General features: G+C 72.4%; 50 protein-coding genes (2 of these 50 only partly in view). 34 read left to right on the top strand and 16 right to left on the bottom strand.

The features are described from left to right. Together ACFZAT_RS17735 and hemW are read left to right on the top strand one after the other, a co-directional pair. Positions 1-1,018: the 3' portion of a SpoIIE family protein phosphatase gene (locus tag ACFZAT_RS17735; RefSeq protein WP_391265302.1), read on the top strand. Its footprint begins 875 nt before the window's first position; the window shows 1,018 of its 1,893 coding nt (coding positions 876-1,893); the start codon falls outside the window, past its left edge; the stop codon is at positions 1,016-1,018. 45 nt (positions 1,019-1,063) lie between these two features. Next, positions 1,064-2,305: a radical SAM family heme chaperone HemW gene (gene hemW / locus ACFZAT_RS17730; RefSeq protein WP_391265157.1), complete on the top strand. Its 1,242-nt coding sequence runs from the start codon at positions 1,064-1,066 to the stop codon at positions 2,303-2,305. A gap of 95 nt (positions 2,306-2,400) precedes the next feature. Here hemW and ACFZAT_RS17725 read toward each other — a convergent pair whose 3' ends face one another. The 3 genes from ACFZAT_RS17725 to ACFZAT_RS17715 form a co-directional block, all read right to left on the bottom strand. Beyond that, on the bottom strand, positions 2,401-5,268 hold the full coding sequence (locus tag ACFZAT_RS17725; RefSeq protein WP_391265156.1) for an ABC transporter substrate-binding protein: 2,868 nt from the start codon (positions 5,266-5,268) through the stop codon (positions 2,401-2,403). A gap of 116 nt (positions 5,269-5,384) precedes the next feature. After that, positions 5,385-6,203, bottom strand: coding sequence for a DUF3097 family protein (locus ACFZAT_RS17720; protein ID WP_391265155.1), 819 nt, complete (start codon positions 6,201-6,203; stop codon positions 5,385-5,387). 142 nt (positions 6,204-6,345) lie between these two features. Then, a complete protein-coding gene (locus ACFZAT_RS17715) occupies positions 6,346-7,077 on the bottom strand; it encodes an MBL fold metallo-hydrolase (protein ID WP_391265154.1) in 732 nt (243 codons plus the stop codon). A gap of 185 nt (positions 7,078-7,262) precedes the next feature. Here ACFZAT_RS17715 and hrcA point away from each other — a divergent pair, with 185 nt between their 5' ends. The 9 genes from hrcA to ACFZAT_RS17670 all read left to right on the top strand — a co-directional run bounded on the left by hrcA (position 7,263) and on the right by ACFZAT_RS17670 (position 17,828). Then, positions 7,263-8,279: a heat-inducible transcriptional repressor HrcA gene (hrcA, locus tag ACFZAT_RS17710; protein WP_018103247.1), complete on the top strand. Its 1,017-nt coding sequence runs from the start codon at positions 7,263-7,265 to the stop codon at positions 8,277-8,279. After that, positions 8,280-9,416: a molecular chaperone DnaJ gene (gene dnaJ / locus ACFZAT_RS17705; protein ID WP_391265153.1), complete on the top strand. Its 1,137-nt coding sequence runs from the start codon at positions 8,280-8,282 to the stop codon at positions 9,414-9,416. Between the two features lie 118 nt (positions 9,417-9,534). After that, positions 9,535-10,608, top strand: coding sequence for a nitronate monooxygenase (locus tag ACFZAT_RS17700; protein ID WP_391265152.1), 1,074 nt, complete (start codon positions 9,535-9,537; stop codon positions 10,606-10,608). Further along, positions 10,605-11,351, top strand: coding sequence for a 16S rRNA (uracil(1498)-N(3))-methyltransferase (locus ACFZAT_RS17695; protein ID WP_391265151.1), 747 nt, complete (start codon positions 10,605-10,607; stop codon positions 11,349-11,351). The genes ACFZAT_RS17700 and ACFZAT_RS17695 overlap by 4 nt, the downstream gene beginning before the upstream one ends. 192 nt (positions 11,352-11,543) lie before the next feature. Beyond that, positions 11,544-11,954 carry a hypothetical protein gene (locus ACFZAT_RS17690; RefSeq protein ID WP_391265301.1) on the top strand — a complete coding sequence of 137 codons (411 nt, stop codon included), beginning with the start codon at positions 11,544-11,546 and terminating at the stop codon, positions 11,952-11,954. A 166-nt stretch (positions 11,955-12,120) separates the two neighbouring features. Next, a complete protein-coding gene (locus ACFZAT_RS17685) occupies positions 12,121-15,294 on the top strand; it encodes a S41 family peptidase (protein WP_391265150.1) in 3,174 nt (1,057 codons plus the stop codon). 245 nt (positions 15,295-15,539) lie between these two features. Beyond that, positions 15,540-15,899, top strand: a complete 360-nt coding sequence (locus ACFZAT_RS17680; RefSeq protein WP_073965257.1) for a histidine triad nucleotide-binding protein — start codon at positions 15,540-15,542, stop codon at positions 15,897-15,899. Next, on the top strand, positions 15,899-16,807 hold the full coding sequence (locus ACFZAT_RS17675; RefSeq protein WP_391265300.1) for a ribonuclease Z: 909 nt from the start codon (positions 15,899-15,901) through the stop codon (positions 16,805-16,807). The genes ACFZAT_RS17680 and ACFZAT_RS17675 overlap by 1 nt, the downstream gene beginning before the upstream one ends. 28 nt (positions 16,808-16,835) lie before the next feature. Next, entirely contained in the window at positions 16,836-17,828 is a 993-nt protein-coding gene (locus ACFZAT_RS17670) for an adenosine deaminase (RefSeq protein ID WP_391265149.1), read from the top strand. Here the strand turns inward: ACFZAT_RS17670 and ACFZAT_RS17665 are convergent. Then, positions 17,792-19,153 (bottom strand): MFS transporter, encoded by a 1,362-nt coding sequence (locus tag ACFZAT_RS17665; protein WP_391265148.1) that lies wholly within the window; start codon positions 19,151-19,153, stop codon positions 17,792-17,794. The two genes, ACFZAT_RS17670 and ACFZAT_RS17665, sit on opposite strands and share 37 nt — an antisense overlap. Before the next feature lie 300 nt (positions 19,154-19,453). Here ACFZAT_RS17665 and ACFZAT_RS17660 point away from each other — a divergent pair, with 300 nt between their 5' ends. From ACFZAT_RS17660 to era, 7 genes are all read left to right on the top strand, one after another. Next, positions 19,454-20,560 carry a PfkB family carbohydrate kinase gene (locus tag ACFZAT_RS17660; protein ID WP_391265147.1) on the top strand — a complete coding sequence of 369 codons (1,107 nt, stop codon included), beginning with the start codon at positions 19,454-19,456 and terminating at the stop codon, positions 20,558-20,560. Between the two features lie 132 nt (positions 20,561-20,692). Then, positions 20,693-21,745 (top strand): PhoH family protein, encoded by a 1,053-nt coding sequence (locus tag ACFZAT_RS17655; RefSeq protein WP_391265146.1) that lies wholly within the window; start codon positions 20,693-20,695, stop codon positions 21,743-21,745. 9 nt (positions 21,746-21,754) lie between these two features. After that, positions 21,755-22,252 (top strand): rRNA maturation RNase YbeY, encoded by a 498-nt coding sequence (gene ybeY, locus ACFZAT_RS17650; protein ID WP_391265145.1) that lies wholly within the window; start codon positions 21,755-21,757, stop codon positions 22,250-22,252. After that, on the top strand, positions 22,249-23,544 hold the full coding sequence (locus ACFZAT_RS17645; RefSeq protein WP_391265144.1) for a CNNM domain-containing protein: 1,296 nt from the start codon (positions 22,249-22,251) through the stop codon (positions 23,542-23,544). The genes ybeY and ACFZAT_RS17645 overlap by 4 nt, the downstream gene beginning before the upstream one ends. Beyond that, a complete protein-coding gene (locus ACFZAT_RS17640) occupies positions 23,541-23,894 on the top strand; it encodes an MmcQ/YjbR family DNA-binding protein (protein WP_391265143.1) in 354 nt (117 codons plus the stop codon). The genes ACFZAT_RS17645 and ACFZAT_RS17640 overlap by 4 nt, the downstream gene beginning before the upstream one ends. Before the next feature lie 61 nt (positions 23,895-23,955). Beyond that, entirely contained in the window at positions 23,956-24,318 is a 363-nt protein-coding gene (locus tag ACFZAT_RS17635; protein ID WP_391265142.1) for a cytidine deaminase, read from the top strand. Between the two features lie 93 nt (positions 24,319-24,411). After that, the gene (era, locus tag ACFZAT_RS17630; RefSeq protein ID WP_383303849.1) at positions 24,412-25,386 is read left to right on the top strand and encodes a GTPase Era; all 975 of its coding nucleotides are present in this window, start codon (positions 24,412-24,414) and stop codon (positions 25,384-25,386) included. Between the two features lie 29 nt (positions 25,387-25,415). On the opposite strand, the gene ACFZAT_RS17625 is transcribed toward era, so the two are convergent. Both ACFZAT_RS17625 and ACFZAT_RS17620 read right to left on the bottom strand, forming a co-directional pair. Next, positions 25,416-25,682, bottom strand: coding sequence for a protealysin inhibitor emfourin (locus ACFZAT_RS17625; protein ID WP_391265141.1), 267 nt, complete (start codon positions 25,680-25,682; stop codon positions 25,416-25,418). A 14-nt stretch (positions 25,683-25,696) separates the two neighbouring features. Then, the gene (locus tag ACFZAT_RS17620) at positions 25,697-26,773 is read right to left on the bottom strand and encodes a M4 family metallopeptidase (RefSeq protein WP_391265140.1); all 1,077 of its coding nucleotides are present in this window, start codon (positions 26,771-26,773) and stop codon (positions 25,697-25,699) included. Between the two features lie 315 nt (positions 26,774-27,088). On the opposite strand from ACFZAT_RS17620, the gene leuA reads away from it, so the two are divergent. From leuA to ACFZAT_RS17580, 8 genes are all read left to right on the top strand, one after another. Further along, the gene (gene leuA, locus ACFZAT_RS17615) at positions 27,089-28,876 is read left to right on the top strand and encodes a 2-isopropylmalate synthase (RefSeq protein ID WP_391265139.1); all 1,788 of its coding nucleotides are present in this window, start codon (positions 27,089-27,091) and stop codon (positions 28,874-28,876) included. A gap of 209 nt (positions 28,877-29,085) precedes the next feature. Next, positions 29,086-29,763 carry a TerB family tellurite resistance protein gene (locus tag ACFZAT_RS17610; RefSeq protein ID WP_391265138.1) on the top strand — a complete coding sequence of 226 codons (678 nt, stop codon included), beginning with the start codon at positions 29,086-29,088 and terminating at the stop codon, positions 29,761-29,763. Positions 29,764-29,911: 148 nt separating this feature from the next. After that, positions 29,912-32,011, top strand: coding sequence for an MMPL family transporter (locus ACFZAT_RS17605; protein WP_391265137.1), 2,100 nt, complete (start codon positions 29,912-29,914; stop codon positions 32,009-32,011). A 51-nt stretch (positions 32,012-32,062) separates the two neighbouring features. Further along, entirely contained in the window at positions 32,063-33,370 is a 1,308-nt protein-coding gene (locus tag ACFZAT_RS17600) for a histidine kinase (RefSeq protein ID WP_391265136.1), read from the top strand. After that, the gene (locus ACFZAT_RS17595) at positions 33,367-34,038 is read left to right on the top strand and encodes a response regulator (RefSeq protein ID WP_391265135.1); all 672 of its coding nucleotides are present in this window, start codon (positions 33,367-33,369) and stop codon (positions 34,036-34,038) included. Before ACFZAT_RS17600 ends, ACFZAT_RS17595 begins: the two co-directional genes overlap by 4 nt. 60 nt (positions 34,039-34,098) lie before the next feature. Next, positions 34,099-34,845 carry a DNA repair protein RecO gene (recO, locus tag ACFZAT_RS17590; protein ID WP_073965270.1) on the top strand — a complete coding sequence of 249 codons (747 nt, stop codon included), beginning with the start codon at positions 34,099-34,101 and terminating at the stop codon, positions 34,843-34,845. Between the two features lie 21 nt (positions 34,846-34,866). Beyond that, entirely contained in the window at positions 34,867-35,679 is an 813-nt protein-coding gene (locus tag ACFZAT_RS17585; protein ID WP_391265134.1) for an isoprenyl transferase, read from the top strand. A gap of 63 nt (positions 35,680-35,742) precedes the next feature. Next, positions 35,743-36,273, top strand: coding sequence for a hypothetical protein (locus ACFZAT_RS17580; protein WP_391265133.1), 531 nt, complete (start codon positions 35,743-35,745; stop codon positions 36,271-36,273). 168 nt (positions 36,274-36,441) lie between these two features. Here the strand turns inward: ACFZAT_RS17580 and ACFZAT_RS17575 are convergent, their stop codons facing one another. From ACFZAT_RS17575 to ACFZAT_RS17560, 4 genes are all read right to left on the bottom strand, one after another. After that, a complete protein-coding gene (locus ACFZAT_RS17575) occupies positions 36,442-36,876 on the bottom strand; it encodes a Fur family transcriptional regulator (RefSeq protein WP_018103273.1) in 435 nt (144 codons plus the stop codon). Positions 36,877-36,941: 65 nt separating this feature from the next. After that, on the bottom strand, positions 36,942-37,835 hold the full coding sequence (locus tag ACFZAT_RS17570; protein WP_391265132.1) for an iron chelate uptake ABC transporter family permease subunit: 894 nt from the start codon (positions 37,833-37,835) through the stop codon (positions 36,942-36,944). 2 nt (positions 37,836-37,837) lie between these two features. Continuing rightward, a complete protein-coding gene (locus ACFZAT_RS17565; protein WP_391265131.1) occupies positions 37,838-38,620 on the bottom strand; it encodes an ATP-binding cassette domain-containing protein in 783 nt (260 codons plus the stop codon). A gap of 53 nt (positions 38,621-38,673) precedes the next feature. Then, complete coding sequence (locus ACFZAT_RS17560; protein ID WP_391265130.1) at positions 38,674-39,627, bottom strand: metal ABC transporter solute-binding protein, Zn/Mn family; 954 nt, start codon at positions 39,625-39,627, stop codon at positions 38,674-38,676. A 143-nt stretch (positions 39,628-39,770) separates the two neighbouring features. On the opposite strand from ACFZAT_RS17560, the gene ACFZAT_RS17555 reads away from it, so the two are divergent. Together ACFZAT_RS17555 and ACFZAT_RS17550 are read left to right on the top strand one after the other, a co-directional pair. Then, positions 39,771-41,153, top strand: a complete 1,383-nt coding sequence (locus ACFZAT_RS17555; protein WP_161212400.1) for a glycine--tRNA ligase — start codon at positions 39,771-39,773, stop codon at positions 41,151-41,153. A 237-nt stretch (positions 41,154-41,390) separates the two neighbouring features. Continuing rightward, the gene (locus ACFZAT_RS17550; protein WP_391265129.1) at positions 41,391-41,624 is read left to right on the top strand and encodes a DUF6243 family protein; all 234 of its coding nucleotides are present in this window, start codon (positions 41,391-41,393) and stop codon (positions 41,622-41,624) included. Between the two features lie 106 nt (positions 41,625-41,730). On the opposite strand, the gene ACFZAT_RS17545 is transcribed toward ACFZAT_RS17550, so the two are convergent. After that, positions 41,731-43,152, bottom strand: a complete 1,422-nt coding sequence (locus ACFZAT_RS17545) for an MFS transporter (protein WP_391265299.1) — start codon at positions 43,150-43,152, stop codon at positions 41,731-41,733. Between the two features lie 163 nt (positions 43,153-43,315). Here ACFZAT_RS17545 and ACFZAT_RS17540 point away from each other — a divergent pair, with 163 nt between their 5' ends. Continuing rightward, positions 43,316-44,206, top strand: a complete 891-nt coding sequence (locus tag ACFZAT_RS17540; protein ID WP_391265128.1) for a helix-turn-helix domain-containing protein — start codon at positions 43,316-43,318, stop codon at positions 44,204-44,206. On the opposite strand, the gene ACFZAT_RS17535 is transcribed toward ACFZAT_RS17540, so the two are convergent. Continuing rightward, positions 44,176-45,657, bottom strand: coding sequence for a DHA2 family efflux MFS transporter permease subunit (locus ACFZAT_RS17535; RefSeq protein WP_391265127.1), 1,482 nt, complete (start codon positions 45,655-45,657; stop codon positions 44,176-44,178). The two genes, ACFZAT_RS17540 and ACFZAT_RS17535, sit on opposite strands and share 31 nt — an antisense overlap. A gap of 15 nt (positions 45,658-45,672) precedes the next feature. After that, entirely contained in the window at positions 45,673-46,593 is a 921-nt protein-coding gene (gene bla, locus ACFZAT_RS17530; RefSeq protein ID WP_391265126.1) for a class A beta-lactamase, read from the bottom strand. Positions 46,594-46,734: 141 nt separating this feature from the next. On the opposite strand from bla, the gene dusB reads away from it, so the two are divergent. The 4 genes from dusB to ACFZAT_RS17510 all read left to right on the top strand — a co-directional run bounded on the left by dusB (position 46,735) and on the right by ACFZAT_RS17510 (position 53,028). Then, complete coding sequence (gene dusB / locus ACFZAT_RS17525) at positions 46,735-47,883, top strand: tRNA dihydrouridine synthase DusB (RefSeq protein WP_391265125.1); 1,149 nt, start codon at positions 46,735-46,737, stop codon at positions 47,881-47,883. A gap of 419 nt (positions 47,884-48,302) precedes the next feature. Further along, positions 48,303-51,014 (top strand): pyruvate, phosphate dikinase, encoded by a 2,712-nt coding sequence (ppdK, locus tag ACFZAT_RS17520; protein ID WP_391265124.1) that lies wholly within the window; start codon positions 48,303-48,305, stop codon positions 51,012-51,014. A gap of 516 nt (positions 51,015-51,530) precedes the next feature. Then, positions 51,531-52,517: a helix-turn-helix domain-containing protein gene (locus ACFZAT_RS17515; protein ID WP_391265123.1), complete on the top strand. Its 987-nt coding sequence runs from the start codon at positions 51,531-51,533 to the stop codon at positions 52,515-52,517. 106 nt (positions 52,518-52,623) lie between these two features. Then, on the top strand, positions 52,624-53,028 hold the full coding sequence (locus ACFZAT_RS17510) for a VOC family protein (protein WP_391265122.1): 405 nt from the start codon (positions 52,624-52,626) through the stop codon (positions 53,026-53,028). Between the two features lie 14 nt (positions 53,029-53,042). Here the strand turns inward: ACFZAT_RS17510 and ACFZAT_RS17505 are convergent, their stop codons facing one another. The 3 genes from ACFZAT_RS17505 to nirB all read right to left on the bottom strand — a co-directional run bounded on the left by ACFZAT_RS17505 (position 53,043) and on the right by nirB (position 56,999). Continuing rightward, positions 53,043-53,960 (bottom strand): oxidoreductase, encoded by a 918-nt coding sequence (locus ACFZAT_RS17505; protein ID WP_391265121.1) that lies wholly within the window; start codon positions 53,958-53,960, stop codon positions 53,043-53,045. Positions 53,961-54,045: 85 nt separating this feature from the next. Beyond that, entirely contained in the window at positions 54,046-54,405 is a 360-nt protein-coding gene (gene nirD / locus ACFZAT_RS17500; protein WP_391265120.1) for a nitrite reductase small subunit NirD, read from the bottom strand. Beyond that, entirely contained in the window at positions 54,405-56,999 is a 2,595-nt protein-coding gene (nirB, locus tag ACFZAT_RS17495; RefSeq protein WP_391265298.1) for a nitrite reductase large subunit NirB, read from the bottom strand. Before nirB ends, nirD begins: the two co-directional genes overlap by 1 nt. Positions 57,000-57,281: 282 nt before the next feature. Between nirB and ACFZAT_RS17490 the strand changes: the two genes are divergently transcribed. Next, positions 57,282-57,671 carry the start of a TSUP family transporter gene (locus ACFZAT_RS17490; protein WP_391265119.1) on the top strand. 399 nt of this gene lie beyond the right edge of the window, so only the first 390 of its 789 coding nucleotides appear in the window; its start codon is at positions 57,282-57,284; its stop codon lies off the right edge, out of view.

Raw genomic sequence — 57,671 nt, 5'->3', positions numbered from 1 at the left:
CGTCTCCATGCCGTGGCCCGGCAGCGGGGAGGACGGCGAGCCGCCGGACGGGGAGGAGGGCGTCGCCTTCGCCTACCGGATCACCTCGGGGGGCCGCACCCTCGGGGCCGTGCTCCTGGGCCGCGAGTCCACCGACCGCCTGCCCGACGAGCTGACGGCCCTCATCGAGGACTTCGTGCGCCGGGTCGGCCTCGCCGTGGGAGCCGCCCGCGCCTACACCCGGCAGGCCACCATCAGCCGCATCCTCCAGCGCGGGCTACTGCCCAGCAAGGTCGCCCAAATACCGGGAGTGGCCAGCTCCCTCGTCTACGAGCCGAGCGACGACGGCGTTGTCGGCGGTGACTTCTACGACATCTTCCCCTGCCCCGGCGACCGCTGGTGCTTCGTCCTCGGCGACGTCCAGGGCAGCGGCCCCGAGGCCGCCGTCGTGACCGGCCTGGCCCGCCCCTGGCTGCGGCTGCTGGCCCGCGAGGGCTTCCAGGCCGACGAGGTCCTGGTCCGGCTCAACCGGCTGCTCCTGGACGACGCCATGGAGGCCGCTGAGGCTGCCGCGCTCATGGTCGCCGCCGCCGGGGGCCAGCACTCCGCGGACAACGGCGGGCAGTCCCGCTTCCTGTCCCTGCTGTACGGGGAGCTGGTGCCGCTGCCCGGCGGCGGCGCCCGCTGCACCCTGGCCAGCGCCGGGCACCCGCTGCCGCTGCTGCTGCGCCCGGACGGCACCGTGCGGCCCGCCGCCGAGCCGCAGCTGCTGCTCGGGCTGATGGACGACGCCGTTTACGAGACCCAGAGCTTCGACCTGGCGCCCGGGGACAGCCTGCTCTGCGTCACCGACGGAGTCACGGAGCGCCGCTCGGGCGGGCTGATGTTCGACGACGGGGACGGGCTCGCGCGGGCGCTCTCCGGCTGCGCGGGGCTGAGCGCGGAGGAGATCGCCGAGCGCATCAAGCACGCCGTGCACGACTTCGCCGAGCGGCCGCCGGACGACGACCTGGCGCTGCTGGTCCTCCAGGCCGAGTAGCGCCGGTCCGGGGCATGGCGTCCGTTTGCCGGGCGGCGCGCGACAATGGGCGGTATGCCTTCCGTACTGCCCGATGGTGAACCCGTGCCCGACGACGGGGCGCTGCCCCGCCATGCCCTGGAAGGCGCAGCCGGCCGCCCGCTCGGCTTCTACCTGCACGTGCCGTACTGCGCGACCCGCTGCGGCTACTGCGACTTCAACACCTACACGGCGACCGAGCTGCGCGGCTCCGGCGGCGCGCTGGCCTCCCGCGACAACTACGCCTCCCACCTGACCGGCGAGATCCGCCAGGCGCGCAAGGTCCTCGGCGACGACCCGCGCCCGGTCCGCACGGTCTTCGTCGGCGGCGGCACGCCGACCCTGCTCGCGGCGGCCGACCTGGTCCGGATGCTGGCCGCCGTCCGCGAGGAGTTCGGGCTCGCCGACGACGCCGAGATCACCACCGAGGCCAACCCGGAGTCCGTGGGCCCGGCCTACCTGGCCGAACTGCGCGAGGGCGGCTTCAACCGGATCTCCTTCGGCATGCAGAGCGCCCGGCAGCACGTCCTGAAGATCCTCGACCGCACCCACACCCCGGGCCGGCCCGAGGCGTGTGTGGCCGAGGCGCGCGCGGCCGGCTTCGAGCACATCAACCTGGACCTGATCTACGGCACCCCGGGCGAGTCCGACGACGACTGGCGCGCGTCCCTGGACGCGGCGATCGGCGCCGGGCCCGACCACGTCTCCGCGTACGCGCTGATCGTGGAGGAGGGCACCGGTCTCGCCCGCCGCATCAAGCGCGGCGAGATCCCGATGACCGACGACGACGCGCACGCCGATCGCTACCTCATCGCGGACGAGGCGATGGCCGCCGCCGGCTACTCCTGGTACGAGGTGTCGAACTGGGCCCGCACGCCCGAGGGCCGCTGCCTGCACAACGAGCTGTACTGGCGCGGAGCCGACTGGTGGGGCGCCGGGCCGGGGGCGCACAGCCACGTGGGCGGCGTGCGCTGGTGGAACGTGAAGCACCCGGGGGCGTACGCGCAGGCGCTCGCCGAGGGGCGCTCGCCGGGGGCCGGGCGCGAGATCCTGTCCGCCGAGGACCGCCGCGTCGAGCGCATCCTGCTGGAACTGCGGCTCGTGGACGGCTGCCCGCTCTCCCTGCTGGCCCCCGCCGGCCTCGCGGCGGCCCGCCGGGCGGTCGCCGACGGCCTCCTGGAACCGGCGCCGTTCGAGGACGGCCGGGCCGTGCTGACCCTGCGCGGGCGGCTGCTGGCCGACGCGGTGGTACGCGACCTGGTCGACTGAGCCCGGCGCACGCTCAGGGGCGTACGCACCGGCAAGGCGTACGCCCCCGAGCCCGCCCCGTGCGGGGACTCAGGCATCCGCTCCGAGCCCCCCGCTCACTTCAGCGGGCACTTCGGCGGGTCCAGTTCCACCTTTCCCGCCGCCCGGCCGCAGATGATCCGGGCGTGGCTCCGGCCGTCCGGGTACGTGATCTGCACGACGTCCAGACCGTGCCCCGCCTGCGCCTCGTACGGGATGAAACCGCGGAAGGTGATCGTCCCCGTGGGCATGGACCGCAGGTTCACCGCGTACAGGTTCGCCCAGGTCTCCGCCGCGCTGTTCACGGCGTCGCCGTGGCTCGCCGCGTCGTACAGCGCGGCCGTGGCGCTGTACGACATCACCGACTGGCCGCTCGCGAAGAGCGGGTCCTCGTACGGCTTCGACTCCGGCAGGCGGGGGAGCGTCACGCCCTCGGGCAGCAGCTTCCCCAGGGCCCGGTGCGACTCCTCGTAGAAGCCGCCGGCGCGGCCGCGGCCCATCGGCGCGAGGGCCGTGTGGTACAGCGTGACGTTCTTCGTGGTGTCCGTGCTCGCGTCGAGCCGGGCCTTGGTCAGGTCGTCGCCCGTGAAGACGGTGATGGGGCGGCGGGAACAGCTGTGGGCGAGCCGGCTCATCAGGTTGGCGACATCCTCGACCCGGCCCGCGAAGTACAGCGCGTCCGGTGCCGGGTCCGCCGCGCAGATCTGCTGCACCGGCCGGTCCAGGTCGGCGCTGCTGCGGCGGCCGAGGCCGTATTCGACCGGCTCCGAGAGCGCGAAGCCCGCGTCCTTCAGCATCGCGCCGCCCACCTTGCGCTGCTCCACCGTGTAGCGGTCCTTGTCGTTGTTGCCGAGCTTGCGCGACAGGACCAGGGCCCGGGGCTTGTGCGTGCCGGGCGCCTTTGCCGCCACCTGCTCCGCTATGAGGCCGAGGGTGTCCGCCTGCTCCTGGTCCGTGGCCGCCAGGCCGAAGTAGTTGGAGTAGTCCGTCGCCAGATAGCCGCCGGAGTTGGTGGTGTCCACCACGGGCAGGCCCGCCCGCTGGAGGAGCGCGGTGGCCTCCGGGCTGTCGGTGGTGTCCCGGCCCAGCCCGACCACGCCGACGACCGAGGGATCCCTTTCGGCCACTTCGATGATCTTCTTCACCGCCGGTATCTGCTGGAGCATGTCCTGCCCGCCGTTGGCGGTCAGCACCCGCAGCTTCACGGAGAAGTCCAGCGTGTTGGTGTGGTGCTGGTACAGATAGACGCCGGTCAGCTCCTCCAGGGCCTTGCGGGTGCCCTCTGCGGACGGGGCGGTGAACGGACCCGCGTAGATCAGCGTGACGTACTTGTCGCCCGGCTCGATCGCGGCGTTCTCCTCGGCCACCGCCCGCTCGATCCGGTCGAAGGTGATCCCTGCCCCGGCCCCGTCCAGCTCCAGGTCGTTGCCCTCGGCGAAGCGCACCCGGGTGGACGTCGCGACGCCGATGCACTCCTTGTCCCCGCCGTCCGGACCGAGCCGCACCGAGTCCGTGTCGACGTCCGTGAGCGGCCCGTGGCAGTAACGGTTCGCCAGGTGGTTGCTCAGCAGCATCGTGCCCAGCAGCGCACCGGCCACCAGACAGGCGACCGTCGTCCGCGACATCACCCACCACACCCACGTCCTGCGCACCCGCTGCGTGGACAGCTGGGCGTGCGCGTGCTCATGGGTCAGCTGGGCCGTCGACAGCGGCAGCCGCAGCACCCAGGCGGGCGTGGCCGTGCCCGAGGGCGACTGGCCCACGCTGAGGTGGCCGACCCAGTCGTCGTACCGGGCCCGCGCCGCACCCGTGTGCGCGGGCGGCGGGTCGGGCGGCAGCGGCGGGGTGTGCCGCAGGATCTCGGCCGCCGGGAGCGAGGCCAGCAGGAGCAGCGGATCGACCTCGCTGCGCCGGGAGCGCACGTTGTTGACGGCGTTGATCAGCTGCACGCCGCCGTTGCCCTGGACGGCCCTCGGCAGGAAGACCACCGGCGGCACGGTCCGCTTGCCGCGCCGCCAGTCCGGGGCGTGCGGCCGGTAGTTGTTGCGCAGGTCCTCCAGCAGCGCCTGGACCCTCAGCTCCAGGTGGAACTGGCGGGACCGTTCGTCGCCCGCCGCCGCGTCGGCCACCCGCCCCGCGACCACCGCCGCCCGCGCCCGGATCACCCGCCACGAACCGCTGGGCGAGAGCCGGGACCAGCCGTCCGACGGATAGCCGGTACTGGCGGCGGCCAGCGACGAGGTGGTGGCGAACCACTTGCTGGCCCGGCGCAGCCACAGCAGCGGCGGCGCCGACGTCGTCAGCAGCCGGACCACCGCGAGCCCGAGGACCGCCCCCACGGCCACCAGCACGGTCGGCAGCCAGCCGATCTCGCCGAGCAGCACACCCAGGACCGCGATGACCACGGCCCCCACGAAGGTCTCCGGCCGCACCGACTCCCGGAGCGCCGTCCACCAGGTGCCCCGGCGCCGCCCGGTCCGCCAGCGCAGCGCGCTCAGCTCCGCCAGGATCCGTTCGTCGCGCTGGTCCCGGGAGCAGCCCGGATCCGGGTCCCGCAGCACCGCCTCGGTGGCCTGCTCGATGGCGCCGAGCAGCCGGGAACGGGGGAAGGTGAACGGCTTGTACTGCGATCCGCCCCGGGTCTCCCACGGCTTCTCGGTCAGCGTGCGGACCATGTCGAGCGCCGCTTCGTACGGGGAGTCGCCGCGCCCGCCGAGCAGGCGCAGGGGGACGCGGCGCGGCTGGTTGGCCCGGTGGACCTGGCGCACGATCTGCTCGACCCGGGCGTCCACGTCGGCCGGCACGTCGGCGTCGGCGGCCTGGAGGACCACCAGGGGCATCACGGGCCGGTTGTCGCGGTAGCCGTCGATGAGCTGCTGCACGAAGTGGAAGACGGCGGAGGCCGCCTCGTTCTCCGCAGTGTCCCGCCAAACCTCGCGTGCCATCGCCCCCGTGCCTTCCCTCGCGAAAAGAGCCTGGCCCCCTCAATAACCGATGATGTGTGCGAGGCGCAGGTATTTATCCGGATCGGTGCCGGATCGAGGGGAAGTCGGGCCGGACATCAGTCCGGAAGAGTGACGAAATCGATCAATTCCTCTACCCGGCCCAGGAGTTCGGGCTGAAGGTCCCGGTAGGAGCGGACCGAGGACAGAATGCGCTGCCAGGCCGCTCCGGTGTTCTCCGGCCAGCCCAGCGCCCGGCACACACCCGTCTTCCAGTCCTGCCCGCGCGGCACCGCCGGCCATCCGGCGATCCCCACCGACGCCGGCTTCACGGCTTCCCACACGTCGATGTACGGGTGCCCCACCACCAGCACGTTGCCGTCCGACACCTGGGCCGCGATCCGGGACTCCTTGGAACCGGGCACCAGATGGTCGACCAGCACCCCGAGGCGGGCGTCCGGCGCGGGGGAGAACTCCCGCACGATCGCCGGGAGGTCGTCGATGCCCTCCAGGTACTCCACGACCACGCCCTCGATGCGCAGGTCGTCGCCCCAGACCCGCTCGACCAGCTCCGCGTCGTGCCGCCCCTCCACATAGATCCGCCCGGCCCGCGCCACCCGCGCCCGCGCCCCGGGCACCGCCACCGAACCGGAGGCCGTACGCGTGGGCCGCACCGGGCCCCCGGCCGACGGGCGCACCAGCGTGACGACCCGGCCTTCCAGCAGGAAGCCGCGCGGTGCCATCGGGAAGACCCGGTGCTTGCCGAACCGGTCCTCCAGGGTCACCGTCGGCCCCTCGGCGGTCTTCTCGCACCGGATCACCGCGCCGCAGAAACCGGTGACGGCCTCCTCCACGACCAGATCGGTCTCGGCGGGCACCTCCGGGGCGGGGGCGGACTTCTTCCACGGCGGGGTCAGATCGGGCTGGTAGCTGCGCATCGCACGACGATAAGCGGGGAAGGGCCGCGACACGCCGAGCCGGGAGACCGCCCGCCGGTCCGCCTTCCCTGCCAGGGCGCGGCCGAACCCCCGCGGCCTTCCCCGCCGAGCCGGGGCCGAACCCTGCGGCCTACCCCGCCCCCTACGACACGCCGAACCGCCCCGCCAGCGCCTCCCGCTGGGCCCGGACGAAGGCCGCGTCCACCACCGCCCCGTGCCCCGGCACGTACAGCGCGTCATCGCCGCCCAGCTCCAGCAGCCGGTCCAGCGCGGCGGGCCAGCGCGCCGGGCACGCGTCCGGACCGGCCTGGGGCTCCCCGGACTCCTCGACCAGATCGCCGCAGAACACCAGCGCAGGGGAGCCGGAGGAGCCCGGGACCAGCACCGCGAGGTCGTGGCCGCTGTGCGCGGCGCCCACGTCCACCAGGACCACTTCCCGGCCGCCGCCCAGATCCACCGTCAGCTCCCCGCGCACCTCGTGGCGCGGGGCCACCAGCACATCGGCGGATTCGGCCGCGTCCGCCGCGGGCAGCCCCTGGGCCACCGCGTCCGCGTACAGCTCGCCGGCCCCGCGCCGCAGCAGCTGTGCCGTGCCCTCGGAGCCGTACACCCGTGCCCCGGCGAACGCGGCCGTGCCCAGCACATGATCGAAGTGGGGATGACTGAGTGCGATGTGCGTCACCCTCCGGCCGAGCAGCGCCTCGGCCTGGGTGCGCAGTTCCGCGCCCTCGCGCAGGGACGAGCCGGTGTCGCAGAGCAGCACCCCGTCCGGGCCTGCCACCAGCAGGGCCGTCGCGTCCCAGACCGGAAGGCGCCGGCGGCCCGTTCCGTGACCCAGCCGCTCCCATCCGAACTCTTCCCAGGAGACATCCATGCGGCGACGCTATCGGCAGCGACCTGCGCGGCAGCGAGGTAGCGTGGCCGGTCGCCCTTGCTAGGGCACCACCCCGTCGCCGTACACTGGCCGGGGATCGCTGGCACTCGTACGCACCGAGTGCCAGGAGGAATCCCGGGAACGGCCCGGGAACGCCGACGTGGACAGCTGGAGGTGTGCGCGCGATGCTCAGCGAACGCAGACTCGAAGTGCTGCGCGCGATCGTCCAGGACTACGTCGGGACCGAGGAGCCCGTCGGCTCCAAGGCGCTCACGGAGCGGCACAAGCTGGGGGTCTCCCCGGCGACCGTCCGCAACGACATGGCGGTGCTGGAGGAGGAGGGCTTCATCGCCCAGCCCCACACCAGTGCCGGGCGCATCCCGACGGACAAGGGCTACCGGCTCTTCGTGGACAAGCTGGCGGGCGTCAAGCCCCTCTCCTCGCCCGAGCGCCGCGCCATCCAGAACTTCCTCGACGGCGCGGTCGACCTGGACGACGTCGTGGGCCGTACCGTACGGCTGCTCGCGCAGCTGACCCGGCAGGTCGCCGTCGTGCAGTACCCCTCGCTGACCCGTTCGACGGTGCGGCATGTGGAGCTGCTGTCCCTGGCCCCGGCGCGGCTGATGCTCGTGCTCATCACGGACACCGGCCGGGTCGAACAGCGGCTGGTGGACTGCCCGGCGCCGTTCGGTGAGACCTCGCTCGCCGATCTGCGGGCCCGGCTCAACAGCCGGGTGGTGGGGCGCCGGTTCGCGGACGTCCCGCAGCTGGTGCAGGACCTCCCGGAATCCTTCGAGAGCGAGGACCGGGGAACCGTGTCCACCGTCCTCTCGATCCTGCTCGAAACGCTCGTCGAGGAGACGGAGGAGCGGCTGATGATCGGCGGCACCTCCAACCTCACCCGCTTCGGGCACGACTTCCCCGTGATGATCCGGCCGGTGCTCGAAGCACTGGAGGAACAGGTCGTGCTGCTGAAGCTGCTCGGCGAGGCCAAGGACTCGGGCATGACCGTACGCATCGGGCACGAGAACGCCCACGAGGGCCTCAACTCCACGTCCGTCGTCGCGGTCGGCTACGGTTCGGGCGACGAGGCAGTCGCCAAACTCGGCGTGGTCGGACCGACCCGCATGGACTACCCCGGAACGATGGGAGCGGTACGCGCAGTGGCACGTTACGTCGGACAGATCCTGGCGGAGTCGTAAGTGGCCACGGACTACTACGCCGTACTCGGCGTGCGCCGCGACGCTTCCCAGGACGAGATCAAGAAGGCATTCCGGAGGCTCGCCCGCGAGCTGCACCCGGACGTCAACCCCGATCCGAAGACCCAGGAGCGGTTCAAGGAGATCAACGCCGCTTACGAGGTCCTCTCGGACGCGCAGAAGAAGCAGGTCTACGACCTCGGCGGCGACCCGCTCTCGCAGTCCGGCGGCGCCGGCGCGGGCGGCTTCGGCCAGGGCGGCTTCGGCAACTTCTCGGACATCATGGACGCGTTCTTCGGTACGTCGTCGCAGCGCGGGCCCCGCTCGCGCACCCGGCGCGGCCAGGACGCCATGATCCGGCTGGAGATCGACCTCGCCGAGGCGGCCTTCGGCACCACCAAGGACATCCAGGTCGACACCGCCGTCGTCTGCACCACGTGCAGCGGCGAGGGCGCGGCCCCCGGCACCTCGGCGCAGACCTGCGACATGTGCCGCGGCCGCGGTGAGGTCTCCCAGGTCACCCGGTCCTTCCTGGGCCAGGTCATGACCTCCCGTCCCTGCCCGCAGTGCCAGGGCTTCGGTACGGTCGTGCCCACCCCGTGCCCGGAGTGCGCCGGCGACGGCCGCATCCGCTCGCGGCGCACGCTGACCGTGAAGATCCCCGCCGGTGTCGACAACGGCACCCGCATCCAGCTCGCGGGCGAGGGCGAGGTCGGCCCCGGCGGCGGCCCCGCCGGCGACCTCTACGTCGAGATCCACGAGCTGCCGCACGCGGTGTTCCAGCGCCGCGGCGACGACCTGCACTGCACGGTCACCATCCCCATGACGGCGGCGGCCCTCGGCACCAAGGTGCCGCTGGAGACGCTGGACGGCCTGGAGGAGGTCGACATCCGGCCGGGCACCCAGTCCGGCCAGTCCGTGCCGCTGCACGGGCGCGGAATCACCCATCTGCGGGGCGGCGGACGCGGCGACCTCATCGTGCACGTCGAGGTGACCACCCCGGTCAAGCTCGACCCCGAGCAGGAACGCCTCCTGCGCGAACTGGCCAAGCTGCGCGGCGAGGAGCGGCCCACCGGCCAGTTCCAGCCGGGCCAGCAGGGCCTGTTCTCCCGCCTGAAGGACGCCTTCAACGGCCGCTGACGGCTTCCCCCGTCCGGTACGGGCCCGGCCTCCGGGCCCGTACCACCGCGCCGCGACCGGCCGGAACGCCCCGTGGGGCGGGCATCACGGGACAGGAGGGACATGACACGATGCGGTCATGCCCTCCGCGCTGACCGCTCTCTGCCGGTATCCCCTCGTGCAGGCCCCCATGGCCGGCGGTCCGTCCTGCCCGCAGCTCGCCGCCGCCGTCTCCGAGGCCGGTGCGCTGGGCTTCCTGGCCGGCGGATACAAGACGGCGGACGCCCTGCGCGACGAGGTCCGGCAGGTGCGCGCCCTGACCGGGCAGCCCTTCGGCGTCAACCTCTTCATGCCGCAGTGCGAACCGGCGGACCCCGCCGCGCTGGCGGACTACCGCCGCCGGCTCGCGGGTGAGGCCACCGGTTACGAGACGGAGCTCGGCGACCCGGACGTCCCCGGCGACGACGGCTACGAGGACAAGATCGCCGTCCTGCTCGACGCACCGGTCCCGGTCGTCTCCTTCACCTTCGGCTGCCCCTCGCGCGACACGCTCGACGCGTTCGCGGCCGCCGGTACGTACACCGTCGTCACGGTCACCTCGCCGGAGGAGGCCCAGGCCGCCGAGTGGGCCGGGGCCGACGCCGTCTGCGCCCAGGGCACCGAGGCGGGCGGCCACCGCTCCACGTTCCACGACGACCCGGCGACCGAGGACGGCGGAACCGGGCTGCTGAGCCTGGTCGCCCAGGTCCGCGAGACCGTGCAGATACCGGTCGTCGCCGCCGGCGGCCTGATGCGCGGCGCCCAGATCGCCGCCGTCCTCGCGGCGGGCGCCGACGCCGCCCAGCTCGGCACCGCCTTCCTGCCCTGCCCGGAGTCCGGCGCCCACGTCCTGCACAAACAGGCCCTGACCAACCCGCTCTTCGTCCGGACCACCCTGACCAGGGCGTTCTCCGGACGCCCGGCCCGCGGCCTGGTCAACCGCTTCGTGCGCGAGCACGGCCCCTACGCCCCCGCCGCCTACCCCCAGGTCCACCACATGACCTCCGTGCTGCGCAAGGCCGCCGCCCGCGTCGGGGACGCCCAGGGCATGGCGCTGTGGGCCGGGCAGGGCCACCGCATGGCCCGCGAGCTGCCCGCCGGCCGGCTGGTCCGGCTGCTCGCCGAAGAGCTGGACGCCGCACGGACGGCAGTGAGCACAAGGAGCGCACAGTGACGGCCCCCGTCTTCGTCGTCGGACACCTGCCGGACGCCCCCGAGTTCGTCCTCGACGGGCCCGAGGGACGCCACGCCGTCTCCGTGAAGCGCCTGCGCACCGGCGAGGAGGTCGTCCTCACGGACGGCCGCGGCCGGTGGGCCCAGGGCCTCGTGCGCGCCGCCGAGGGCAAGGACCGGCTGGTCGTCGGCGACCTCGCCCCGGTCCACGAGGAGCCGCGTCCCGCGCTGCGGATCACCGTCGTCCAGGCGCTGCCCAAGGGGGACCGGGGCGAGGTCGCCGTGGAGACGATGACCGAGACCGGCGTCGACGCGGTCGTGCCCTGGCAGGCGGCGCGCTGCATCACCCAGTGGAAGGGCGACCGCGGCCTCAAGTCCCTGGCCAAATGGCGCGCCACGGCCCGGGAGGCCGGAAAGCAGTCGCGCCGGGTGCTCTTCCCGGACGTGGCGGACCCGGCCACCACCAAGCAGGTCGCCGGCCTTCTCGCCGCGGCGGACTTCGCGGCCGTCCTGCACGAGGACCGCGACTACCCGAGCGAGCCGCTGGCCACCGTCGCGCTGCCCGAGGAGGGCGAGATCGTGCTGGTCGTCGGCCCCGAGGGCGGCGTGTCCCCGGACGAGCTGACCGCGTTCGCCGCCGCCGGTGCCCGCACCTGCCGCCTCGGCCCCACGGTCCTGCGCACCTCCACGGCGGGCACCGCGGCGACGGCGCTGCTCCTGGGACGCACGGGGCGCTGGTCGTAAACCGTCCCCGATGGGGTGGTTGTGCCCGAAAGCGGTCTACCGCGCCGTCGGATGGGGTGGGAAGCTGCCCGTATGGGGACATCGAGGGCAGGGGGCCGTCGCGCGGCCCGTCGTTTTCCGGCCGCGTTCTGCCTCGCCGCGGCCGCCGTCACCGGGCTCACCGCCTGTGAACCGGCCGATGGCGCGGGCGCGTTGAACACCGCGACCGTCGCCTTCACCACGGACCGGACCGCCACCCGCGCGCTGGAGCACGAGGGCGTCCGGGTCCGCTGGCTGACCTGCACCGCCTCGCTCGACGGAGGCGGCACCACCCGCTCGGGGTCGCCCTCCGCCACCCGCCGGGCGGCCGAGGTCCACTGCGACGGCAAGGCGAAGTCGGGCGGGGACATCGCGCTGGACGGGCAGGTCACCTATGCGGTCGAAGGCCGGTGCGTACGCGGGGACATGACCGCGAAGACCGGCGGGCGCGCCGTCTTCCGGGCCACCCTGCTCGGCGACTGCGCCGCGCCGGCCACGACCGCGCCGCTCGCCGGGACCCCGGGCCGGGGCGACGGCCCCACGGCCACCGTGACGGTGACGGTCACCGCGTACCCCGGCAAGTGACGCCGGAGCCCGGGCGGTTGGCGGATTCCCTGGTCCGCCCGGCCCGGGGCGGGCTCGCGACGTGTGACGTACTCCCGCCAACCCCGTGCCACCAGGCACACCCGCGGCCTAGGGTGATCGTGTGACACAGCCTTCCTACCTCCGGTACCCCCATGTCCAAGGTGACTTGATCGCCTTCACCGCCGAGGACGACGTCTGGCTCGCCCCACTCGACGGCGGCCGGGCGTGGCGGGTCAGCGCAGACAACCGTCCCGTCACCCAGCCGCGCATATCTCCCGACGGCACCCTCGTCGCCTGGACCTCCACCCGCGACGGGGCGCCCGAGGTCCACCTCGCCCCCGCCGACGGCGGGCCCTCCCGGCGGCTCACCCACTGGGGCGACGCCCGCACCACCGTGCGCGGCTGGACCCCCGAAGGCGACGTGCTGGTCACCAGCACCCAGGGCCAGGTCTCGCTGCGCCGTAGCTGGGCCCGCGCCGTCCCGGTCGACGGCGGTCCCGCGCGGACCCTTCCGTACGGCCCCGTCGGCTCGCTCGCGTACGGGCCCGGCGGACGCGTCCTGCTGCTCTCGGCCACCATGGGCCGCGAGGCCGCCTCCTGGAAGCGCTACCGGGGCGGCACGGCCGGCAAGCTCTGGATCGCGGCCGAGGACGACCCGCTGGAGTTCGCCCGCGTCCACGAGGACCTCGACGGCAACATCGAGTGCCCCATGTGGGTGGGGGAGCGCATCGCGTTCCTCTCCGACCACGAAGGCACCGGCGCCCTCTACTCCTCGCTGCCCGACGGCACGGACCTGCGCCGGCACACCCCCGTCGACGGCTTCTACGCCCGGCAGGCCACCACCGACGGCACCCGGGTCGCCTACGCCTCCGCCGGTGAACTCTGGCTCCTGGACGGCCTGGAGAGCGACGAGCCCCGCCGCGTCGAGATCCGGCTCGGCGGCCAGCGCGCCGACCTCCAGCCCTACCCGCTGCACGCCGACAGCCACCTCGCCGGCGCCTCGCCCGACCGCACCGGCCGCGGCAGCGCCGTCCTGTCGCGGGGCGCCGTGCACTGGGTCACCCACCGCGAGGGCCCGGCCCGCGCGCTCGCCGCCGAGCCCGGTGTACGGGCCAGGCTGCCGCGCACCTTCCAGGCCGACGGCGACCAGCACGTCGTTTGGGTCACGGACGCCGAGGGCGACGACGCGCTGGAGATCGCCCCCGCCACCGGCACCGCCCCCGGTGCCACCCCCCGCCGCCTCGCGGCCGGCCGGCTCGGCCGCGTCCTGGACCTCGCCCCCGCCCCCGACGGCAGCCGGTTCGCGGTCGCGGCGCACGACGGCCGTGTGCTGATCGTCGAGCGGGAGAGCGGCGAGATCCACGAGGTGGACCGCAGCGAGAACGGCGACGCCTCCGGCCTCGCCTGGTCGCCCGACTCCGCCTGGCTCGCCTGGTCGCACCCCGGCCCCGAGCCGCTCAGCCAGCTCAAGCTGGCCCACATCGCCGACCTCTCGGTCTCCGAGGCGACCCCGCTGCGGTTCCGGGACTTCGCGCCCGCCTTCACCGCTGACGGAAGGCACCTCGCCTTCCTCTCCGAGCGCGCCTTCGACCCGGTCTACGACGCCCACGTCTTCGACATGGCGTTCATCGGCTCCTGCCGGCCGCACCTGCTCACCCTCGCGGCGACCACGCCGTCCCCGTTCGGACCGCAACTGCACGGCCGGCCCACCGAGAAGGAGAAGGGCGGCGACGGCGAGGACAACCCCACCGCGCTCCCCATCACCCGCATCGACCTGGACGGCCTGGCCGACCGGATCGTGCCCCTTCCCGTCGAGGCCGCCGTCTACTCCTCGCTGCGCACCGCGCGCGACGGGCTGCTCTGGCTGCGCCACCCGCTCACCGGGGTCCTCGGCACCAGCGGGGCCGGTCCGGACGCCCGCCGCCCGGACACCGTCCTGGAGCGGTACGACCTGGAGAAGCTGCGCTGCGAGGAGCTGTCCTCGGACGTCAGCCGTTTCGCGGTCAGCGGTGACGGGAAGCGGCTGGCGATCGTCCACCACGGGAAGCTGTCCGTCGTCCCTTCCGACAGCCGGGTGCCCGCGGGCGACGACGACCACGACGACGCGGTGACCGTCGACCTCTCCCGCATCCGCCGCACCCTCGACCCGGCCGCCGAGTGGCGCCAGATGTACGACGAGGCCGGGCGCGTCATGCGGGACAACTTCTGGCGCCCCGACATGGGCGGCGTCGACTGGGACGGGGTCCTCGACCGCTACCGCCCGGTCCTGGAGCGCGTCGCCACCCACGACGACCTCATGGACCTGCTCTGGGAGGTCCAGGGCGAGCTGGGCACCTCGCACGCCTATGTCACCCCGCCCGGCGGGTGGCGCGACGACGCGGCCCGGCAGGGGCTGCTCGGGGCGGACCTCTCCCGGGCGCAGGACGGCAGCTGGCGTGTGGACCGGGTGCTGCCCTCCGAGACGTCGGACCCGGCCGCCCGCTCGCCGCTCGCCGCGCCGGGCGTCGCGGTCCGGGCCGGCGACGCGATCCTGGCCGTCGACGGGCACCCGGTCGATCCGCTGACCGGGCCCGCGCCGCTGCTCACCGGCTCGGCAGGCAAGCCCGTCGAGCTGACGGTGTCCCCGGCCGACGGGGGCGACCGGCGCCATGTCGTCGTCGTGCCCGTCGCCGACGAGGAGGCCCTGCGCTACCACGCGTGGGTCGCCGACCGGCGGGCGTACGTGCACGAGCGGTCCGGGGGGCGCCTGGGCTACCTCCACGTCCCCGACATGGTCGGCGGCGGCTGGGCCCAGATCCACCGCGACCTGCGGACCGAGATGGCGCGCGAGGGCCTGGTCGTGGACGTCCGGGAGAACCGGGGCGGCCACACCTCGCAGCTCGTGATCGAGAAGCTGGCCCGCCGCATCGTGGGCTGGGACCTGCCGCGCGGCATGCGCCCCGCCAGCTACCCGGGCGACGCGCCGCGCGGGCCGGTGGTGGCCGTGGCGAACGAGTTCTCCGGGTCGGACGGCGACATCGTGAACGCGGCGATCAAGGCGCTGAAGATCGGGCCCGTGGTCGGGGTCCGGACGTGGGGCGGCGTGGTCGGCATCGACAGCCGGTACCGGCTGGTGGACGGGACGCTGGTCACGCAGCCGAAGTACGCGTTCTGGCTGGAGGGGTACGGGTGGGGCGTCGAGAACCACGGCGTGGACCCGGACGTGGAGGTCGTGATGACGCCTCGGGACCATGCGGAGGGGCGTGACCCCCAGCTGGACGAGGCGGTACGGATCGGGCTGGAGTCGCTGGAGCGGGTGCCGGCGAAGGTGGCACCGGAGCTGCCGGGCCTCGCGGAGTGACCTCGGCGGGGTGGGGGCGGGTGCGCCTGCGGCGTGCCGGTTCCCACCCCGCCCCTTCCCGAAACCGGGGCGCCGCCCCGGACCCCGCTCCTCAATCGCCGGCGAGGCTCGGTTTCCGCCGCGGGTGGAAGGCGGCAGCGGCCGAATCAAGCCCCTCCGGCGATTGAGGAGCGGGGGTCCGGGGGCAGCGCCCCCGATAGGCTGGGCCGTAACGGATCACCCGAGCTCAAGGAGCGCGTAAGCGAATGGCAGGAGAACCGCAGCCCGACTGCCTGTTCTGCAAGATCGTCTCGGGCGAGATCCCGGCCACCATCGTCCGCGAGACCGACACCACCGTCGCGTTCCGCGACATCAACCCCCAGGCGCCCACGCACGTACTCGTCATCCCGCGCCTGCACTACCCGGACGCCGCCTCCCTCGGCGCCGCCGAACCGCAGGTGCTCGCCGACGTGCTGTGCGAGGCGGGCAACGTCGCCGCCGACGACAAGATCGACGCGACCGGCTACCGGGTCGTGTTCAACACCGGCGCCGGCGCCGGCCAGACCGTGTTCCACGCACACGCGCACGTCCTGGGCGGCCGGGGTCTGGAATGGCCGCCCGGATAATGTCCGCCCGCGAACTCGTCGTGCTCGGGACCGCAAGCCAGGTCCCGACACGGCACCGGAACCACAACGGCTACCTGCTGCGCTGGGACGGCGAGGGCATCCTCTTCGACCCCGGCGAGGGCACCCAGCGCCAGATGCTGCGGGCCGGGGTCGCCGCGCACGACATCGACCGGATCTGCGTCACGCACTTCCACGGCGACCACTCGCTCGGCCTGGCCGGGGTGATCCAGCGGATCAACCTCGACCAGGTCCCGCACCCGGTGACCGCCCACTACCCGGCGAGCGGGCAGCGCTTCTTCGACCGGCTTCGGTACGCCACCGCCTACCGCGAGACCGTGCAGCTGACCGAGGCCCCCGTCGCCGCCGACGGACCGCTGGCCACCACCGCCGCGTACACGCTCGACAGCCACCGGCTCTCGCACCCCGTCGAGTCGTACGGCTACCGGCTCACCGAGCCCGACGGGCGGCGGATGCTGCCCGCGAAGCTCGCCCAGCACGGCATCGGGGGGCCGGACGTCGGACGCCTCCAGCGCGAGGGCGCCCTCGGCGGGATCACGCTCGCCGACGTGTCCGAGCACAGGCGCGGACAGCGGTTCGCGTTCATCATGGACACCAGGCTCTGCGACGGGGTGTACACCCTCGCCGAGGGCTGCGACCTGCTGGTCATCGAGTCGACGTTCCTCGACGCGGACCGGAAGCTGGCCGCCGACCACGGCCACCTGACCGCCACCCAGGCGGCCCGGGTCGCCCGGGAGTCGGACGTACGGCACCTCGTCCTCACGCACTTCTCCCAGCGCTATCCGGAACCGGAGGCGTTCGAGGCCGAGGCCCGGGCGGCCGGTTACGAGGGCGAGCTGACCGTCGCCCAGGACCTCATGCGCGTACCGGTTCCGAGCCGGCACGCGTAGCACCACCCCAGAAACGATTGAGATCACCGTGCACCTCCCCAAAGCCGAACTCCACCTCCACATCGAGGGAACCCTCGAACCGGAACTGGCCTTCGCGCTCGCCGCGCGCAACGGCGTGACCCTGCCGTACGCGGACACCGAAGCCCTGCGCACCGCGTACCTCTTCGAGGACCTCCAGAGCTTCCTGGACCTCTACTACGCCCTCATGGCCGTGCTGCGGACCGAGGACGACTTCGCCGAGCTCGCCGACGCCTACCTCACCCGGGCCGCCGCCCAGGGCGTCCGCCATGCCGAGATCTTCTTCGACCCGCAGGCCCACACCGCACGCGGCGTGCCCATCGGCACCGTCGTGGAGGGCCTGGGCCGGGCGCTGGAGCGCAGCGAGGAGAAGCACGGCATCTCCACCCAGCTGATCATGTGCTTCCTGCGCGACCAGTCCGCCGAATCGGCCCTGGAGACCCTGGAGGCCGCCCGTCCGCACCTGCACCGGATCAGCGCCGTCGGCCTGGACTCCGCCGAGGTCGGCCACCCGCCGCTGAAGTTCCGCGAGGTGTACGAACGGGCCGGCGGACTCGGCCTGCGCAAGGTCGCCCACGCGGGGGAGGAGGGGCCGCCCTCGTACATCCGCGAGGCGCTCGACGTCCTCGGCGTGGAGCGCATCGACCACGGGCTGCGCTGCATGGAGGACCCGGACCTGGTGAAGCGGCTGGTCGCGGAGCGCGTCCCGCTCACGCTCTGCCCGCTGTCCAACGTACGGCTGCGCGCGGTCGACACCCTGGAGCAGCACCCGCTGCCCGCGATGCTGGAGGCCGGGCTGCTCTGCACGGTGAACTCCGACGACCCCGCCTACTTCGGCGGGTACGTCGGAGACACCTTCCACGCCGTTCACGAAGCGCTCGGCCTGGACCGCGAGCAGCTGCGCACGCTGGCCCGCAACTCCTTCGAGGCGGCGTTCCTCGACCACGACGAGGAGCGCAGGGCGCGCTACCTGTCCGAGGTCGAGGCGTACGCGTTCGACTGACCGCCCTCCGGGCCGGCCGTCCGGAACGCGTTCCTGCCGAGGCGCCTGCGGCGCAGGGCCGGGATGCTGATCTCCGCGACGGCCTGCTCGGGCGCGCCCACCTTGGGGACCGCGCCGGGCACCGCACCCGTGGTGACCGCGAGCAGGGCCGCCGGCGCACCGCCCCGGCGGCGAACCGAACCGGGTACCAGCGGACGGCCGCCGATGTGCAGGGCGACGGCGGTCACCGGGAGCGCTATCAGCAGGGTCGTCACGCCCAGGACCAGGCCCATCCCCGGGTAGCCGGCCTCCTCCGAGAGCACACTGCCGAGCACCGGCCCGCAGGCGACGCCCACGGACGAGGCGGAGCCCGCGAGGACCGCCCAGCGGCCGCGCACGTCGAGGGAGGCGGCCAGACCGATCAGATACGACAGGACCACCGGGTAGACGGTGTTCCACAGGATCTCGCCGGTCGCGAAGGAGCCGAGGCTCCCGGCGGACGAGCTGAGCACGATGCTCCCCGCGATGACGGCGGTGCCCACCCCGATCGGGACCGCGCGCCCCAGCTTCGAGCCCAGCACCCCGGCGCCCATCACACCGAGCAGCCCGGCGCCGAGCGCGGCGGCGAAGACGGCACCGATCGTCACCTCGGACAGCCCGACCTGGTCCACGCCGATCCTGCTGCTCACGCCCCACAGCGCGTTCTGCGCCATCGACCAGACGAGCATGCCGCCCGCGAGCACCAGTCCGGAGCGGCGGTGCGGCAGCCGGCCCTTCGCGGGGACGGCCGGTCCGGCCTGGTCCTCGGGTGCGGAGCCGCCGAGCCGGGAGGTGGCCGGCCAGACCAGGAGCGCGACCAGCGCGATCGAGGCGAACGGCAGCCGGTGGCCGCCGCCCAGGTGGGGGACCGTCAGATACAGGGCGCCCGCGGTCGCCGAGACGCTCAACAGGCCCAGGGACGAGGTGCGGTGCGGGTCGCTCTGGGCGGCGATGCCCGCCGCCGCGACAGCGGTCGCCGTACCGGAACCGAAGCCGCCGACCACCGCGCCCGCGACCACCAGCGGCACGATGCCGGCCAGCGCCGCGCAGCCGTACCCCACCACGCACAGGATCAGTCCCACGCGCGCCGGTCTGCACGGCCCGTACGTCTCCACGCGTCCCGCCAGGGAGAAGCCGGCGGAGGCCGAGCTCAGCAGCAGCGCGCTGCCGACGAGCCCGGCCTGAGCCGTGCTGAGTCCCAGATAGACGGAGAGCCGTCCCACGATGGTGGGGAGGAGGTAGGCGGCGAGGTAACCGGCGGTGAACACGGCGACCAGGGGCCACGCGGCGCGAGGGCGCGAGGACATGGGCGTTCCTGAAGACATGCCAGAAGAGGCAGGAGGGAGGGGGGGAATACGAGAAATCGGCGCTTCCGTCGGGTACGTCTCCAACGGTGCTCGCGGGCCAATTTGTATCAAGTGCTCCCGGCCCACCGAAAGCCGGTGTTCTGTGATCTGGGACACTTTTGTGTTTACGGGTTTCGCGGATGGGTAGCGGCCGATGTTTACGCAGGTCAGCAGCCGTGAACACACGCGCGGCGCGCACTCGTCCATCACCGCCGCGTTTCGGGCACACTGGCCGCAACCGCCACGACCGGGGAGTGCAAGGTGAGCGCTGACATTCCGCAGATCGACCCGCTGGACGGGCTGCGAGCCCCGCAGGACCCCGACTGCGACGTCTTCCTCACCGGCACGGTCTTCCTGGACATCATCTTCACCGGTCTGGACAGCGCCCCCGTGCGGGGCACCGAGTCCTGGGCGCGCGGCATGGGCTCCAGCCCCGGCGGCGTCGCCAACATGGCCACCGCGCTGGCCCGCCTCGGCCTGCGCACCTCCCTGGCCGCCGCGTTCGGCGACGACCACTACGGCGAGTACTGCTGGGACGCGCTCGAACAGGGCGAGGGCATCGACCTCTCTCGCTCGCACACGGTCCGGGGCTGGCACTCCCCGGTGACCGTCTCCATGGCGTACGAGGGCGAGCGGACGATGGTCTCGCACGGCCACGAGGCCCCGGCGCTCCCCACCACCGCCTCGCCCGAGGCCCCTGCCTTCCCCACCTGCCCGCCCAGGGCCCGGGCCGCCGTCACCTCGCTGGTCCCGGGACGCACCGAACCCTGGGTCGCCGAGGCCGCCCGCCGGGGTGCCCTGATCTTCGGGGACGTCGGCTGGGACGAGACCGGGCGCTGGGACCTGGGCGCGCTCAGCGGCCTGGAGCACTGCCACGCCTTCCTGCCCAACGCCGAGGAGGCGATGCGCTACACCCGCACCGACTGCCCCCGGGCCGCCGCGCACGCCCTCGCCGAACGCGTACCGCTCGCCGTCGTCACCCTGGGCTCCGAGGGCGCCTACGCGGTCGACGCCGCCACCGGCACCGCCGCCGAGGTGCCGGCCATCGAGGTCGAGGCCCTGGACCCGACCGGCGCGGGCGACGTCTTCGTGGCCGGCTTCGTCACCGGCACCCTGGCCGGCTGGCCCCTCGCCGACCGCCTGGCCTTCGCCGGGCTGACCGCCGCCCTCTCCGTCCAGGAGTTCGGCGGCTCGCTCTCGGCCCCCGGCTGGGCGGAGATCGCCGCCTGGTGGCAGCAGGTGCGCACCTGCGCCGGACAGGACCCGGCCGCGCTGCGCCGCTACGCCTTCCTGGACGAGCTGCTGCCGGCCGCCGCCCGGCCCTGGCCGCTGCGCCGGGCCGTGCCGACGATCGGTTTCCGCGCGTAACCTCACCGGCCCCGTACCGCCCGGTAAAACCTCTGGTGTTGTCGGTGCGGAGTCGTAGGCTTGAGGGACACGAGGTTCTCGAGCGGCGAGGACCCAGCAACAGGAGGTATGCGCAGGCCCGAGGGCCGGCCCATGACTCAGTCACCCACACAGCCGCAGGCGCGTGCCCACATCAGCATCCCGGCCGCTCACCCGATGGTGATGCTCCTGGGAGCGGGCGACTCGCTGCTGCGCGTGATCGAAGCGGCGTTCCCGGCGGCCGACATCCACGTCCGGGGAAATGACATAAGCGCGACGGGCGACGCGGCGGACATCGCCCTGATCCAGCGCCTGTTCGACGAGATGGTGCTGGTGCTCCGCACCGGGCAGCCGATGACGGAGGACGCCGTGGAACGGTCGATCGCGATGCTCAAGGCCACCGACAAGGGCCAGGCGGACGGCACGGAGACCCCGGCCGAGGTGCTGACGCAGAACATCCTGTCCAGCCGGGGCCGCACGATCCGCCCCAAGACGCTCAACCAGAAGCGGTACGTCGACGCGATCGACAAGCACACGATCGTCTTCGGCATCGGCCCCGCCGGTACCGGCAAGACCTACCTGGCCATGGCCAAGGCGGTCCAGGCCCTCCAGTCCAAGCAGGTCAGCCGGATCATCCTGACCCGTCCGGCGGTCGAGGCGGGCGAGCGCCTGGGCTTCCTCCCCGGCACGCTGTTCGACAAGATCGACCCGTATCTGCGCCCGCTCTACGACGCCCTGCACGACATGCTCGACCCCGACTCGATTCCGCGCCTGATGGCCGCGGGCACGATCGAGGTCGCGCCCCTGGCGTACATGCGCGGCCGGACCCTGAACGACGCCTTCATCATCCTGGACGAGGCGCAGAACACCAGCGCCGAGCAGATGAAGATGTTCCTGACCCGGCTCGGCTTCGACTCCAAGATCGTCGTCACCGGTGACATCACCCAGGTCGACCTGCCCACGGGGACCAAGAGCGGTCTGCGCCAGGTGCAGGACATCCTGGAGGGCATCGACGACGTGCACTTCTCCCGCCTCACCTCCCAGGATGTCGTCCGGCACAAGCTGGTCGGCCGTATTGTCGACGCGTACGAGAAGTACGACAGCAGCAAGGGCGAGCAGGACGGCGGGGGCCATCGGGGCCGCGGCCGTCACAACGGGAAGCAGTAGCAGCGCACCATGTCGATCGACGTCAACAACGAGTCCGGAACCGAGGTCGACGAGCAGGCGATCCTCGACATCGCCCGCTACGCGCTCGCGCGCATGCGGATCCACCCGCTCTCCGAACTCTCGGTGATCGTGGTGGACTCCGCGGCCATGGAGCAACTGCACATCCAGTGGATGGACCTCCCGGGCCCGACCGATGTCATGTCCTTCCCGATGGACGAGCTGCGTCCGCCGGCCAAGGACGACGAGGAGCCCCCGCAAGGGCTCCTCGGAGACATCGTGCTCTGCCCCGAGGTCGCCAAGCGGCAGGGCGAGGAAGCCGAGACCCAGCACTCCATGGACGAGGAGCTCCAGCTGCTCACCGTCCACGGGGTGCTGCACCTGCTGGGCTACGACCACGAGGAGCCGGACGAGAAGGCCGAGATGTTCGGCCTCCAGGCGGCCATCGTGGACGGCTGGCGCGGTGAGCGCGGGCTGACCGGCCCGTCCCCCGCCCCGACCGTCTCGTGAGCCTGCCGCTGATCTCCGGCGTCGTCCTGCTGGTCGTCGTCGGCTGGCTGGCCGCCTGCGCCGAGGCGGGCATCGCCCGTACGTCGAGCTTCCGGGCCGCCGAGGCGGTCCGCTCGGGTCGGCGCGGCAGCGCCGGGCTGGAGCAGGTCGCGGCCGACCCGACCCGCTATCTCAACGTCGCCCTGCTGGTGCGGGTCGCCTGCGAGATGGCCGCCGGGGTGCTCGTCACGTACGCCTGCCTGAAGGAGTTCCCGGAGACCTGGGAGGCGCTGGCCGTCGCCATCGGGGTGATGGTCCTCGTCTCGTACGTCGCGATCGGCGTCTCCCCGCGCACCATCGGCCGCCAGCACCCGCTGAACACGGCGACCGCGTCGGCGTACGTGCTGCTGCCGCTGGCCCGGATCATGGGGCCCATCCCGCAGCTGCTGATCCTCATCGGCAACGCGCTGACCCCCGGCAAGGGATTCCGCAAGGGCCCGTTCGCCAGCGAGGCCGAGCTGCGGGCCATGGTGGACCTCGCCGAGCAGGAGTCGCTGATCGAGGACGAGGAGCGCCGCATGGTGCACTCCGTCTTCGAGCTCGGCGACACGCTCGTGCGCGAGGTGATGGTCCCGCGCACCGACCTCGTGTGCATCGAGCGCTACAAGACGATCCGTCAGGCGCTCACCCTCGCACTGCGCTCCGGCTTCTCGCGCATCCCGGTGACCGGCGAGAACGAGGACGACGTGGTCGGGATCGTCTATCTGAAGGACCTGGTCCGCAAGACGCACATCAACCGGGAGTCCGAGGCCGACCCGGTCTCCACCGCGATGCGCCCGGCGTCGTTCGTGCCCGACACGAAGAACGCCGGCGATCTGCTGCGCGAGATGCAGCAGGAACGCAGCCACGTCGCCGTCGTCATCGACGAGTACGGCGGCACGGCGGGCATCGTCACCATCGAGGACATCCTGGAGGAGATCGTCGGCGAGATCACCGACGAGTACGACCGTGAGCTGCCGCCCGTCCAGGAGCTGGAGAACGGCTGCTTCCGGGTCACCGCCCGGCTCGACATCGGGGACCTCGGCGAGCTGTTCGGCCTGGACGAATACGACGACGAGGACGTGGAGACGGTCGGCGGGCTCCTCGCGAAGGCGCTCGGCCGGGTCCCGATCGCGGGCGCGTCCTCGGAGGTCGAACTGCCCGACGGGCGGCGGCTCCGGCTGACCGCGGAGTCTCCGGCGGGCCGGCGCAACAAGATCGTCACGGTGCTGGTGGAGCCGGTGGCTCCCGAGGAGGAGGAGACACCGGAATGACCCCGCAGCAGCTGAGGGCCTTCTGTCTGAGCTTCAACGCGAGTGCCGAGGAGTTCCCGTTCGGGCCCGAGGCCTCCGTCTTCAAGGTGCTCGGCAAGATGTTCGCGCTCAGCGCGCTGGACGCCCAGCCGCTGACGGTGAACCTGAAGTGCGACCCCGACGAGGCGGTGCGGCTGCGCGAGGAGCACGAGGCGGTGGTGCCCGGCTGGCACATGAACAAGCGCCACTGGAACACCGTCACCGTCTCCGGACTGCCCGACGCGAAGCTGCGCGAGCTGATCGAGGACAGCTACGACCTGGTGGTGGCCGGGCTGCCGAAGGCGGAGCGGCTGCGGCTCGACCGCGCCTGAGGCGCACCGGACCGGGGCGCCCGCCCGCCCCGGTCCGCGCCGGGCTTCGTATGCTCGGCACATGACTGAGAGCACCGGCACCACCGACCTCGGCGCCGAGGACCGCAAGATCGTCACCCTGGCGCGCAGCGCCCGCGCCCGCAACGGCGTCCCCGAGGGCGCGGCCGTCCGGGACGAGACCGGACGCACCTATGTGGCCGGCACCGTGGAGCTGGAGTCGCTGAAGCTCAGCGCTCTGCGGACGGCCGTCGCGATGGCGGTGGCCAGCGGGGCGAAGTCCCTGGAGGCCGCCGCGGTCGTCTCCGAGGCGGACGCCCTCTCCGACGAGGACCGGGCCGCCGTGCGGGACCTGGGCGGGGCCGGCACGCCGGTGCTGCTCGCCGGCCCGGACGGACAGCTGCGGCTCGGCGTCACGGCCGGCTGACACCGGTACGGGGCGGGGCCCGGGGCCGTCCGGACCGGGCCCGGAGGCCGTGGCGGGCGCCTCGGTGCCCCGCCGCCCCCGGGATCGGGGACAATGGGCGCCATGAGCGTTCGACCTAACCCTGAAGCCGCCGCGCGGCAGGCCGAGAACCCCGCCCCCCACCGGGCCGGCTTCGCCTGCTTCGTGGGCCGCCCCAACGCGGGCAAGTCCACCCTGACGAACGCTCTGGTCGGGCGGAAGGTGGCCATCACCTCCAACCGTCCGCAGACGACCCGGCACACCGTGCGGGGCATCGTGCACCGGCCGGACGCCCAGCTGATCCTGGTCGACACCCCCGGGCTCCACAAGCCGCGCACCCTGCTGGGCGAGCGGCTGAACGACATCGTGCGCACCACCTGGGCCGAGGTCGACGTCATCGGCTTCTGCCTGCCCGCCGACCAGAAGCTCGGCCCCGGCGACAAGTACATCGTCAAGGAGCTCGCGGGCATCCGGAAGACGCCCAAGATCGCGATCATCACCAAGACCGACCTCGTGGACTCCAAGCAGCTCGCCGAACAGCTGCTGGCCGTCTCCCGGCTCGGCGAGGAGCTGGGCTTCGAGTGGGCGGAGATCATCCCGGTCTCGGCCGTCAAGGACCAGCAGGTCGACCTGCTCTCCGACCTGATCGCCCCGCTCCTGCCCGAGAGCCCGCCGCTCTACCCCGAGGGCGACCTCACGGACGAGCCGGAGATGGTGATGGTGGCGGAGCTGATCCGCGAGGCCGCGCTCGAAGGCGTACGCGACGAGCTGCCGCACTCCATCGCGGTCGTCGTGGAGGAGATGCTGCCGCGCGAGGACCGGCCGGCGGACAAGCCGCTGCTGGACATCCACGCCAACGTCTACATCGAGCGCCCCAGCCAGAAGGGCATCATCATCGGCCCCAAGGGCAAGCGGCTGAAGGACGTCGGCACCAAGTCCCGCAAGCACATCGAGGCCCTGCTCGGCACCCCGGTCTTCCTCGACCTGCACGTCAAGGTCGCCAAGGACTGGCAGCGCGACCCGAAGCAGCTGCGGAAGCTGGGCTTCTGAGGCGCGCAGCTCTCCACATCACCCCCGTCTCACGCGCCCTCCTTCAGGACGCGTGAGATCAGGTCGCGCTGGGCCTCGGTCAGGCGGGGGTCCGCGCAGTGCACGGTCCTGCCGTCGACCGTTATCCGGTAGCTGAAGCCGTCCGGGACGCCCCGGGGCGCGGTGGCCTGGCCGTCGGCGAGCGCCGAGCCGGCCAGGTCTTCCCACTCCTGGGCGTCGTCTCGCCCCGAGGTGTCGATCTCGCGGTGGCGCGCGATGCCGGCGAAGCCGCCGGTCCTGCTCACCTGGATCCGCATACGGTGTGTCCCTCCTAGTCGGTCGGAACGCCCACCTCCGACCACGCCTTGAGGACGGCCTCCACCTCGTCGCCCTCGCCGAAGCGGCTGCGCGCCGCGGCCACGGTCAGCCGGGCGAAGTCCGCGAAGTCCGCGTCCACCGCCAGTTCACCACCTGTGAGCACATCGAACCAGAGCTGGCCCGCCCGCTCCCAGGAGCTGCCGCCCAGCGCGGTCGCCAGGAGATAGAACGCGCGGTTGGGGATGCCGGAGTTGAGGTGGACCCCGCCGTTGTCGTCCCCGGTGTGGACGTAGTCCTCCATGGACGCCGGCTGCGGGTCCTTGCCGAGCACGTCGTCGTCGTACGCCGTGCCGGGCGCCTTCATCGAGCGCAGCGCCACGCCCTGGACCCGGGGCGCGAGCAGCCCCTCGCCGATCAGCCAGTCCGCCTGGTCGGCGGTCTGGCCCAGCGAGTACTGCTTCACGAGGGAGCCGAAGACGTCCGAGACCGACTCGTTGAGCGCGCCGGACTGGCCGTAGTAGCTCAGGTTGGCCGTGTACTGCGTGAGCCCGTGGGCCAGTTCGTGGGCGATCACGTCGATGGCGACGGTGAAGTCGAGGAAGATCTCGCCGTCCCCGTCGCCGAAGACCATCTGCTCGCCGTCGAAGAAGGCGTTGTTGTACTTCTCGTCGTAGTGGACGGACCCGATCAGCGGGAGGCCGTGGCCGTCGATGGAGCGCCGGCCGTAGGCGGTGAGCAGCAGGTCGAAGGTGGCGCCGAGGCCCGCGTACGCGCGGTTGACGCTGGCGTCCTTCGTGGGCTTCTCGCCCTCGCTGCGGACCTTGGTGCCCGGCAGGTCCGTGCCGTGGCGGCAGTCGTAGAGCGTGCGGTGGGGCTTGGCGCTGCCCTCGTCGTCCGGCTCGACCGGGGCCGTGGGGCGCGCGACGGTCGTCATCTGGCGGCGGGTGCGCCGGGCCGCGTCGGACTCCAGGGTGCGGCGGGCCGGTTCGGCGAGGACGGGGTCGTCGGACTGGGAGAGCTTGTCGAGGACGTGGGGCGGGACGATGGTGCAGAAGACGGGGTGGAACCCCTGCTGTGAACGAGGCTGCATACACACGACTGTGGCATTCCGTAAGCGTGATGTCACTGGTTGCAACTGGGGTTGCTGAAATGGAGTGATTGGTCACTGTTGGGCGTTTAGGGCGTCCCGTACGGGTAAGGGCGGCCGCCGATCCCGCATACTGGACCGGCACCCACGTCTCGGGCGCCCCTCGGCTAGTCTCGACGCATCATGCGTTTCGGGCTGCTTCTTCTTAGCTGCCGCGGCGAGGGCCTGTAGTCGAGGCCGACCCCCTCCCCGCGGAGTCTGGTGTTGCAGTAACACAGTCGGCCGTCCCGGAGAAGGACACCCGAGGAGCCCTGCGCCATGACCGAAGTGAACCCCGCCCAGACCCCTGCCTCGCACGCCGTCGGCCGCCCCACGCCGATCACCAACGCCACCGTGCTGCAGAAGCCGTCCGGGATGCCGGTCCAGAAGTACGGCCGCTACGAGGCCGTCGACATCCCCGACCGCACCTGGCCCGAGAAGCGGATCACCAAGGCGCCGCGCTGGCTGTCCACGGACCTGCGCGACGGCAACCAGGCCCTGATCGATCCGATGTCGCCGGCCCGCAAGCGCGAGATGTTCGACCTGCTCGTACGCATGGGCTACAAGGAGATCGAGGTCGGCTTCCCGTCCTCCGGCGAGACGGACTTCGCCTTCGTCCGCTCCATCATCGAAGAGGGCGCGATCCCCGAGGACGTGACGATCTCCGTCCTGACGCAGGCCCGCGAGGAACTGATCGAGCGGACCGTCGAATCGCTGCGCGGCGCGCACCGCGCCACCGTCCACCTGTACAACGCGACCGCCCCGACCTTCCGCCGCGTGGTCTTCCGCGGCTCCCGCGAGGAGGTCAAGCAGATCGCGGTGGACGGCACGCGGCTGGTCATGGAGTACGCCGACAAGATCCTGGGCGACGAGACGATCTTCGGCTACCAGTACAGCCCCGAGATCTTCACCGACACCGAGCTGGACTTCGCCCTGGAGGTCTGCGAGGCGGTCTGTGACGTCTGGCAGCCCGAGGAGGGGCGCGAGATCATCCTGAACCTGCCCGCCACCGTGGAGCGTTCGACGCCGTCCACGCACGCGGACCGGTTCGAGTGGATGTCGCGCAATCTGTCGCGCCGCGAGTTCGTCTGCCTGTCCGTCCACCCGCACAACGACCGCGGCACCGCCGTCGCCGCCGCCGAACTGGCCCTGATGGCCGGGGCGGACCGGATCGAGGGCTGCCTGTTCGGCCAGGGCGAGCGCACCGGCAACGTCGACCTGGTGACGCTGGGCATGAACCTGTTCTCGCAGGGCGTCGACCCGCAGATCGACTTCTCGCAGATCGACGAGATCCGCCGCACCAGCGAGTACTGCAACCAGATGGAGGTCCACCCGCGCCACCCCTACGCGGGCGACCTGGTCTACACCGCCTTCTCCGGCTCCCACCAGGACGCCATCAAGAAGGGCTTCGACGCGATGGAGAAGGACGCGGCGGCCCAGGGCAAGACCGTGGACGACATCGAGTGGGCCGTGCCGTACCTGCCGATCGACCCGAAGGACGTCGGCCGCTCCTACGAGGCGGTCATCCGCGTCAACTCGCAGTCCGGCAAGGGCGGCATCGCGTACGTCCTGAAGAACGACCACAAGCTGGACCTGCCCCGCCGGATGCAGATCGAGTTCTCCCGGATCATTCAGGCCAAGACCGACGCCGAGGGCGGCGAGGTCACGCCGACGCAGATCTGGAGCGTCTTCCAGGACGAGTACCTGCCCAACCCCGAGAACGCCTGGGGGCGCGTCCAGATCCGCTCCGGCCAGAGCACGACCGGCTCCGACGGCCGGGACACGATCACCGTCGACGCGACCGTGGACGGCGTGGACACCGTGCTGACCGGCACCGGCAACGGCCCGATCTCCGCGTTCTTCGAGGCGCTGCAGGCCATGGGCATCGACGCCCGGCTGCTGGACTACACCGAGCACACCATGAGCGAGGGCGCGAGCGCGCAGGCCGCCTCGTACATCGAGTGCGCCATCGACGGAAAGGTGCTGTGGGGCATCGGCATCGACGCCAACACCACGCGCGCCTCGCTGAAGGCGGTCGTCTCGGCCGTCAACCGCGCCACCCGCTGATCCGGCGCCCGGAAGGGCCCCGAGCCGTACGGTCCGCGAACCCCGCCCACCCGCTTCCGGGGGGCGGGGTTCGGCCATTCTCCGGGCAGTTGTGACCGGCGGGGTGCTGACGGCACAACGGTGATGTGGTTAACATCACGTCGACACGGCAGTGTTGCCGGAGTGTTACGGAGGTGTGCGACGTGCGGTCAGCCCTGGGACAACGCGCCATGAAGCTGCGTATCTGCGGCATCCGTACGCTGTGGGACACCACCGGCGACGGGGAGTTCTTCTGCCCCGGCTGCGGCGGTGACCGCAACTACCGCCGCCTCACCGGCCGCCGCCGCTTCGCCGTGCTGGGCGTGCCCCTGCTGCGGCGCGGCACCACGGACCCGGTGGTCGAATGCGCCGCCTGCCACCAGCACTTCGACCCGGAGACGCTCGACCACCCCACCACCACCCGGTTCTCCGCGATGCTCAGGGACGCCGTGCACACCGTGGCCCTCGGCGTGCTCGCGGCCGGCGGCAGCACATCGCGTACGGTCCTGGAGAGCGCCGTCGAGACCGTGCGCGGCGCCGGGTTCGAGGACTGCACGCCCGAACAGCTCGCCACCGTGGTCGAGGTGCTGTCCGCCGACATCGGCCAGGGCTCCGCGTTCGACCCGGCCGCCGAGGCGTGCGGCGCGGCCCTCGCCATCGAACTGCACGAGGCGCTGGAACCGCTCGCCCCGCACCTCGCCCCCACCGGGCGCGAATCGATTCTGCTCCAGGGCGCCCGGATCGCCCTCGCGGACGGCGCGTACAGCACCGCCGAGCGCGAGGTGCTGACCACCGTCGGCGGGGCGCTGAGGCTGTGCGCCGAGGACACCGCCCGGCTGCTCGCCGAGGCGGCGCGTACGCCCTCCTGACCACCCCCGCCCGGTACTCCCAGGGAGTACCGGGCCCGCCGCGCCCACCCCGGCAGTAGCCGCGAACTCGGCCCCTGGCGCGACGAAGTTCCCCCGCCCCGACGGAAGTCTGGACTCGACCGGACACCCGTACGGAAGGGGGCCTCCCATGAGGACTGCGGAACAGGAAATCGGCAGACGCACACGAACGGTCAGCCGGTGGCGGCTGCTGCCCTGGGCGGTCGTCGCCCTCTGGGCCGCCGTGATGGCCGTCGCCGGTCCGTTCGCGGGCAAGCTGGGGGACGTACAGGTCAACCGGGCCGTCGACTATCTCCCGGCGAGCGCGGACTCGACCCAGGTCGCGAAGATCCAGGACGCCCTGCCCGGCGGCGAGTCCACCGACCTCGTCCTCGTCTACCACCGCGACGGCGGCCTCACCGCCGCCGACCGGGCCCTCGCGGCCCGGCAGACCGCCGACGTGGCGAGCGGCCACACCCTCATCGCACCCCCGCGCGCCGTGCCCTCCGAGGACGGCACCACGCTGATGTACCCGGTCTCCACGACCGAGCCCGGCCAGGACGACGAGGCCCGCACCGCGTTCGTGGACGAGGTCCGCGAGACCGCGCACGGCGGCGGGGGACTGGGCGTCGAGGTCGGCGGGCCCGGGGCGATGGACGTGGACGCGAAGAAGGTCTACGGCTCGCTCGGCGGTCCGCTGCTCTACACGACCGTCGGCGTCGTCGCGGTCCTGCTGATCCTCATCTACCGCAGCCCGCTGCTCTGGCTGGTGCCGCTCGTCGTCGCGGGCGTCGCCGACGCCCTGTCCATGGCCGTCGTCTACGGGGTGAACCAGGGCTTCGACGTCACCGTCACCGGCCAGAGCTCCGCCGTGATGACCATCCTCGTCTTCGGCGCCGGCACCGACTACGCCCTGCTGCTCGTCTCCCGCTACCGCGAGGAGCTGACCCGCGCCGCACACCCCCGCGACGCCATGGCGGCGGCACTGCGCGGCTGCGGACCCGCCGTCCTCGCCTCCTCCGGGACCGTCGCGGCGGGCCTGCTGTGCCTGCTGGCGGCCGATCTCACCAGCAGCCGGGGCATGGGCCCGATCGCCGCCGTCGGCGTGCTGTGCGCCCTCCTGGCCATGCTGACGCTGCTGCCGGCCGTCCTGGTCGTGCTGGGCCGCCGGGTCTTCTGGCCGCTCGTCCCCGTGTACGGCGCCGAGCCGAGCCGCCGCCTTTCCCTCTTCGCGGCCATGGGCGGCTCCGCCGGGCGCCGGCCGGTCGCGGTCCTCGTCACCGGCGGGGTGCTGCTGGGCGCGCTGTCGCTCGGCGTGTTCCGCCTGCCCGGCGACCTCAGACTGGAGGACTCCTTCACCACCGCGCCGGACTCGGTCACCGCGATGAAGACCCTCGCCGACGCCTACCCCGGCCGCTCCAGCCGGCCCGTCATCGTGATGACGCCCACCGACGGGGCCCCCGGCGCGCCGGCCCGGGCCCGTACCACCGAGGGCGTCGCAGCCGTCGAGCGCGGCCGCAGCGGCGGCGGCTGGACCGAGCTGTCCGTCACCCCGGAGGCCGCCCCCGAGTCGGCCGGCGAGCGGGCCACCATCCTCGCCCTGCGCGAACGCCTCCCCGGCAGCCACGTCGGCGGGCCCAGCGCCCAGCAGATGGACCTGGCGAAGGCCGGCACCCGGGACCTGAGGACCGTCGTCCCGCTCGTCCTGCTCTCCGTCCTCCTCGTCCTGATCGCCCTCCTGCGCAGCCTCGTCGCACCCCTGCTGCTCGTCGCCGCCGTCGTCGCGGTCTGGGGCGCCTCCCTCGGCATCGGCGGACTGCTCTTCGGACCGCTCCTCGGGCTGAAGGGCACCGACCCCGGGCTGCCCCTGCTCACCTTCGTCTTCCTGGTGGCCCTCGGCGTCGACTACGGCATCTTCCTGATGCACCGGGTCCGCGAGGAGGCCAGGCGCGGCGCGGAGCCCACCGAGGCGGCGCTCACCGCCCTGCGCACCACCGGCGGGGTCATCGCCTCGGCCGGTCTGGTGCTCGCCGCGACCTTCGCCGTCCTGGTGAACATGCCGATGACGGGCCTGGTCGAGATGGGCTTCGTGATCGCCGTCGGCGTCCTCCTCGACACCTTCCTGGTCCGCACCTACCTGGTGACCTCGGCGAGCGTGGCGCTCGGACGCCGGATCTGGTGGCCCGGTGCGCTCAGCCGGCCCGCCCCCGCCGAGCGGCCCCGCGAACCCGGACTCGTCGGGACCCCGTAACAGCGCCGGCAAGCGCTGACAGCGACCCGCCCCGTACCGGAGGATGACGACGTGCCCCCTGCCCATGCCCCGGCCACCAGCCGCCGCGACCGCATCCTGGCCGTCGTCAACCGCGACCCGATGCTGGCGCCGCACCGGACGCGCAAAGACGCCCTGATCGCGGTGGCCGCCGCGGTGCTCGCCACGGCCCTCGCACTGGCCGCCGGGGGCGCCGGGACGATGGGCGCGGCGGGCTGGGCCCTGCTCCTGGCCAGCGCCGTACCGCTCGCCTGGCGGCGGCGCGCCCCGGTGCCGGTCCTGCTCGCCATGGTGCCGCTGCTGGCGCTCTACCACGGCAACGACAACCTCCACACGGCGCCGATGCCGCAGACCTGGATCGCGCTCTACACCGTGGCCGTCACCGGCCGCCCGCTGCGCACCCTGGTCGTCGGCATCGGCGTCACCTCCGTGATGGTGACGGTGGTGCTCGCCCTCAGCGCGCACGACGGGCTCGAACTGCTGCGGATCTCCGGGTGGATCGTCGCGGTGCTGTTCTGCGGGGTCGACGTACGCATCTACCGCCAGTACGTCGCCTCGGTGCTGGAGCGCGCCGAACGCGCCGAGCGGACCCGGGAGGAAGAGGCCGCCCGCCGGGTCGCGGAGGAGCGGCTGCGGATCGCCCGCGATCTGCACGACCTCCTCGCGCACAGCATCACCGTCATCGGGGTGCGGACCTCGGTCGCCGCGCACATCCTGACCGTCGACCCCGAACGGCTCGACCGGCGGGCGGTCGCCGCCGCGCTCGACGACATCGCCGACACCTGCCGGGAGGCCAGGGCGGAGCTCCGGACCACCCTCCAGGTGCTGCGCGGCACCGGGCGGGACGGCGGGGGAGCGGACGCCGAGGGCCCGCTGCCCGACCTGGCCGCCCTGCCCGGCCTGGTACGGGCCGCAGAGGCGGCCGGGGCACGGGTCGAGCTCGATGCCGACGTCCCGGCCGGCCGCCTCGCCCCGGCCATCGGGGCGGCCGCCTACCGGATCGTCCAGGAGTCCCTGACGAACGCGGTGCGCCACGCGGGCGCCGGGGTCCGGGTGCGCGTCGTCGTCGCCCCGGCGGCCGGGGCGCTGCGGGTCACGGTCACCGACGACGGCACCGGTCCGGTGGAGGACGGCACCGCGCCCGGGTTCGGGATCGTCGGAATGCGGGAACGGGCCCGCTCCACGGGCGGCACCCTCACGGCGGGCCCCCGCCCCGGCGGCGGCTTCGAGGTGTCGGCCCTGCTGCCTCTCCCGTCGGCGACCCCGGTAAACCATCCGGACGGGCCACGCACGGACGCGCATGCACACACACCGGCACGGGAAGCGGAGACCACACCATGATCCGGGTACTGCTCGCGGACGACCAGACGCTCGTCCGGGCGGCCTTCGCGATGCTCGTCGGCTCCGACCCGGCGATGGAGGTGGTCGGCGAGGCCGCCACCGGCCTGGAGGCGGTCGCGCTCGCCCGCACGGCCCGCGCCGACCTCGTCGTCATGGACATCCGGATGCCGGAGCTCGACGGCATCGAGGCCACCCGCCGGATCGCCGCCGACGAGGACCTGGCCGGGGTCAAGGTGCTGGTCCTCACCACCTACGACACCGACGACCACGTCGTCGACGCGCTGCGCGCCGGGGCCTCCGGCTTCCTGGTCAAGGACACCCGGCCGGCCGAGCTGCTGGCCGCCATCAGGACCGTCGCGGCCGGGGAGTCCCTGCTCTCGCCCGGCCCGACCGCCCGCCTCATCGCCCGGGTGCTCAGCGCCCCGAGCGCCCCCGCCGGGCCGGGCCCCGAGGGCCTCGGCATGCTCTCCGAGCGGGAGTGCCAGGTCCTGGGGCTGGTCGCGCGCGGCCTCAACAACACCGGGATCGCCGAGAGCCTGGGCCTCAGCCCGCTCACCGCCAAGACCCACGTCAGCCGGATCATGGGCAAGCTGGGCGCCCGCGACCGGGCCCAGCTGGTCATCGCCGCCTACGAGTCGGGGCTCGTGGTGCCCGCCGGGGGAGGCTGATCCGGGCCGCCTCGCGGGGGCGGGCCCCGGGTGTCGGCGGCGTACCGGACAATGGGACGCATGAGCTTGTTCCGGGACGACGGCGTGGTGCTGCGCACGCAGAAGCTGGGCGAGGCCGACCGGATCATCACGATACTGACCCGGGGCCACGGCCGGGTGCGGGCCGTCGCGCGCGGGGTGCGGCGCACCAAGTCGAAGTTCGGGGCCCGCCTCGAACCGTTCTCCCATGTGGACGTGCAGTTCTTCGCACGCGGCAGCGAACTGGTCGGGCGCGGTCTTCCGCTGTGCACCCAGAGCGAGACGATCGCCCCGTACGGCGGCGGCATCGTCACGGACTACGGGCGCTACACCGCCGGGACCGCGATGCTGGAGACCGCCGAGCGCTTCACCGACCACGAGGGCGAACCCGCGGTCCAGCAGTATCTGCTGCTGGTGGGCGGGCTGCGCACGCTGGCCCGGGGCGAGCACGAGCCGCATCTCATCCTGGACGCCTTCCTGCTGCGCTCCCTCGCGGTCAACGGCTACGCCCCCAGCTTCGACGACTGCGCCCGCTGCGGACTGCCCGGACCGAACCGTTTCTTCTCGGTGGCGGCGGGCGGAGTCGTATGCGGCGACTGCCGGGTGCCCGGCAGCGTCGTACCCTCGGCTGAGGCCGTCGCCCTGCTGAGCGCCCTGCTCACCGGCGACTGGGAGACGGCGGACGCGTGCGAGGCGCGTCATGTCAGGGAGGGGAGCGGGCTGGTGTCCGCCTATCTGCACTGGCATCTGGAGCGCGGGCTGCGTTCACTGCGGTACGTAGAGAAGTGACACAGGGAGACTGAGAAGCTCATGGCAGTACGCGGGATGCTCGGCGGCCGTAACCGGCGCGACTACAAGACCCCGGAGCCGCACCCGTCCGGTGCCGTGCCCCCGAAGATCCCCGGTGAGCTGGTGCCCAAGCACGTCGCCATCGTGATGGACGGCAACGGCCGCTGGGCGAAGGAGCGCGGCCTGCCGCGCACCGAAGGCCACAAGGTCGGCGAGGGCGTCGTCATGGACGTGCTCAAGGGCTGCATCGAGATGGGCGTCAAGAACCTCTCGCTGTACGCCTTCTCGACGGAGAACTGGAAGCGGTCCCCGGAGGAGGTGAAGTTCCTGATGAACTTCAACCGGGACGTCATCCGCCGCCGTCGTGACGAGATGGACGAGCTCGGCATCCGCATCCGCTGGGTGGGCCGCATGCCCAAGCTGTGGAAGTCCGTCGTCCAGGAGCTCCAGGTCGCCCAGGAGCAGACCAAGGGCAACGACAAGATGACGCTGTACTTCTGCGTCAACTACGGCGGCCGGGCCGAGATCGCGGACGCCGCCCAGCGGATCGCGCAGGACGTCGCCGCCGGGCGGCTCGACCCGTCGAAGGTCAACGAGAAGACGTTCGCGAAGTACATCTACTACCCGGACATGCCGGACGTGGACCTCTTCGTGCGCCCCAGCGGCGAGCAGCGCACCTCGAACTACCTGATCTGGCAGAGCGCGTACGCCGAGATGGTCTTCCAGGACGTGCTGTGGCCGGACTTCGACCGCCGCGACCTGTGGCGCGCCTGTCTGGAATTCGCCCAGCGCGACCGGCGGTTCGGCGGCGCCGAAGAGGTCGCGGCGAAATAGGGTCCCGTTGCCCGAGCCTCTGCCGCTACGATCACGGCCCTTTCACATACGTCAGGTGGGGCCATGAACGAACAGCAGGGTGCCGTGCGGGGAGCGGTCGAACTGAGATACCGTCCGGAGTTGCGCGATTACACGACCGCGCTCCGCGCCCGCAACCGGGTCAGCGCCTCGGGCAGGCGGCAGCGGGTCCTGGGGGTGGTCGCGACGGGATGCGGCGTCGTGGCCACCTCACTGTCGCTGGCGAAAGGCGACGATGTACCGGTGCCCCTGCTGGCGGCGTTGCTGATCTGCGGCCCGCTGCTGTTCCTCGGTCCGTGGCTGCTGGCGCGTCAGCTGTTCCGGTTCGTACGGCGGCAGGGCGAGTTCCGGGTGCGGGTCGAGGAGTCGGGCGTCGCCGTCGACACGGACAGCACGAGTGCGGTCGTCAAGTGGCGGGCGCAGCCGCGGTACGTGGAGACGGCGGACCTGTTCGTGATGTTCAGCGACGACCGGAACGCCACCGGGGTGACCGTGATAGCCAAGCGGGGCGCCCGGGACAGGTCCGATGTGGACCGCGTGCGGGAGATCTTCGACCGGAATCTGACGAAGGTCTGACCGGACGGGGCGGGATCCGCCCCGTCCGGCACTAGGGGGTGTCTTGCCGATCATGGCCGGGTCCGCGGGGTGTGGCACGCGCGTCTGCCGCGTTGTCGCCCTCCTCCGCCTTGCAGCCACACGCACCACACCCCGCTCCCTGATCCAGCCTGATCCAAACGAAAGGCCCTAGTTCTCGCCGCTCGCGCAGTCCGCGCAGGTGCCGAAGACCTCGACCGTGTGTGCCACGTTGACGAAGCCGTGCTGGCTGGCGATCGTCTCCGCCCACTGCTCGACCACGGGCCCCTCGACCTCGACCGCCTTGCCGCACATGCGGCAGACCAGGTGGTGGTGGTGCTCGCCGGTGGAGCAGCGCCGGTAGACGGACTCGCCCTCCGTGGTGCGCAGGACGTCCACCTCGCCGGCGTCCGCGAGGGACTGGAGCGTGCGGTAGACGGTCGTCAGGCCGACCGAGTCCCCCCGGTGCTTGAGGACGTCGTGCAGCTCCTGGGCGCTGCGGAACTCGTCCACCTCGTCGAGTGCCGCCGCGACGGCTGCCCGCTGCCGGGTCGAGCGGCCGCGTACCGGAGCCGCGTTCGTACCACTGATCGGCGCCGTCGCCACAGGAGCCTCCTCGTGTCGCCCGTACATCTGTCGGGCCATTGTGCCAGCCCGCCCCATCCGGGGGATCAGACTCGGACGTCGTCCGGTGCCGGGCGGGCCGCCGGTACTTCCAGGGTGCACCGCTCCGCCTCGGTCTCGCCGCGTCGGGCCCGGCCGCGGGCGAGCGGGGCGGCGAGCAGCGTCAGGACGACGAAGACCCCGATGGCCAGCAGCACGATCGTCGCGCCGGGCGGAACGTCCTGGTAGTACGAGGTGATGGTGCCGGACAGGGTGACGCCGACGCCGATGACGACCGCGAGCACGAACGTCACCTTGAAGGACCGGGTGATCTGCTGCGCGGCGGCGACCGGGACCACCATCAGGGCGCTGACCAGCAGCAGCCCGACAACCCGCATCGCGACCGTGACGGTGACCGCGGCGGTGACCGCGACGAGCAGGTTCAGCATCCGCACCGGCAGGCCGGTCACCCGGGCGAACTCCTCGTCCTGGCTGACGGCGAACAGCTGCCGTCGCAGCCCCACCGTCACCAGCAGCACGAACGCGGCGAGCAGCGAGATCGAGGTGATGTCCTCGGAGGAGACCGTGGACAGCGAGCCGAAGAGGTACGAGGTCAGGTTGGCGTTCGAGCCGGTGTCGGAGAGGTTGATCAGCAGGACACCGCCCGCCATGCCGCCGTAGAAGAGCATGGCCAGCGCGATGTCGCCGCGGGTGCGGCCGTACCAGCGGATCAGCTCCATGACGACCGCGCCCGCGACGGCGACCGCGGTGGCCATCCAGACCGGGCTGGTGGAGAGCAGGAAGCCGAGGCCGACGCCGGTCATCGCGATGTGGCCGATGCCGTCGCCCATCAGGGCCTGCCGGCGCTGCACGAGGTAGATGCCGACGGCGGGCGCGATGACGCCGACCAGCACGGCGGCGAGCAGCGCCCGCTGCATGAAGGGAGGGTCGAGGAATTCCATGGTCAGCTCAGCAGTCCCGTCCGGACGGGCTCGGAAGCCGCGTGGGGGTGTACGTGGTCGTGGCCGGGCAGCGCGTGCTGGCCGACGGCCTTCGGGGGCGGCCCGTCGTGCAGGACGCAGCCGTCCCGCAGCACGACCGCCCGGTCGATCAGGGGCTCCAGCGGGCCCAGCTCGTGCAGGACGAGGAGCACGGTGGCGCCGCCGGCGACCTGCCCGCGCAGGGTGGCGGCCAGGATCTCCTGGCTGGCCAGGTCCACGCCCGCCATCGGCTCGTCCATGATCAGGAGTTCCGGTTCGGCGGCGAGCGCGCGGGCGATCAGCACGCGCTGGTGCTGGCCGCCGGAGAGGGCGTTCACCGAGTCCTTCGCGCGGTCGGCGAGGCCGACGAGCTCGATGGCCCGGTCGACGGCGGCGCGGTCGGCCTTGCGGAGGAGGCCCAGCCGGGCGCGGGAGAGCCGCCCGGCGGAGACGACCTCGCGGATCGTGGCGGGCACGCCGCCGGCCGCCGTGGTGCGCTGCGGTACGTAGCCGACCCGGGCCCAGTCGCGGAAGCGGCGCAGCGGGGTGCCGAAGAGCTCGACGGTGCCGCCGGTCAGGGGGACCTGGCCGATGACGGAGCGGACGGCGGTGGACTTGCCGGAGCCGTTCGCGCCGAGCAGGGCGACGACCTCGCCCCGGCGCACGGTCAGGTCGACGCCGCGCAGCACGGGGCGCGAGCCCAGGGTGGCGGTGGCGTCGCGTACGGCGATCACGGGTTCGCCGGCGGGGTGCTGGGGCTCGGGCATGAGCGCCTCCGATGCTGCGCGGTTCGGTACGACGGGTGCGGTGCGGTCGTCGCTCACTTCGCGCCGAGCGCCGAGCGCAGGGCGGCGAGGTTGGACTTCATGACCTCGATGTAGTCATCGCCCTTGGAGCTGTCGGTGATTCCCTCCAGCGGGTCCAGGACGTCGGTCTTCAGGCCGGTGTCGCGGGCGACGGTCTTCGCGGTCCTGTCACTGGCCAGCGTCTCGAAGAAGACGGTGGTGACCTTCTTCTTCCCGGCGATGGAGTGCAGGGCGCTGATACGGGCGGGGCTGGGCTCGGCCTCGGGGTCGATCCCGGCGATGCCCTCCTGGGTGAGGCCGTAGCGCTCGGCGAGGTAGCCGAAGGCGGAGTGCGTGGTGATGAACGTCTTCGTCGCGGTGTTCTCCAGCCCGCTCCGGTACGCGGTGTCGAGCGCGCCCAGTTCCTTGACCAGCGCGTCGGTGTTCTTGCGGTAGTCCGCCGCGTGGTCCGGGTCGGTCTTCTCCAGGGACTTGCCGACGCCCTTGGCGACCTCGGTGTACTTCACCGGGTCCAGCCAGATGTGCGGGTCGGCGCCGGCCTCGTCGCCCTCGTGCTCGTGGCCGTGCTCGTCGCCGCCGGTCTCGGTGCCGTGGTCCTCCAGCGTGGTGAGCGTCGCGGCGTCGAGGGTGTGGGAGGCGCCGGACTGCTTGATCGCCTCGTCCACGGCGGGCTGGAGGCCCTTGAGGTAGAGGATGAAGTCCGCGTCGGTGAGCCTGCCGGTCTGCCGGGGGCTGAGCTCCAGGTCGTGGGGTTCCACGCCGGGCTTGGTGAGGCTGGTGACCGAGACGTGGTCGCCGCCTATGCGCTCGGCCAGGAACTGCATCGGATAGAAGGACGCCACCACGTCCAGCCGGCCGTCGCCCTTGTGGTCGGAGCTGTCGGGCGACGAGCAGGCGGTGACGGCGGTGAGGCCGAGCGCGACCGCGCCGGTGACGGCGGCGGCCGGTATGAGGCGGCGTATGTTCATGACACTCATTTTCAACAAAAGTGGAAACGATTGTCAACAAGCGGGGATCGAGGCCGGGACCGATACCGATTTGATCGAAGGGGAGTGGCCGCCGGTAATCTGGGCCATTCGCCCGCCCGTTCCGTCGTAATGAAGAGAGCACCGTGGCCGCCGACAAGATCGACACCATCGTCAGCCTGAGCAAGCGCCGTGGCTTCGTCTACCCCTGCAGCGAGATCTACGGTGGTCAGAAGGCCGCCTGGGACTACGGGCCGCTGGGCGTCGAGCTCAAGGAGAACCTGAAGCGCCAGTGGTGGCGCTACATGGTCACCTCCCGCGAGGACGTCGTCGGCATCGACTCGTCGGTCATCCTGGCCCCCGAGGTGTGGGTGGCGTCCGGCCACGTCGCCACGTTCTCCGACCCGCTGACCGAGTGCACCTCCTGCCACAAGCGCTACCGCGCGGACCACCTGGAGGAGGCGTACGAGGAGAAGCACGGCAAGGCGCCCGCGAACGGCCTCGCCGACCTCAACTGCCCCAACTGCGGCAACAAGGGCACCTTCACCGAGCCCAAGCAGTTCTCCGGCCTGCTCTCCACCCACCTCGGCCCGACCCAGGACTCCGGCTCGGTCGCCTATCTGCGCCCCGAGACCGCCCAGGGCATCTTCACCAACTTCTCCCAGGTGCTGACCACCGCGCGCAAGAAGCCCCCGTTCGGCATCGCGCAGATGGGCAAGTCCTTCCGCAACGAGATCACTCCGGGCAACTTCATCTTCCGCACGCGCGAATTCGAGCAGATGGAGATGGAGTTCTTCGTCAAGCCGGGCGAGGACGAGCAGTGGCAGGAGTACTGGATGGAGCAGCGCTGGAACTGGTACACCGGTCTCGGCATGCGCGAGGAGAACATGCGGTGGTTCGAGCACCCGCAGGAGAAGCTCTCCCACTACTCCAAGCGCACCGCTGACATCGAGTACCGCTTCCGCTTCGGCGGCAGCGAGTGGGGCGAGCTGGAGGGCGTCGCCAACCGCACCGACTACGACCTCACCGCCCACTCCAAGGCGTCCGGTACGGACCTCTCCTTCTTCGACCAGGAGAAGAGCGAGCGCTACACCCCGTTCGTCATCGAGCCGGCGGCCGGTGTCGGCCGCGCGATGCTGGCCTTCCTCCTCGACGCGTACAGCGAGGACGAGGCGCCGAACGCGAAGGGCGTCATGGAGAAGCGCGCCGTGATGCGCCTCGACCCGCGCCTGGCGCCGGTCAAGGTCGCGGTCCTGCCGCTCTCCCGCAACCCGCAGCTCTCGCCGAAGGCCAAGGGCCTCGCCGCCGACCTCCGGCAGAACTGGAACATCGAGTTCGACGACGCCGGCGCCATCGGCCGCCGCTACCGCCGCCAGGACGAGATCGGTACGCCGTTCTGCGTCACCGTCGACTTCGACACCCTGGACGACAACGCGGTCACCGTCCGCGAGCGCGACACGATGAAGCAGGAGCGCGTCTCCCTGGACCAGATCCAGGGCTACCTCGCCTCCCGCCTGCTCGGCTGCTGACGCCCGCACCCGCTGAACGGGGCCCCCGCTTCCGCGCCCGCCGCGGAACCGGGGGCCCCGTGCGTCCTGGGGCGGAAAACCGGGTGAGCCGGACGCCCGGTGTGGGTACCGTCCTGCCCATGTATTCGTTCTTCCAGATCTACGAGTGAGAGCGCGGCGGGCCCGACCACCCGCCGCCCCCCGGATCGATCCGAGGTCGCGAGAGACCTCACCGAGACCACACATTGGGAGAACCCCATGGCCAAGAGCCGCAACAACCTCCTCGGCGTCGGCGGACAGCGCAAGAAGCTGTCCCGCGCCGGGGCGCAGGGGGCCGGCCCCGCCGGAGAGGCCGCCGACCGCAGGACGGCCGCCGACCAGAAGCAGGAGCTGCTCCGCAAGATGCGGGAGCGGGCCGCCGGCACCGAGCAGCCCGACGCCGCTGAGGCCGACGCACCGGCCGCGGAGCCGGAGGCCCCGGCGCAGAGCTGACGCCCCGCGCACACACCGAGGCCCCGGCGGGCGGACCACCAGGTCCGCCCGCCGGAGCCGTGCCGTGTTCGCCCCGTCCGGGGCCCCCGCGCCCGCCGGGCGCCCCTCAGCTCACCGTGCGCGGCAGCCGCAGGCTCAGCACGGTCGTCAGGGCGACCGCCGCCAGCTGGACGAGCAGCGTCACGATCAGGGCGTCCCGCATCCCCGACCCCGGCACCAGGGCCAGGAACAGCGAGCCGAGCGTCGCCACGCCCAGGGTCAGCGTCGCCTGCTGGGTCGTCGTCATCACACCGCCCCCCACCCCGGCCCGCTCCGGCGGTACGTCCGACAGGATGATGCGGAAGATGACCGGCAGTTGGAGGCCCTGGCCGAAACCGGCGACCGCCATGCCCGGCAGCAGCCCCGCCATGCCCAGGTCCGGCCAGCCCCGCCACACGGTCAGCGCGAGCACCGCCACGCCCACCGCCTGGATCAGCCCGCCGGCCGTCACGACCCGGCTGCCGTACCGCCGCACCAGCCGGGGACCGGCCAGCGAGGCCACGAAGAAGGCCACCGCCATCGGGGCGATCGACAGGCCGGACCGCGCCGGGCCCAGCTCCAGGCCCTGCTGGAGCGCGACCGCGATGACGAACATGAAGCCGCCGAAGCCCACCGAGAACGGCACCACCAGGACCAGACCGCGCCGCAGCGACTCCAGGCGCAGCAGGCTCGGCGGCACCAGCGGGATCAGCCCGCGCCGGTCCGCCCGCCGCTCCACCCGGTAGAACGCCGCCGCCGCGAACGGGAACAGCGCGAGGGACACCCAGGTCCACAGCGGCCAGCCCGCCGCCCGCCCCTCGGTGAGCGGGGCGAGCAGCGTCAGCAGCGACACCGCGAGCAGCAGCGTGCCCGGTACGTCGATGGGCGCGGGCCGGTCCGCCCGCGTCTCCGGGACCGCGCGCGCCGCCAGCACCAGACCGATCGCCGCGACGGGCACGTTGACCAGGAACACCGACCGCCAGCCCGCGCTCTCGCCGAACACCGAGGAGAGCGGCGCGGCGGCGACCAGGGCCCCGCCCAGGATCTGGCCCGCGACCATGGCGAGCCCGGCCGTCGCCCCGTACAGGCTCATCGCCCGGGCCCTGCGGTGGCCGGAGGTGGCCGCCTGGATGGTGGCGAGGACCTGCGGCAGCATCAGCGCGGCCGCCGCGCCCTGGGCCACCCGCGCCCCGACCAGGGTCCAGGCGGTCGGGGCGAGCCCGCAGGCCAGCGAGGTGAGCCCGAAGGCCGCGATGCCGGCCAGGAAGAGCCGGCGCCGCCCCGCCATGTCACCGAGCCGCCCGCCGAGGACGAGCAGCACGGCGTAGGCGAGGCCGTAGCCCGCGACGACCAGTTCCAGCAGGGCCGGGCCCGCCGCCAGGTCGTGGTCGATGGTGGGCAGGGCCACGTTGACGATGAAGAAGTCGATCAGGGGGAGGGCCGCGCCCAGCAGCACGGTGAACAGTCCCAGCGTGCCGAGCACCGGGGCGGGATGGTCGTGCCGCACCACCGGCGAGGTGGTGGCGCTTGCCGTTGTCGTCCGTACAGAGGATTCACTCACGCCCTCGACGATCGCGCCGCCCGCAGCCTGGTACCAGAGTGTCCTTATCCTGGTACAAGGACCACCAGGCACCGGCCGCCCCGGGCCCGGGCCGGGCCCGCACCCTGGAGGAATGACGACGATGGCGACGCCCCTGACGCAGCCGGCCGCCCCCGGCGGGAGCGAGCCCGACATCCGGCGGCACGAACTCGCGAACTTCCTGCGCAGCCGCCGCGAACGGATCACCCCCGAGCAGGTCGGCCTCGTCCGGGGCCGCCGCAGGCGCACCCCGGGGCTGCGCCGCGAGGAGGTCGCCCAGCTCTCCGCCGTCGGCGTCACCTGGTACACCTGGCTCGAACAGGCCCGGGACATCCAGGTCTCGCCCCAGGTCCTCGACGCCCTCGCCCGCGCCCTGCTCCTGGACCGCAGCGAGCGCAGCCACCTCTTCTCGCTCGCCGCCGCCATCGACCCGGCCCCCGGCACGGACTGCCCGCACGTCACTCCGGCGCTGCGGACGATGCTGCGGCAACTGGAGCCGATCCCCGCCTGCGTGCAGAACAGCCGGTACGACATCCTCGCCCACAACCGCACGTACGGGCGGCTGCTGTGCGACCTGGAGGAGGTCGCGCCCGGGGACCGCAACGTGATGCTGCTCGCCCACACCAACGAGCAGTGGCGGGCCTCCGTCATGGACACCGCCGAGGTGACCCGGTACATCACCGCCAAGTTCCGCGCGGCGATGGCGGAGCACCTCGCCGAGCCCGCCTGGAAGGAACTGCTGGGGCGGCTGGAGGCGGCCTCCGAGGAGTTCCGCGAGAACTGGGCCCGGCACGAGGTCGTCGGGGCGGGCAGCCGGGCCAAGGTCTTCCGCAACGCCTGGGTGGGGCTGCTCCGGGTGGAGGCCACCGACCTCTGGCTCGGCCCCTCGGCCGGACCGCGCCTGGTCAGCTACGCGCCCCGGGACGACGAGACGTACGAGCGGCTGGCGCGCCTTCAGGAACTGGTGCGCGCCGCCGAGGACTGAGCGGACGGCGCGGCGGCCGGGCCCCCGGCCACCGGTTCCGCCAGCCGTTCCGCCGTCCGGCGGGCGGTGGACCGGGCCCAGCGGCCGCTGCTCAGGGCGCCGATCAGCAGGACGGCGAGCCCGCAGCCGGTGACGATCCACCAGCCGGGCCGGCTCGCCGCCACGAAGCCGTCCGAGCCGCCCGGGTCCGCCATGCCCGCCGCCAGGACCGCGCCGATCACGGCGACCCCGAGGGTCTGCCCGATCTGCCGGCTGGTGGAGGCGACGGCGGCCGCGACGCCCGCCTGGGAGCGGGGCATGCCGGAGACGGCGGTGTTGGTGATGGGTGCGTTCACCGAGCCGAAGCCCAGGCCGAACAGCACATACGCGGCGAACATCGAGACCGTCCCGGTCTCCGCGTCGAACGCCGCCAGCATCAGCCCGCTCACCGCCATCGCACCACCCGCGATCAGCAGCGGGATGCGCGGCCCGCGACTGGCGACGAGCCGCCCGGACAGCGGCGAGAGCAGGCACACCACCGCCGCCATGGGCAGCGTGTAGAGCCCGGCGTCCAGCGCGCTCAGGCCCCGGACGTCCTGGAGGTAGAGCGTGTTGAGGAAGAGGAAGCCGCCGAGCGCGGCGAAGGCGCTGACCGCGATGACCGTGGCACCGCTGAACGGCACGCTGTGGAAGAACCGCAGATCGATCAGCGGATCGGCGCGCCGGGGCTCGTACACCAGCAGCCCCACGAGGGCCGCCGCCGCGAGCCCCGCGAAGAGCAGGATCTCGGCGGAGGCCCACCCCTTCTGCGGGGCCTCGATGATCGCGTACGTCAGCGACCCCAGCAGCGTGATCACCAGGAGCTGGCCCAGCGGGTCCGGGCGGCGGGCCCGGTGGGCGCGCGACTCGGGGACGTAACGCCAGGTCAGCAGGAGGGCGGCGAGGCCCACCGGGAGGTTGACCCAGAAGATCGAGCGCCAGCCGACCGAGTCGACCAGGCCGCCGCCGACCACCGGACCGGCCGCCATCGAGATGCCGACGACCCCGCCCCAGACGCCGATCGCCCGGGCGCGTTCGCGGGGGTCGGTGAAGGTGTTGGTGATGATCGACATCGCGACCGGGTTGAGCATCGAGCCGCCCACGGCCTGCACCATCCGGAAGGCGATCAGCGCCTCCAGGCTGGGCGCCAGCGAGCAGAGCGCCGAGCCCAGCGTGAACAGCACCAGGCCCGCCATGAACACCTTCCGCCGGCCGATCCGGTCGGCGGTGGAACCGGCGAGCATCAGCAGGGAGGCGAGGACGAGCGTGTACGCGTCGATCGTCCACTGCATCCCCGCGACGCTCGCGTCGAGGTCCCGGCGCATGGCGGGCAGGGCGACATTCAGGGCGGTGGTGTCGAGGCTGACGATCAGCAGGCTCATGCAGCAGATCGCCAGCACCAGCATCCGCCGCCGGTGGCTGAGCTCAGACATTCATTGATAGTACGACTAACTAACGACTGCTGCCGCCAGTGCCTCCGCCGCGTCCCGCACCAGCGGGTGGTCGCCCGCCGCGTCCGAGGCACCCGCCGGCTTCGTCGTCAGCACCGCGAGCACCACCGGCACCCCGTCCGGCGTCCAGGCGACGCCCACGTCGTTGCACGAGCCGTACGAGCCGCCGCCCGTCTTGTCGGCCACCGTCCACTCCGGCGGCAGCCCGGCCCGGAACCGCGTCCCGCTCGTCCGGCAGTTCAGCAGCCAGTGGGTCAGCAGCGCGCGGTCCCGGCGCTCCAGCGCGTCCCCCAGGACGAGCCGGGCGTAGTCGCGGGCGAGCGCGGACGGGGTCGTGGTGTCCGTGACCCGTCCCGGCTCGGCGGAGTTCAGTACGGGCTCCCAGCGGTCCAGCCGGGTCACCCGGTCGCCCAGCGAGCGGGCGAAGCGGGTGACCGCCTGCGGACCGCCGAGTTCCCGCAGCAGCAGGTTCCCCGCCGTGTTGTCGCTGTCGCCGATGGCGGCGTCGCAGAGCCGGGCGACGCTCAGCCCGCTCGCGAGGTGCTCCGCGGTGTCCGTGACCGGCGAGTCCGAGACGCAGTCCGCCTTCGTGTAATGGATCACCTTCTCCAGGACCTCGCCGTCCCGGTCCAGGTCCCGCAGGACGGCCGCCGCGGCGAGCGTCTTGAACGTGGACAGCATCGGGAAGCGCTCGTCCGCCCGGTGCCGCACCGCGACCCCGGTCGCCACGTTGTACGCGAACGCCCCGACGCGGGCGCCGTGCGTCCGCTCCAGCTCGCGCAGCCGGGCCGTCGTGGGGCCGTCCGCCGAGCGGGCGGTGCCCGCCGTGCCGACGAGCAGCGCGCCGGCGGCCCCGAGCGCGAGCAGTCCGCGACGGCTGGGGGAGCCGGGCGTTAAGCGGGACATGGGTGTCGTCATGAGCTTCGTCTCCTTCGTGGGCCGGCCGGTCGCCGGAATCCCCACGCTACGGCGGGGGTCCGACAGCGCTCCCTCTTTCCCTCGCACCGGCGGGGCGAGACGCCCTGGGGAGCAGTCGTCGGCGTACGGGACAATGGGGCCATGACCACGCTCGCCCCTTCGCCCTCGCTGCTCCGCATCGGCCCGCACACCGTGCAGCCGCCGGTGGTCCTCGCGCCCATGGCCGGCATCACCAACGCCCCCTTCCGCACGCTGTGCCGGGAGTTCTCGGGCGGCAAGGGGCTGTTCGTCAGCGAGATGATCACGACGAGGGCCCTGGTCGAGCGCAACGAGAAGACCATGCAGCTCATCCACTTCGACGCGACCGAGACCCCGCGCTCGATCCAGCTGTACGGAGTGGACCCGGAGACGGTCGGCAAGGCCGTCAGCATGATCGTCGACGAGAACCTCGCCGACCACATCGACCTCAACTTCGGCTGCCCGGTCCCCAAGGTCACGCGCAAGGGCGGCGGCTCGGCCCTCCCGTACAAGCGGCCGCTGCTGCGCGCGATCCTGCACGAGGCGGTCTCCCGGGCCGGAGACCTGCCCGTCACGATCAAGATGCGCAAGGGCATCGACGACGACCACCTGACCTATCTCGACGCCGGCCGGATCGCCGTCGAAGAGGGCGTCACGGCGGTCGCCCTGCACGGCAGGACCACCGCCCAGCACTACGGCGGCACCGCCGACTGGGACGCCATCGCGCGGCTCAAGGAGCACGTCCCGGAGATCCCGGTGCTCGGCAACGGCGACATCTGGTGCGCGGACGATGCCCTGCGCATGATGCGCGAGACCGGCTGCGACGGCGTGGTCGTGGGGCGCGGCTGCCTCGGCCGTCCCTGGCTCTTCGGCGACCTGGTCAGCGCGTTCGAGGGCACGGAGACCCGGCAGGCACCCACGCTGCGCACCGTCGCCGACGTGATGCTGCGGCACGCGACGCTGCTGGGGGAGTGGATCGGTGACGAGGCGCGGGGCGTGATCGACTTCCGCAAGCACGTCGCCTGGTACCTCAAGGGCTTCGCGGTGGGCTCCGAGATGCGCAAGAAGCTGGCGATCACCTCCTCGCTGGAGGAGCTGGGCTCCCAGCTCCAGGAGCTGGACCTCGACCAGCCCTGGCCGGACGGCGCCGACGGACCGCGCGGGCGCACCTCGGGCAACAACCGGGTGGCCCTCCCGGACGGCTGGCTGAAGGACCCGTACGACTGCGCGGGCGTCACCGCCGACGCGGAGCTGGACACCTCCGGAGGCTGAACCGGCGGTCATCGAGATGGGGGGCACTGCGTGCCCCCCATACGCATTTTTGCTCATCTGAGCGGTGCCCCCATCGAGTGATTCTCGCCACCTTGAGACACGTGACGCTCAGATGAGCGCTAAAAAGCGGGCTGCACTTCTCAAAGGGTGGCACTGAGTGCCAGGTATTCGTACTTTGATCGATCGACGCCTCGGTTACTTTCGGCCACCGAATCGCGGATTCCGGTACGCGCTGCGTGATCCTGCGTACGACTCCTGAATGCAGCATTCCGGATGGTTTCCGGGCGGCCGACTTTCGATCTGCTGGCGGACGGGTGGTTACGGCCGTACGACGCGCAAGTGGACGTACCCAGGCACCTTCGATCTGGGTATGTTCCTCGCCGTCAGGGCAGCCACCGCGTCTTCGAGGAGTCGAGACCGTGTCGGAAAACAAAGATGTGCAGAAGTTCGTCTACGACTTCACCGAAGGCAACAAGGATCTGAAGGACCTCCTCGGCGGGAAGGGGGCCAACCTCGCCGAGATGACCAACCTCGGGCTCCCCGTCCCGCCCGGCTTCACCATCACCACCGAGGCGTGCAAGGTCTACCTGGACAGCGGTGAGGAGCCGGCCGCCCTCCGCGACGAGGTGAGTGCGCACCTCGACGCCCTGGAGACGCGGATGGGCAAGAAGCTCGGCCAGGCCGACGACCCGCTGCTGGTCTCCGTACGCTCCGGCGCCAAGTTCTCGATGCCCGGGATGATGGACACCGTCCTCAACATCGGCCTCTCCGACGCCTCCGTGGTGGGCCTCGCCGCCCAGGCCGGCGACGAGCGGTTCGCGTGGGACTCCTACCGCCGGCTGATCCAGATGTTCGGCAAGACCGTGCTCGGGGTGGACGGCGAACTCTTCGAGGAGGCGCTGGAGGCCGCGAAGGAGTCCAAGGGCGTCAAGGTCGACGTGGACCTCGACGCGGGCGACCTGAAGAAGCTGGTCAAGGAGTTCAAGAAGATCGTCGCGCGGGACGCCGGCCGCGACTTCCCGCAGGACGCGCGCGAGCAGATGGACCTGGCCATAAAGGCGGTCTTCGACTCGTGGAACACCGACCGGGCCAAGCTCTACCGCCGCCAGGAGCGCATCCCCGGCGACCTCGGCACCGCCGTCAACGTCTGCTCGATGGTCTTCGGCAACCTCGGCCCCGACTCCGGTACGGGCGTCGCCTTCACCCGTGACCCGGCCAGCGGGCACCAGGGCGTCTACGGCGACTACCTCCAGAACGCGCAGGGCGAGGACGTCGTCGCGGGCATCCGCAACACCGTGCCGCTCGCCGAGCTGGAGGCGATCGACAAGCAGTCGTACGACCAGCTGCTGAAGATCATGGAGACGCTGGAGACCCACTACAAGGACCTCTGCGACATCGAGTTCACCATCGAGCGCGGACACCTGTGGATGCTCCAGACCCGGGTCGGCAAGCGCACCGCCGGTGCCGCCTTCCGGATCGCGACCCAGCTGGTGGACCAGGGGCTCATCGACGAGGCCGAGGCCCTTCAGCGGGTCAACGGCGCCCAGCTCGCCCAGCTGATGTTCCCGCGCTTCGACGACACCGCGAAGACCCGGCGGCTCGGCCGGGGCATCGCCGCCTCGCCCGGCGCGGCGGTCGGCAAGGCGGTCTTCGACTCGTACACCGCCGTCAAGTGGTCCCGGTCCGGCGAGAAGGTCATCCTGATCCGCCGCGAGACCAATCCGGACGACCTGGACGGCATGATCGCCGCCGAGGGCATCCTCACCTCGCGCGGCGGGAAGACCTCGCACGCCGCCGTCGTCGCCCGGGGCATGGGCAAGACCTGTGTCTGCGGTGCCGAGGAGATCGAGGTCGACACCAAGCGCCGCCGCCTGACGGTCGGCGACATCGTCGTGGAGGAGGGCGACGTCGTCTCCGTCGACGGCTCCACCGGCAAGGTGTACCTCGGCGAGGTCCCCGTCGTGCCGTCCCCCGTGGTCGAGTACTTCGAGGGCCGGATGCACGCGGGCGCCGACGACGCCGACGAGCTGGTCGCCGCCGTGCACCGGATCATGGCGTACGCGGACCGGGTGCGCCGGCTGCGGGTGCGGGCCAACGCGGACAGCGCGGAGGACGCCCTGCGCGCCCGCCGCTTCGGCGCCCAGGGCATCGGGCTGTGCCGCACCGAGCACATGTTCCTCGGCGAGCGCCGCGAGATGGTCGAGAAGCTGATCCTGGCCGACACCGACCAGGAGCGCGAGACCGCCCTGGAGCAGCTGCTCCCGCTCCAGAAGGCGGACTTCATCGAGCTGTTCGAGGCGATGGACGGGCTGCCGGTCACCGTGCGGCTGCTCGACCCGCCGCTGCACGAGTTCCTGCCGGACATCACCGAGCTCTCGGTGCGCGTGGCCCTCGCCGAGGCCCGCAAGGACGCCAACGAGAACGACCTCAGGCTCCTCCAGGCCGTGCACAAGCTGCACGAGCAGAACCCGATGCTGGGGCTGCGCGGGGTGCGCCTGGGCCTGGTCATCCCCGGCCTGTTCGCCATGCAGGTGCGGGCCATCGCCGAGGCGGCCGCCGCCCGCAAGAACGCCAAGGGCGACCCGCGCGCCGAGATCATGATCCCGCTCGTCGGCACGGTCCAGGAACTGGAGATCGTCCGCGAGGAGGCGGACCGGGTCATCGCCGAGGTGCAGGCCGCCACCGGCACCGACCTCAAGCTGAAGATCGGCACCATGATCGAGCTGCCGCGCGCCGCGCTGACCGCCGGGCAGATCGCGGAGGCGGCGGAGTTCTTCTCCTTCGGCACCAACGACCTGACCCAGACGGTGTGGGGCTTCTCCCGCGACGACGTGGAGGCGTCCTTCTTCACCGCGTACCTGGAGAAGGGCATCTTCGGGGTGTCGCCCTTCGAGACGATCGACAAGGACGGGGTCGGCTCGCTGGTCAAGAACGCCGTCGCGGCCGGCCGGGCCACCCGCCCGGACCTGAAGCTGGGCATCTGCGGGGAGCACGGCGGCGATCCCGAGTCGGTGCACTTCTTCCACGAGGCCGGACTCGACTACGTCTCCTGCTCGCCGTTCCGCATTCCGGTGGCGCGTCTTGAGGCGGGCCGGGCGGCGGCCGGGGCGCGGGCCAGCGACAGCCGCTGACGCGGCGCCCGTTACCGATTCCGCTTCCGCCGCCGGTGATCCCACCCTCACCCGAACCGGCGGCGGACGCGGAATTCCGGAGGCGGCGGCACCCTGTGCGGGGGTGCCGCCGTCTTGTCGTACGCGGCCGGGCGATGCACAACGTTGTCATGGCCCGGTAAATGCGATGACCGGCATCCAACCGGCAACCATTGCTTCGTTTAATGCGCAAAGAAATCGAGTTGAACGGACCGGGGTGCGGCCCGTGGATCCCCATCCACGGGCCGCACCCGGCTTACCCCCATCGAGTGCGGAGCCGCACCATTGCCAACCGCCGCCGAACGAGCAAAACCCCCCACGGCCTTCACTCGCTCTTCCGGTGGCTCCGGAATCGCACCCGACGCCGTACAGCTTTTCGTCCGCCGGGCGGTCCCGGCGAGGCGTTTCACCTCTGGCCGAAACCCCGTGGTGACGTGCTGTTACGATTCGCATACTCTTGCGAGGGGGGTAATTGCAGGTGCAAGGGGTGGGAGTTCGGTGCTGCGTATCCATGTCTCCGGATGGGACCTTTCCAGGGTGCGGATGGCCTCCGGGCCGGACGCGCTGTGGGAGACCATTCTCAGCTTTCACCGGCTGAGGGACCGGAGGGCTTCCGCCGTCTTCGGGAAATGGCGCAACGAAACCCGCCCGCGGTTGAGCGGCGAGGTACGTCTGCTGTCCGCGGTGGTCCCGCAGCGCGGATATTTTCCCGACTTCCTGACGCCTTCTCAGGAAAGCGCCGAACCGCTCGGAGCCGACGCCGGAATGGAAGCCGTGCGCGCCACTCCGCCCGAGCGCCTGCGCGCCGAGATCGCCCTCCTCGGCGACCCCGGCGCCAGGCGCGCCGCCCGCCTCGACCCCCTGCGCGAGGGCGGCGCCGAGCCCCTGGCCCGCCTCGTCGCCGCCTTACGGGACTACCACCGCGCCGCCGTCGAGCCGTACTGGCCGCACATCCGCTCCGCCGTCGAGGCCGACCGGGCGATCCGGGGCCGCGCCCTGCTGGACGGCGGCACCGACGAACTGCTCGCCTCGCTGCCCCCGGTCATCCGGTGGCGGGCGCCCGTCCTGGAGGCGGACTACCCCGTGGACCGCGACCTCCACCTGGACGGGCGCGGACTGCTCCTCCAGCCGTCCTACTTCTGCCGGGGCGCCCCCGTCGTCCTGCGCGACCCCCTGCTCCCGCCGGTCCTGGTCTACCCGGTCGCACACCGGGCGGCGCCCGCCTTCGCCGACCCGGGCCCCTCGCTCGGCCGGCTCCTCGGGCAGACCCGCTCCACGGTCCTGCGGGCCATCGGCGACGGCTGCACCACCAGCGAACTGGCCCGGCGCGCCGGGGTCTCCCTCGCCTCGGCCAGCCAGCACGCCTGCGTCCTGCGGGAGGCGGGGCTCGTCCACACCCTGCGGCACGGCAGCTCCGTCCAGCACACCCTCACCCCGCTGGGCGGCTCGCTGCTGAGGGGCGGGGCACCGGTCGCGGTTTCGTGAACGGCCCCGTACGGAAGGGATCTGCGGCCGCACCGATGAGTTCCGGGCGCCCCCGGCGTCTACCTGTCGAGAAGCGTTCGAAAGACACCGAGAGAGCGAGACGGCCATGCCCCAGATGATCTTCGTGAACCTGCCGGTCAAGGACCTGGAGACGTCGAAGGACTTCTTCGCGAAGCTGGGCTACTCCTTCAACCCGCAGTTCAGCGACGAGCGCACCGCCTGCCTCGTCATCAGCGACACGATCTTCGCCATGCTCCTCCAGGAGGAGCGCTTCAAGGACTTCACCAAGAAGGACATCGCGGACGCCGCCGCGTCCACCGAGGTGATCCTCGCGCTCAGCGCGGACAGCCGCGAGAAGGTGGACGAGCTGGCCGACGCCGCCCTCGCCAACGGCGGATCGCCCGCCAACGAGACGCAGGACCTCGGCTTCATGTACGGCCGCTCCTTCCAGGACCCGGACCACCACATGTGGGAGGTCATCTGGATGGACCCGTCCGCCGTCGAGGGCTGAGCCGCAGGGGCCGGCTACAGCCCCGGGTACGTCACCCCGGTCAGCTGCTCCGAGGCCACCCACAGCCGCTCGCCCGCCACGTCGTCGCGCGTCCAGCCCGCCCGCCAGGACGGTCCGGGCGCGCCGCGCCACCCCAGCCGGGGACCGGTGAACGAGTCGGGGCGCACGCCCGGTGCGGTGGCCGCGTACAGCGTGGGCAGGGCCCCGGCCGAGGCGGGCTGGGCGAAGAGGTTGGCGAGGTTCATCACCCGCTCCGCCACCCTGCGCTGCTCCAGCCGGGCCCCCGCCGTATGAAGGTCGGTCGCGGCGAGGCCGGGGTGCGCGGCGGCGGCGACGATGCCGCTGCCGGCCGCCGCGAGCCGCCGGGTCAGCTCGTGGACGAAGAGCAGGTTCGCGGTCTTCGAGCGAGCGTAGGCGGTCCAGCGGCGGTAGTTCCGCTCGCTGTTGAGGTCGCCCATGTCGATGTTGCCCAGGGCGTGCATTCCGCTGGAGACGGTCACCACCCGGGCGCCCCCGGTGGCCGCCAGCTTCGGCAGCAGCAGCCCGGTGAGCGCGAAGTGCCCGAGGTGGTTGACGCCGAACTGGGTCTCGAAGCCGTCGGCGGTCCGCCCGTACGGCAGGGCCATCACCCCGGCGTTGTTGACCAGCAGGTCGAGCCGGTCCGCCCGCAGGCCCTTGGCGAACGCGCGCACCGAGGACAGGTCGGCCAGATCCAGCGGGGCGAACTCGGCGTCCGCGCCGCGCACCGCGTACCGGATGCGGGCCGCCGCCTCCTCGCCGCGCCGCTCGTCGCGGCAGGCGAGCAGCACCCTGGCCCCGCAACGGGCCAGCTCGCGGGCGGTGATGAGCCCGATCCCGCTGTTGGCACCCGTCACCACGGCCGTGCGGCCGCTCAGGTCGGGTATGTCGCGCGCGCTCCAGCCGTGGGTCATGGATCAAGCGTACGACCGGGGACGCCAACCGCCGGAAGCACCCGTTCGGGGGTGCTTCCGGCCGCGACCGGGCAAGCGGATGCGGTCAGTCCGCGCGGACCTCGAAGACCGGCACGGAGACCTCGTCGTCGTCCAGGCAGGCGCCCGTCGCCAGGTCGAAGCGCTGCTTGAGCAGGGGGGAGGCGACGAAGGGCTGCCCGCCGTCCGAACCGATCAGGCCGCGCGAGAGGACGTAGGCCCCGGTGAACGGGTCGCGGTTGTCAATGGCGTACGTGCGTCCCGCCCGGTCCAGGAAGAGCGCGACCTGCCGGCCGTCCGGGAGGAGGGCGGCGACCCCGCGCCCCGGCGTCAGCAGCGAGCGGTCGCACACCGTGACCCAGCCGTCCCCGGCGGCGAGCCGGACGGTCCGGGTGTCCTGCGCGGTGTCCAGCGTCTGCGTGGTCATCAGGAGGCGGTCCCTTCAAGAGTGCGGATGGCGAGAACCGGGCCCGCGAGGATGTCCAGGTCCGGCTTGACCTGGTCGCGTTCCGGGACGAACTTCACCGACGGGTCGGGTGCGTCGGGCGCGTTGACGAAGGTGACGAACCGGCGCAGCCGCTCGGGGTCGTTGATGGTCTCGGCCCACTCGTCGCGATAGCCGCGGACGTGGTCGGCCATCAGCCGCTCCAGCTCCTCGCAGAGCCCCAGACTGTCGTGGACGACCACGTCCCGGACGTGCTCCAGGCCGCCCTCGATCCGCTCCAGCCAGGCCGAGGTGCGCTCCAGCCGGTCCGCGGTGCGGATGTAGAACATCAGGAAGCGGTCGATCAGCCGGACCAGTTCGGCGTCGGACAGGTCCTGGGCGAGCAGGTCGGCGTGGCGCGGGGTCGCGCCGCCGTTGCCGCCCACGTAGAGGTTCCAGCCGCCCGCCGTGGCGATGATCCCGAAGTCCTTGCCCCGGGCCTCCGCGCACTCCCGGGCGCACCCCGAGACCGCCGACTTCAGCTTGTGCGGGGCGCGCAGACCCCGGTAGCGCAGCTCCAGGTCGATCGCCATCTTCACGGAGTCCTGCACGCCGTAGCGGCACCAGGTCTGCCCGACACAGGACTTGACCGTGCGCAGCGACTTCCCGTACGCGTGCCCGGACTCGAAGCCCGCGTCGACGAGCCGGGTCCAGATCAGCGGCAGCTGGTCGACCCGGGCGCCGAAGAGGTCGATGCGCTGACCGCCGGTGATCTTGGTGTAGAGCCCGAAGTCGCGGGCCACCTCGCCGATCACGATCAGCTTGTCCGGGGTGATCTCGCCGCCGGGTATGCGCGGCACGATCGAGTACGAGCCGTTGCGCTGGAGGTTGGCCAGGAAGTGGTCGTTGGTGTCCTGGAGGGCCGCCTGCTCGCCGTCCAGCACGTAGCCGCTGGCGCCGACCGTCGGGGCGAGCGAGGCGATGACCGAGCCGACCGCCGGCTTGCAGACCTCGCAGCCGTCGCCGCCCCGGGCCTCCTCCCGCCCGTGCGAGTCGAGGAGGTCCGCGTACGAGGTGATGCGCAGGGTGCGCACGATCTCGTACAGCTCGCTGCGGGTGTACGCGAAGCAGCCGCACAGGCCCGCGTCCGCGCTCTGCGGGAGCAGCTGGCCGATCACCTTGACGCAACTGCCGCAGCCGGTGCCCGCCTTGGTGCACTTCTTCACCTCGGGCAGCGTGGTGTGCTCGCAGATCGCGCCCTTGGTGACGTTGTGGCAGGAGCAGATCACCGCCTCGTCGGGCAGCGCGGACGGGCCGAGCGCCACCGGACCGCCCGCCCCGGCCGGGAGCACCAGCTGCTCGGGGGCGACCGGCAGCACGCTCCCGGTCATCGGGCGCAGCGTGCCGTACTGGTCGGCGTCGCCCACCAGGACCCCGCCCAGCAGGGTGCCGTCCGCCGCCATCACCAGCTTCTTGTAGACGCCGGAGCGGGCGTCCGCGTACACGACGTCCAGGCAGCCCTCGGTGGTGCCGTGCGCGTCGCCGAACGAGGCCACGTCCACGCCGAGCAGCTTCAGCTTGGTCGACAGGTCCGCGCCGGTGAAGGCGGCGGCCTTGCCGGCGATCACCTCGGCGGCCGTCAGAGCCATCTCGTAACCCGGCGCCACCAGCCCGTACACCCTGCCGTCCGAGGCGAGCGCGCACTCGCCGATCGCGAAGACCGCCGGGTCGGAGGTCCGGCACTCCTCGTCCACGACGATCCCGCCGCGCTCCCCGACCGCGAGCCCGCACTCCTGGGCCAGCTGGTCGCGCGGGCGGACCCCGGCCGAGAACACCACCAGGTCCGTAGCCAGCGCGGAGCCGTCGGAGAGCTTCATCCCGGTCACCGCGCCGTCCTCGCCCGCGGTCACCTCCTGCGTGCCGACCCCGGTGTGCACGGTCAGGCCCATGTCCTCGATGGTGCGCAGCAGCGCCGCGCCCCCGCCCTCGTCCACCTGGACGGGCATCAGCCGGGGCGCGAACTCCACCACGTGCGTGTCCAGGCCGAGGCCCTTCAGCGCGCCCGCCGCCTCCAGGCCGAGCAGCCCGCCGCCGACCACCGCGCCGGTCGTCGCGTTCTTCGCGTACTCCTCGATGGCGAGCAGGTCCTCGATCGTCCGGTAGACGAAGCAGCCGGTGCTGTCCTTGCCGGGGACCGGCGGCACGAAGGGGTAGGACCCGGTCGCCAGCACCAGCGTGTCGTACCCGAACACCTCGCCGGACCGCGCGGTGACCGTACGGGCGGAGCGGTCCACGGCCACCGCCGGGTCTCCGAGCCGCAGTTCGAAGCCGTGCCGCTCCATGAAGCCGTCCTCGACCATCGACAGGTCGTCCGGGGTCTTCCCGGCGAAGTACGAGGTCAGCTGGACCCGGTCGTAGGCGGCGCGGGGCTCCTCGCACAGGACGACGACCCGGGCGGTCCCGGCGGCGCCGGTCAGACCGCGCTCGGCCAGGGCCTCCAGGAAGCGCTGGCCGACCATGCCGTGTCCGACGACCACGAGCGTCGGCACGGCGGCAGGGCCTGAGGTGGGGGCGGTCGGGGGAGTGGACACCGGCATCTCGGGGCCTCCGTCGTCGGTGAGCAGATTCGGCAGGGCCACAGGCGCCGGGCCTGTGTGCTCATGACCGGAAGCGTGTCCCGGCGGTGTTACCCGGCCGGTTCCCCGCTGTTTCCCGGGAGGAACCTTGCGCTCAGCACCCGCCGAAAAGGCCTGTGAGGCGGCCGGCGGAGGCTGGGAAAGGGGCCTTGTCCTGCGGAAACCTCAGAGTTGGCTCAACTTTCCCGGTGCGGCCCCGGAACGGTTGGACGGTGCACGCATCCGCTTCATAGGGTCGTGCTCATGCCGGACATCACCCTGACCACCCTTGTCGTGCTGTGCCTCGCCGCCGCGGCGGCGGGCTGGGTCGACGCGGTGGTGGGCGGCGGCGGACTGCTCCTGCTGCCCGCGCTGCTGCTCGGTCTGCCGCACCTGCCGGCCGCGCAGATCCTCGGCACCAACAAGGCCGTCGCCATCGTCGGCACCTCGAGCGCCGCCGTCACCTATGCGCGCAAGGCGCCGGTGAAGGTGGGCACGGCGGTCCGGATCGGGCTCGCGGCCCTGGCCGGGTCGATGACCGGCGCGTTCTTCGCCGCGGGGATCAGCAGCGAGGTGCTGCGCCCGGTGATCATGGTGGTGCTGCTGGCGGTCGCGGCGTTCGTGATGCTGCGGCCGCAGTTCGGCCGGGCCGCC

It is taken from the genome of Streptomyces sp. NPDC008163 (genome assembly GCF_042956885.1).
GTDB classification, from domain to species: domain Bacteria; phylum Actinomycetota; class Actinomycetes; order Streptomycetales; family Streptomycetaceae; genus Streptomyces; species Streptomyces drozdowiczii_A.
The sequence above is the reverse complement of the archived record's forward strand: the minus strand, read 5'-3'. Positions and strand labels throughout refer to the sequence as shown.

Bases quoted from the DNA above. Each gene is read 5' to 3' on its own strand.
- ACFZAT_RS17605 (WP_391265137.1), top strand. From the start codon at position 29,912: ATGAGGACTGCGGAACAGGAAATCGGCAGACGCACACGAACGGTCAGC.
- ACFZAT_RS17655 (WP_391265146.1), top strand. From the start codon at position 20,693: ATGACTCAGTCACCCACACAGCCGCAGGCGCGTGCCCACATCAGCATC.
- ACFZAT_RS17640 (WP_391265143.1), top strand. From the start codon at position 23,541: ATGACCCCGCAGCAGCTGAGGGCCTTCTGTCTGAGCTTCAACGCGAGT.
- nirB (WP_391265298.1), bottom strand. From the start codon at position 56,999: ATGCCGGTGTCCACTCCCCCGACCGCCCCCACCTCAGGCCCTGCCGCC.
- ACFZAT_RS17560 (WP_391265130.1), bottom strand. From the start codon at position 39,627: ATGAACATACGCCGCCTCATACCGGCCGCCGCCGTCACCGGCGCGGTC.
- ACFZAT_RS17680 (WP_073965257.1), top strand. From the start codon at position 15,540: ATGGCAGGAGAACCGCAGCCCGACTGCCTGTTCTGCAAGATCGTCTCG.
- ACFZAT_RS17535 (WP_391265127.1), bottom strand. From the start codon at position 45,657: ATGTCTGAGCTCAGCCACCGGCGGCGGATGCTGGTGCTGGCGATCTGC.
- nirD (WP_391265120.1), bottom strand. From the start codon at position 54,405: ATGACCACGCAGACGCTGGACACCGCGCAGGACACCCGGACCGTCCGG.
- ACFZAT_RS17610 (WP_391265138.1), top strand. From the start codon at position 29,086: ATGAAGCTGCGTATCTGCGGCATCCGTACGCTGTGGGACACCACCGGC.
- ACFZAT_RS17550 (WP_391265129.1), top strand. From the start codon at position 41,391: ATGGCCAAGAGCCGCAACAACCTCCTCGGCGTCGGCGGACAGCGCAAG.
- ACFZAT_RS17665 (WP_391265148.1), bottom strand. From the start codon at position 19,153: ATGTCCTCGCGCCCTCGCGCCGCGTGGCCCCTGGTCGCCGTGTTCACC.
- ACFZAT_RS17625 (WP_391265141.1), bottom strand. From the start codon at position 25,682: ATGCGGATCCAGGTGAGCAGGACCGGCGGCTTCGCCGGCATCGCGCGC.
- ACFZAT_RS17580 (WP_391265133.1), top strand. From the start codon at position 35,743: ATGAACGAACAGCAGGGTGCCGTGCGGGGAGCGGTCGAACTGAGATAC.
- hrcA (WP_018103247.1), top strand. From the start codon at position 7,263: ATGCTCAGCGAACGCAGACTCGAAGTGCTGCGCGCGATCGTCCAGGAC.
- ACFZAT_RS17620 (WP_391265140.1), bottom strand. From the start codon at position 26,773: ATGCAGCCTCGTTCACAGCAGGGGTTCCACCCCGTCTTCTGCACCATC.
- ACFZAT_RS17570 (WP_391265132.1), bottom strand. From the start codon at position 37,835: ATGGAATTCCTCGACCCTCCCTTCATGCAGCGGGCGCTGCTCGCCGCC.
- ybeY (WP_391265145.1), top strand. From the start codon at position 21,755: ATGTCGATCGACGTCAACAACGAGTCCGGAACCGAGGTCGACGAGCAG.
- ACFZAT_RS17540 (WP_391265128.1), top strand. From the start codon at position 43,316: ATGACGACGATGGCGACGCCCCTGACGCAGCCGGCCGCCCCCGGCGGG.
- leuA (WP_391265139.1), top strand. From the start codon at position 27,089: ATGACCGAAGTGAACCCCGCCCAGACCCCTGCCTCGCACGCCGTCGGC.
- ACFZAT_RS17675 (WP_391265300.1), top strand. From the start codon at position 15,899: ATGTCCGCCCGCGAACTCGTCGTGCTCGGGACCGCAAGCCAGGTCCCG.
- era (WP_383303849.1), top strand. From the start codon at position 24,412: ATGGGCGCCATGAGCGTTCGACCTAACCCTGAAGCCGCCGCGCGGCAG.
- dusB (WP_391265125.1), top strand. From the start codon at position 46,735: ATGACCACGCTCGCCCCTTCGCCCTCGCTGCTCCGCATCGGCCCGCAC.
- ACFZAT_RS17635 (WP_391265142.1), top strand. From the start codon at position 23,956: ATGACTGAGAGCACCGGCACCACCGACCTCGGCGCCGAGGACCGCAAG.
- ACFZAT_RS17510 (WP_391265122.1), top strand. From the start codon at position 52,624: ATGCCCCAGATGATCTTCGTGAACCTGCCGGTCAAGGACCTGGAGACG.
- ACFZAT_RS17585 (WP_391265134.1), top strand. From the start codon at position 34,867: ATGGCAGTACGCGGGATGCTCGGCGGCCGTAACCGGCGCGACTACAAG.
- ACFZAT_RS17505 (WP_391265121.1), bottom strand. From the start codon at position 53,960: ATGACCCACGGCTGGAGCGCGCGCGACATACCCGACCTGAGCGGCCGC.
- ACFZAT_RS17715 (WP_391265154.1), bottom strand. From the start codon at position 7,077: ATGGATGTCTCCTGGGAAGAGTTCGGATGGGAGCGGCTGGGTCACGGA.
- ACFZAT_RS17725 (WP_391265156.1), bottom strand. From the start codon at position 5,268: ATGGCACGCGAGGTTTGGCGGGACACTGCGGAGAACGAGGCGGCCTCC.
- recO (WP_073965270.1), top strand. From the start codon at position 34,099: ATGAGCTTGTTCCGGGACGACGGCGTGGTGCTGCGCACGCAGAAGCTG.
- ACFZAT_RS17700 (WP_391265152.1), top strand. From the start codon at position 9,535: ATGCCCTCCGCGCTGACCGCTCTCTGCCGGTATCCCCTCGTGCAGGCC.
- ACFZAT_RS17595 (WP_391265135.1), top strand. From the start codon at position 33,367: ATGATCCGGGTACTGCTCGCGGACGACCAGACGCTCGTCCGGGCGGCC.
- hemW (WP_391265157.1), top strand. From the start codon at position 1,064: ATGGGCGGTATGCCTTCCGTACTGCCCGATGGTGAACCCGTGCCCGAC.
- ACFZAT_RS17565 (WP_391265131.1), bottom strand. From the start codon at position 38,620: ATGCCCGAGCCCCAGCACCCCGCCGGCGAACCCGTGATCGCCGTACGC.
- ACFZAT_RS17720 (WP_391265155.1), bottom strand. From the start codon at position 6,203: ATGCGCAGCTACCAGCCCGATCTGACCCCGCCGTGGAAGAAGTCCGCC.
- bla (WP_391265126.1), bottom strand. From the start codon at position 46,593: ATGACGACACCCATGTCCCGCTTAACGCCCGGCTCCCCCAGCCGTCGC.